Genomic DNA, 50,258 nt, shown 5'->3' on the forward strand with positions numbered 1-50,258 from the left:
CAGGACATCGTGTTCCAGCGTCTGCCGGTGAATCAGGCCTTTCATTCGCGTCATATCGATGTGCTCAAGCCGCCAGTCGAGGCGCTGTTGAGCCAGATTCGCCTGCAGCCGGCACAGATCCCGGTGATTTCCTGCCTGAACACCCAGACCTTGCAGGTGTTGGACCGCGACCACTACTGGCAGAGCATCCGCCAGCCGATCCGCTTTTCCCAGACACTGCAACGGATCGAGGCTGAGGCCGCCGAGCGTGGCCAATCGATGATCTACCTTGACCTCGGCCCCAGCGGCACACTGGCCAACCTGATCAAGCAGAATATTCGTGACCGCGCCTTGCCGACGATCCACGCGGTGCTGAGCCCGTTCGGGCGCGACCTGGAAAAATTCGACGAGGTGCTGACCCTGGGCCGGGCCTTGCAGCCGCTGCCGGCCAAGGCCGAGGCGATAGCCGTGCCAGTGCCGCCAGTGGTGGCCCCCCAGCCGAGTCCGGTTGCGGCGCCGCTACAGGCAGCCGCGCAGGCGGTCTTGGAGGTGCAGCAGCCGAGCCGCCTGGTACAGCGTCCCTCGGCGCCATTGGCGTCCGGGCCCAAGCGGGTCTATGTGTTTCCTGGGCAGGGCTCCCAGCGGCTGGGCATGGGCGCCGAGCTGTTCGAGCAGTTCCCCGAACAGGTGGCGCAAGCGGACCGCATTCTGGGCTATTCGCTGAAAACCCTGTGCCTGGAAGACCCCGAGCAACAACTGTCCAACACCCGCTTCACGCAACCGGCGCTCTACACCGTCAGTGCCCTGGCGTTCCTGGCCAAACAGCAGGCCGACCCGCGCAAAGCCGACTTTCTCGCCGGTCACAGCCTGGGGGAATACTGCGCGCTGTTTGCCGCGGGGGCTTTCTCTTTCGAAACCGGGTTGAAGCTGGTGAAAAAACGCGGCGAACTGATGGCACTTGCCAGCGGCGGCGGCATGGCGGCGGTGATTGGCTGCAGCCCTGAGGAGGTCAATTCGCTGCTGGTGCAGCACGGCCTCGGCGCTCTGGACGTCGCCAACTACAACTCGGCGTCCCAGGTGGTACTGGCCGGGCCCGTCGAGGCACTCAGCCAGGCGCGGGAAATCTTCCAGGCGCTGGATATTACCTTTGTGGTGCTGCCGGTCAGCGCGCCGTTCCACTCCCGCTACATGCACAGCGCAATGGGCGCCTTTGGCGATTACCTCGCGACGTTCGACTATTCGCCGCTGCACACCCCGGTGATCGCCAACATCAACGCCGCGCCGTATCGGGACCAGGACCTGGTGGCCAACCTGACCCGGCAAATCTGCGGCTCGGTGCGCTGGCTCGACACCGTGCAGTACCTGATGCGCCAAGGGACCTTCGAATGCGAGGAGCTCGGGCCGGGCGAGGTGTTGACCAAGCTGGTCAAGAGCGTGCAAAACACCGCCGCCTTTTCGTGACAGCACTCGCCAATGGACGCCTTGTCATGGAAAGGACTATGAACGCCAGTTTCACCGATCAGTTGTTTGTCATCGCCAGTGTGCTGAGCCTGGAAAGCCGGCAGTTGATCTCGCGCCAGGCCATCAACCAGCCGTTCGACTTTGCGCCTTTTGTCGCCGCGGCTGCGGTCAATCCCGGGCCGCTGCGGGTGACCTTTGATGGCCTGAAAGCGTTTGGCTGGTTGAGCCAGCCCAGTGCCGAGCAGTATTTCTTCAATGGCCGGGCCTCGGCTATCGGCGCGCTGCCCGCGCAGGTGATCGAACTGTTTTCCTGGTTGGCGCCGCAGCGATTGCCACATGGGGATGACCTGCCGTGCCTGCGGCGTTGGCTGGCGCTGTCGGCGCTGGACTGGAATCTGCACTGTCCCGGGTTTGTTCATGGGCTGAACCAGTTGCTGTCGCTGGTGCTGTTACGCCGCTTGCAACTGCACGGGGCGATTGACCTCGACAGCGGACGGGTTGATCTGCGGCGCATCGACCATGAGCCGGTCGACCCCGATGGTATTCGCCTGTTGAGTGACTTTCTGCGCCGCCAACAGTGGATTCGCCGCCAGGAGCGGCACCTGGTGCTGAACCCGCAGCATCAAGCCTGCCTGGCAGAGCGGCTGAGCGAGCCTTTCCTGGCTTACTACGCCAGCCTGCCGGCGATCCTCGAAGACTTGCTGTTCAGTCAGGGCCAGCCATGGGCAGAGGTATTGCAATGGCTCAAGGGGGCGGGGGAGCTGCAGCTCTGGCCGGGGGATCGGCCGGCGCTTGAGCGGCTGCTGGGCGAGATCTTCGATGCGCAGCCTTTGTCCTCGCAGCCAGACTGGATAATCGGCTTCGGCCGCCATCCCGGGGTTTGCTTGAGTGAGCTGTGGCAATGGTTGCGACAACACAGCGCCCGGGGCCAGGTGCTGGACAGCCAGCCGCTGCGCTGGCTGGTGCTGGAGGACGGGCTGGCGGGCGACCCGCAGTCCCTGCGCCAGCGTCTGCGCGACGCGGGTGTCGCGGCCACTGATCGGGTGATGTGGCTGGCTATCGGCCAGCAGAATCTGCAACCGCTGGAAGCGCTCTCGACGCCACAGCTGCCAGTGCCTGCGCAGCGCTTCTACCTGGGTTTCGACGGCTCGGCGGTGCCGGGCGCCACGGTGCTGGGCAGCCTGCAGCATTCGGCCAAAGCACTGGCCGCGTTGATCGGCGATCAACCGCTGGTGCTCAGCGAACGTCACTGGCGCCCGGACGGGCCTGTGGCGGATCACTTTGCCTGTTACTACCCGGTTGAGGCGGCGCAGTACCTGATGGCCCTGGCAGGGGCCGGGTTGTTTGCCGATCCGGGCATGCTGCACACGCAGCTCCAGGGCGGCGTCGATTGCGTGGCCAGCAGTGGCTGCTACAGGGCGCGTGATTATCAGGTGCGCCACGTGACGCTCGCGGACATGCCCGCGCTGCTGACCCTCGAACACGCCTGCTGGCCCGAAGGCGGCCGGGTCGATGAAGCCATCCTCCGGCGCCGCTTGAGCCAGGACCCCGCCGGGCAACTGGCATTGGAGTTCAGGGGCGAGTTGGTGGGGGTGATCTATTCCCAGCGCATCGCCCATAGCGACGGCTTGTTCACGGTGGATTTCGCCAGCGTCGACCAGCTGTTTCACGGCAAGGGCAGCACCGTCCAGATCCAGAGCCTGAACATTCTCCCGGCGCATCAGTACAGCGGCTACGGCGATCAATTGCTGGAGTTCATGCTGCAATATTGCACCCTGCGCCATGGCGTCGACACCGTGGTCGGCGTGACTCGCTGCAAGGACTATCCCAAGTACCGCCATCTGGCCCTGGCGGACTACATCCACAGCCGTGACGCGCGCGGCGAGCTGCTGGACCCGGTGCTGCGTTTCCACGAGTTGCACGGTGCCGGTATCGAGCGCCTGGTGGCCGGGTATCGTCCCGCCGATGCCGACAATGGCGGACATGGGGTTCTGGTGCGCTACGACCTGGCGCGCCGTCAGCCCCAGAAGGCTGCAGCGCTCACCGCCATGGTCGCTCAGCCAACCATCGCCATCGACGACGCCGTGCGCCAGAGCATCAATCATTGCCTGGGGCACGCCCGGGACAGCCGGGTGTCGCCGCGCCACAGCCTGATGGAACTGGGGCTGGACTCAGCCGACCTGCTAGGGCTCAGTGAACAGTTGGGCATGACCTTGGGACTGCCCCTGGAGCCCAGCTTCTTCTTTCGCCACAACAACGTGGAAACAATCATCGCCGCGCTGCAAGAACGCCGCGCCCCCCAGGGGCCGTCGCCCATCGACACTCAGGCAGCCCCAGGCGAAACCGCGCCGCCAACCCCCACCGGCCTGGACCCTGACTTTGCGGTGATCGGCATCAGCGGGGTATTCCCCGGTGGAGAGCTGCAGGAGTTCTGGGGGGCGATTCGCAATAGCCTCGGGCAGATCCGCCCGGTGCCCGGCGAGCGCGCCATGGCCGGACCGGTGGCGGGCTACATCGATGGGATCGAGTGTTTCGATCATGGTTTTTTCGCCGTCTCGGCGGCAGAAGCGGCGCTGATGGACCCGCAGCAGCGCTTGCTGTTGCAGCATGCCTGGCTGGCGCTGGAGGATGCCGCCATCGCGGCGCCTGACTTTGCCCGCCACCCCACGGGGGTATTTGTCGCAGCAGCGCCGAGCGAGTACCGCGAGGTCGTCGAGCTGCCCGGCACCAGCCCGTTTCTGCTGACGTCGTCTTCGCCGTGCATGTATGCCAACCGGATTTCCTGGTTTCTCGACCTGCGCGGGCCCAGCGAATATTGCAACACTGCCTGCTCGTCGGTGCTGGTGGCGCTGCATCGGGCCATGCAGGCGATCCGGGCCGGCGAGTGCCGACAGGCGCTGGTGGGCGCGGTCAACCTGCTGCTGTCGCCTGATGAAACGGCCGGCTACCGGCAGATGGGATTTCTCAGCGAACAGGCGCAAACCCGCTCATTCCAGGCCGGGGCCGATGGTTATGTGCGGTCCGAAGGCGTGGGCGTGTTGTTGCTCAAGCCACTGGCCGATGCCCTGCGTGACGGTGACCGGATTCATCTGCAGATCAAGGGCAGCGGAATCGGCCATGGTGGGCGCGGGCTTTCGCTGACCGCCCCCGATCACGACGGCCTGCAAGCGGCAATGGTTGCCGCTTACCGCAGCGCCGGGGTGACGCCCGATAGCGTCAGCTATGTGGAGGCCCATGGCACCGGCTCGGCGATGGGCGATGCCATCGAGGTCGACGCGATCCAGGCGGCACGCCGTCAACTAAGTGCTGGCGAGCAAGCCGGCACGCCCTGGAACATCAGTACCTTGAAACCGCTGATCGGGCATTGCGAGCTGGCCTCTGGCATGGCGGCCTTGTTCAAGGTGATCGATGCCGTGCAACAGCGCTATCTGCCGGGAATCCCGGGGTTGCAACAACTGGGCCCGGCCATCAGGCTCGACCCGCAGCAACTGTCCCTTGCTCCCGAGAACCGGCCATGGCCGGCCCTCAAGGACGGGCAGGGGCAGGCATTGCCACGCCGGGCCAGCATCAACAGCTATGGCTTTGGCGGCGTCAGCGCCCATCTGGTGGTGGAAGAGTTTATCGCCCAGCCCCGACAGACGCCTGCGGTGACCGGGCTGCAACTGATCCTGTTGTCGGCACAAGATGCACAACGGCTGCGGGAGCAGGCGGGGCGCTTGAGTCAGGCTATCGACCAGCTGGCGCCAGTGTGCCTGGCCGACATCGCCTACACCTTGCAAGTGGGGCGCACAGCAATGGCATGCCGCTGGACCTGCCTGGTGGACAGCGTCGCAGCTCTGCAACAGCAGCTTTCTGAGCTGGCCCAAGGTTTGCGCGACGACCTGGTGCAGGTTGACGAACCGGCGAGCGCTGTTGACGGCGCACTGGCCCAGGCACTGGCACAACCGGACTGGCCGGCATTGGCCGAATACTGGCGACAGGGGGGGACGCTGGATTGGCACAGTCTGGCGCGCCAGGGGCAGCCCCGGCGCATTGGCCTTCCGGGCTATCCCTTTGCCCGACAGCGCCATTGGTTGGCGCCGCGACGGATTGCCCCCCATCAGCCGGCTGACCCCGGCACCGCGCCGCCAGCGAACAGCTTGCGCCAGGTCCTGGCCCAAGTGCTGGGTTGTGATCCGCAGAGCCTGGCAGGTTGCGAGTCACGGAGCCTGGCCAGCCTGGGCCTCAACTCCCTGGGCGCGGTGGGCCTCAAGGCCAGGCTGGAACAGCAACTGCAGGTGTCGCTCTGCCTGGCACAACTGAGCCCGTACTTGAGTCTCGCCGAGGTCGAAGCCACTCTGGCGGCCCGCGAACCTCATGCGGATGCTCAAGCCGGACCGGTATTGCAGCCGGCCCCCGACGCTGCCCATCAACCTTTTGCACTCAACGACATCCAGCAATCGTTCCTCTCGGGACGCACGCTGCTGGCTGAGTCTGAACGGGTCGGTTGCCATATCTACCTGGAATTCGACTGGCCGGAACTGGATGTCTACCGGCTCAATCAGGCGTGGAATCGGCTGTTGCTGCAGCACGATGCGCTGCGGCTCCGGGTGCTGGATGACGGCCGGCAACAGGTCGGCGAAGCCAAGCCTTATGGCTTCAACATCCGTGACCTGCGCCGCTGCGATCCCCTGGACCGCGAACGTTCCCTGGCGGCGCTGCGCGGATCGATGTCGCACAAGGTGTATCTGGCCGGCGACGACAGGCTCTTTGAAGTCGCCGTGTCGCTGCTGGATCGACAACACAGCCGGGTGCACTTGAGCATCGACGAGTGGATTGTCGATGCCACGTCCCTGGAGGTGCTGCTGCAGCAGTGGCTGATGTGGTACCGGGAGCCTGATGCCACGCTGGCGGATCAGGGGGTGTCGTTGCGTGACTATCAACGGGCGCTGGAGTCTTGCAAAGACTCACCGCGCTACCGGCGCGACCTGCAGTACTGGCTCGACAAACTGGCGGCGGCGCCGCCGGGCCTGTACTTGCCCAAGGCACCGCGCCCGGCCGGCCGCCAGCGCCAACGGCTGACCTCGACCCTGGAGCCGAGCCGCTGGCAGCGCCTGAAAGAGCGGGGGGCGGCCCTGCAGGTTTCAGGCACGGCACTGCTGCTCAGCCTGTTTGGCCTGATCCTGCAACGGGCCCATGCCGGCCAGGCGTTCTCCTTGATCACCACCAGCTATGGCCGGTTGCCCCTGCACCCGGACATTGAGCGTCTGGTTGGCCCCCTGATCTCGACCCAGTTCTTTGCCTTTGCCGCAGCCCGGGAACAAAGCCTGGGGGAATGGGTTCAAGGGGTGCAGCGCCAGTTGCTGGAGGACCTTGACCATGCCAGCGTCGGCGGCGTCGCGGCGCTGCGGGAAATCCGTCGACGTGGCGAGCCATCGCAATCTTTCAAAGGCGGCGAGGTGGTCTTCACCTCGATGCTCAACAACCCGGTGCTCGACGCTGCCCCGAGCTTCGGCGATGCCCAGCACTACTGTGTGACCCAAACCCCACAAATCAACCTTGATCACCAACTGCGCGAGCGTGGCGGCGCACTGAGCCTGAGCTGGGACGTGGCCATCGACTGCTATCCCGACGGCCTGATCGAGCAGCTGTTTACCGACTATTGCCAGCTGCTGTGCCGGTTGGCGGACGCTGACGATCACTGGCAGGCATTGAACTCCGCCGATCTGCTCCCTGTGGCGCCTGTTCAGCTGGCCTCCAGCGCGGAGCCAACCCAGCCCTTTGCACTGACGGATCAACAGCAGGCATACGCCTTCAGCCGCTCGCTGCACCCAGGACAGGGTGGTTCACAGCTCTACCTGGCCTTGAGCATCCCAGCCCTGGATGTTGCTCGACTGGCCCGGGCCTGGCAGCAATTGCAGGCCCACCATCCGCTGCTGCGCACGCGGGTTCTGGCCAACGGCACCCAACAGATCATGCAAAGCCCGCCAGGAGGGCAACTGGAAACGCTGGGGCAGGGTGTCAGCCCCGCCCAAGTCGCCGAAGAGCTGCTCGGCCGGGTGACTGCACTGGGTGACTGGCCCTATGCCGTGCTCAAGGTCAGCAGCGCCGACGCAGGTCAGAGCCTGGTGCATCTGGCCGTTGACCTGCTGCTTGTCGACCTGCCCAGCCGAGACCTGTTGATCCGGCAACTGCTCAAGCTCTACCAGGGCGCAACACTGCCCCCGCTGACCATCCACTTTGCGGATTACATCGCAGCACTCGGACAGCACAAACGCACCCCGGCAGCGCAAGACGCCGCGCTTTACTGGCAGGAAAAATTCCGCCGCCTGCCTCAGGGACCGCAACTCGAGGCCAACCGCGACGTCAACGGCCTGTACCTGAAGTACGAGCACCGCCTCGACTGCTGGCCACTGCTGCGCAAACGCATCGAGCATGCGGGCATCAGCGCCGATGCCTTACTGATCAGCGTCTATGCCTTTTGCCTGGCAAAACACTGCGCACTGCCAGCCTTCACCCTGGTGGCCCCGGGCTGGAAGCGCCCCCCCGTCCACCCACAGATCGACGCACTGGTCGGCGACTTCACCACCTTGAGCTGGGTCGACTTCAACAGCCAAGCCCTGACGTTCATCGAACAAGCCCGCCGTTGCGATCGGATCTTCACCGAGGATCAACAACACAGCGCCATCAGCGGCTTGCAGGCACTGCGCAAGGTCGCAACGGACAAGCAGCACCCACGCACCCTGGATTTCCCGGTGGTGTTTACCCGACTCAACCCACAAGGACCACTGGAGCTGCCCGAAGGCGTGACCCTGGTTGACAGTGCAAGCCGCACCCACGGCGTGGCGCTGGACAATCTGAGCATCGAGACGCCAGGGGCCTTGTTGATCCATTGGGATCTGGCGACTGATCGCCTGGCGGCGGCGCAGGGGGAGGCGATCTTTGGGGAGTATTGTCGATTGTTGGAGCGGTTGGCGGTGGAAGAGGGAGAGTGGGGCATGGATGGACTGTGATGGATGATCATAAGTCCGTTGCTCGCGGATGCCGGTTAGATGAATAAGGAGGTAGAAACAAGATTCTTTATTTGGTCTTTTCAGAGCATTTTACAGGTTTGCGCAAGTGCTGAATGCAAGCGGCGCCGAGGCGCCAGAAACAGTTGTGCTTGTTGAAAGTGTTTAGGCTTAATAGTTTGAACATGGGAATAAGCACCTACTAGTATTTTCTGATTTACCGTTTGCACGAGCAACTCCAAGGTGTGCTTTACTGAAAAAAGATGGCTAACAGCCGTCTTTCAAGGATCTTCATCCCTAGGGACTTATTACCCATGAACGACAATTTGACCTCTCAAGTTCAGTCCACCTCGTTGCTAGGTGCAGCTCCCTTGGACTGGAATAACGCAATGCGCACTATCTCTTTAAACTTGGTGGCAAAGACGCCTGGCGTTGGGTTCTTCGTCAAAAGTCTGGTCGATATTTTCTGGCGCCCCTCAAGTACGGACATCTGGGACGAGATCAAGCAAAAAGTTATCGAGCTGGTTGATAGCGCGGTCTTGCGCAAGGAATTCGAGACCTATCAACACGAAGTCGATGCCCTAAGAATCTCGCTCAATCGCTATGCATCCGAAAGAGCTCTAGCCGAAAAAGCGGCACACTTGGCCGCCTGCCTGGAGTCGGCCACTCGATTGCACCAGTGCCTGACACGTTCATCCAACATGATCCATCTATTGCCGGTAACCATCACATTCTCATACGCCCACCTGACAATCCTGCGTGAGCGCGTGCTCTATGGCCGCGATCTGTATGGCGAAACGGACCCGCAACGGGCTGAGGAACTTGACGAGACAATAAATGAATATAAGGCATTCTTTGTTAGAGCCATGTCTGCCGTCAAAACTTGGCGCCGATCAAAAATTTCCGATCATCAGCATGGCTCTGGCGGCATCGTTCGCGATCAAACACGCACGATCAGGGACGAGGTCTCAGGCGATTCGATCGTATTTGTCAGTACACGAAGTACAGTGGACAACATCTACCCGCAAATGGCCGAAGCCGCCAAGCGCCGCCTGTTCAACCACTGGTATCAGGAGTTCTTGAAGATCTACTTGCCCACATTTCTCCTGGACAACTTTCGGCCCGGCCATGAACTGGACCTTCCTTGTGTGGACGCTTCGATGCGCACCTATGTCCACGGTCCCTATTGGGTGGATGAGAAGCTGAATTTTCTAAACCTGACGTCGTCGCCAATCGGCAGAATCGACCGTGTAGAAGCATGGACATCAGATCTTTTGAGCCAGATTACCGTTACAAACTCCACAAGTTCGGGAGTGAGCAATACGGTTATTGGCAAGAAGATCAGTGGTCAGGCGCCACAAGCGGCGAATATGGACGGCTGGGAACTAACAGGCATTACCAGCCATTGGGGAATCGGGGTGCTTAACGGATTAACACTTCTTGGTCAGAAGCCTACTTACGCCCCTCACAATCCTGAAGATAGTTGGCTTGACGAGCTTGTAACCTATCATCCCGCTGGCTCACATTCTGGCTCCAGCGAGCTCAAGGCCAGGACAATCCAACCCCAGGACCTTGACCCCAATGTGGATTGGGTACTGGTGGGTGACCGTTATGTTTCTCGCAGGTCCCTGAGTGTAGAAATCGACATGTATAAATTTAAGCCGGACCGCACTCCCAAACATTTCAAGCACGGTGGGGTTGAGAACTTTCGCTGCGTAGCAATTCGAGGTCAACTGGGGCAGTCGTCACACGGCCACTCAGCGCTGTCAGCCGTTGAATTCGAGTTCGCCTACTATGAAGAAGACTTCAAACGCTAGGTAAACGCCCCAGCTTTGCTGTTTCGAACCTCAGATAGGACATGCTAGTTAAGTTGCAGAACCCTGGGTTTGGTGCTTAGGTCATTTGATCTATCGGTCCCCGGTGCACTTGGCGACCTGTCAGGCGCGATCATCGACGGGCCCTGGTTTCCCTGCCACGAGATCCATTCCATGGACGCACAAGCAGCTGTCGACGGTATCCGCGCTCTCGGGGGGAGGTATGTGGTGACCTTTCTGGGCTTTTCAGACGCGGGTTACGAGGATGAGTCTCAAGCCCGGGAGGTGCTCTTGGCGGAACTCAAGACCCTCGATCCGAGGCACACTATCGTCTGCTCCGGCGCCACCACAGAAGGCATCGGCATGGTTTATCCGCTGGCGCTACGCGAGGGGTTCCGCACCGTGGGCATCGTATCGTCGCGGGCACGGGCCGAGGGAGTGCACTTTTCCAGGGATTGCGAGTGCGTGTTCGTGGTGGACGACGATACTTGGGGCGGAAAGCAGGCCAACGAGCATCTATCCTCCACCTCACAAGCCATAGTGAACGCCAGCGACGTGATGATCGCCATCGGCGGCGGTGCAATAGCCCGCGATGAACTAGAGGAAGGGCGCAGTAACGGCAAGCTTGTACGCTTCTACAAGGCCGATATGAATCATGCCCGCGCCAAGGCCAATGCCATCAAAGACGGCAGGCCAGTTCCTTGTTCGTTCTGCGGCGACGCCCAGACGCTTTTCCAGGACGCTAGCAGGGAGTAAGAGGCATGAGGAAATATGCTGTCGTCTTTGTGCACGGGCTGGCAAAGAAACCTTCACCAGAAAAACTCGCGCAGATCTGGCGTTGGGGGCTGGAGCGAGGGGACACGCCTGCACCTTTTGACGGGGGCAACCCAGGGATCGATCTCGATATCCTGGGAGTGCCGAGTCTCTTCAACTACTACGCCGACGTTTTCTACGGCACCGACTACGAAACGGATCTCGACGCGTTCTACGAATCGGAGAACGATGCCATCGCCGATCAGGAGAATGTGGAGCAGGTGGCCGGTGAGCTTGCCATCCCAACACCGGTCAACGAAAAAGAGGCGAGATTCCTCGCAGAGGTGGAGCGCAAAATGCGCGAAGTACCTTGCCCTGGCGAACCGCCTGACCTCATGACTCTGTCCGTTGCACAGCAAGCTGCACAACTCGAGATAGTGTCCTGGCTGCCGAAGCCTGTGAAAGAGGCGGTCATCAAAAAGGCGGCGATGGAGGCCTATTATTTCCTGTTCGACAAGGAGTATGTCCGGCCGGTCGATGGCGTGACCTTCAAGGTGCGGGCGGAGCTGCGCAAGCGCCTGATCGATGACCTGAAAGAAGCCGCGAAGCGGGCGCATAACCTGGTTCTGGTGACCCACAGCATGGGCACGATGATCGCGTATGACGTACTACGCAACTGTAAGGATTGCCCACCGGTGGAGGTACTGTTTACCTTGGGTTCGCCATTGGGCATCACCGAGGTACAGGAACAACTACGAGCCGAACGCATGCCGCCCATCGACTTTCCGCCAGCACTCGGTCGCTGGATCAACGTCTATGACCCTCTCGACCCTGTCTGTGGTATGGACCCGAAAATGAACGACTACCATCCCACGGCGGGGCGCAAGGTGGAGGACGTGTGTGAGAGCAATTGGGGCAGTTGGCGCCACACCATCACTCACTACTTCGCTGGCAGACAGTTCCGCACGTTGCTGGCGCAGGCCCTCGAGGTACCGCGTTGATGCCGCTCCTGTCAGTCAGCGAGCTCGCGAACGCACTGAAACGCGGCGAGTATCCAAACCCTCCGTTGCAGTTACTGACGCAAGCTGTGCATTTCCTCACGGACGAGGTGCTTGGCAGCCAGCGGACCTCTCCGAAGAGCATCCGTGACGCCATGGACCTGCTGCGCAGGCACCGCCATTTCGAACACGTACATGAGATCGGTGTCGCCTGGCACGACACACATGGCTGCGACGCTGTCATCCAGCGCCTACTTGCCCAGGCCAAAGTGGAACTCGGGGCTCTGGAGGGGGCCGACGAATTGCTCGACGAAGTCGACCAAATGGCAAGCAAGCACCCAAAGGATCTCGAATACAAAGCCCAGGACAAGGACTACAACGCTTTGCGCGGACGTATCCGCAAGCAACGGTTTGTGCTGACCGACAACGTGAATGTGCTCGACGAATCAATCGCCTACTACCAGAAGAAGCAGCATGCAGAGCCGAACTTCTTTCTCGATGTCAACGTGCTGGCGCTGCGCGTCTGCCTGCACGAACGGATAGCGCAGCAGGTCGAGGCGTTGATTGACCTGGCTCACGATGTCCTGAAACAGGCATCCGTGGCGATCCGAACCAAGCCTGCCGATCCCTGGGCGCTTGCGACTGCTTCCGAGGCATGTCTTGCGTTAAACCGCTTTCTACCGGACGAGAACTGGTGCGACTGGGCCGAGCTGTGGCTCTATCGGTTCCTGGCGCACCCTAAGTGTGGGCCGTTTGAGATGGAGAGCTATTTCCGCCAGGTGCGCGAAATCTGGAATGGAACACCACTGGATGACTCTACGTGCGCAGGCCGCCTAGCCAGAATCTTTGAAGGTCATGTGTTGCGCACCCAGCGACGCTGGTCTGTGGATGCCCGTCAAATGCAGTGGCTTCAGCAAAACCCCGAGGAGCTGGAGAAAAACTTCTGCGGAGAGAAGTCGTTCACTGTGGGGGATATCCGCAGGATGCTAGCTCTCGCGCCAAACATCGGCTGCGTGATGAATGACAAAGGTGTGCGTATGGGCACCGGTTTCCTGGTACAGGGGTCAACGTTTGGCCATGAGGGCCTGCTGTTCGTCACCAATGCACACGTCATCAGCGATAACTTGCCCAAAGCGATACACAGCGCAGACGCGCGCGTTACCTTCGAGACCGAGGCAGACAGCGGCATGCTGCCTTGCCTAGTGCAAGAGATTCTGTTCAGTTCGGAGCCGGGGCAACTCGGCAACGTAGCCGAGGCGCCAGGCAAGCTGGACGTGACCGTCTGCCGTTTGAACCGAACACCGGTCAGCGCAGATGGCCTTCCCGTGGCGGCAACCATTCCCTGGCCCTCGCCGCGGACCAAGGCATTTGTTGTCGGTCATCCGCGCGCCGGGGAATTGCAGTTTTCGCTCCAGGACAGCGTCCTCCTCGATGTCTGCGAAAACGAACGACTGATGCACTACCGAACGCCCACCGATCCTGGCAGCTCCGGCAGCCCGGTGTTCAACAGGGAGTGGGAGGTCGTCGCTCTGCACCACGCGGGCTCGCAGACGTGCCGGCGGTTGTCTGGTACTGGCTGCTATGAAGCAAATGAAGGCATCACCCTGCAATCAATTCGTCAGCACTGGAAGGGGATCTGAACGGAATGGACGGTAGAGAGGCTCAATCCTCGACCCAAGGAGGGCAGGGCCGGAACTTGCCCAGCCCGCACCAAGCGATTTGAGTGCATTCAGTTGCCGCCACGATATGCGTGTCGAGCGTAACGGGTTCGACGTGTTCATCTCGCTCGGTGAGATGACTCGGTAATGACCAGCGGTCCCAGAAAACGGGGCGCTGGCGATCCAGGAGCCGCGCGGTAAATGGCGCGTTCTTCCAGATGTTCTGCATGCTTCAGTAACAGAGCGAAGCCGGCGATTTCGCAAAGAAACTGCAACGCCTGGCCAATCGCGGTCCGAGGTGTGTTCAACAAATGACGTACATTGCTCTGTGCATCGCTGGCATTCAGTTATCGTGCGAGCTTGGTTGCGCTGAGTAGCGGGTACCACTTCTAGTTGTCGCTTGCATCGAATCTATACTGACCAGGCCTCTCCCTGGCTATCGGATGTATCCCTTATCTCACTCGCAGAACCTAATTACTTGGTAATGAAGGTATTTAGTGGACGATATCTAGCTCGAAGCTATGTAGTTTATTCGAAAAAATAAAGTTAACGCCTTCACGTTTCCTTGCTTTTCTGAACTAGAGTAAATGTGGCGCAGCAACATCTACAAAGAGTTAGTCCTGCAGCCGAATGGGCGACTGAGTACACGACTACGGCTAAAGTGCGAGTTTGTTCGGATGCCATGCACTGCATTTCCAGCAGTCGCTAGACAGGCGTATAACCATACACCGAGCAAGGGAGGCTCAGATGGCATCTATTTTCATCAGCTATCGACGGAAAGATTATGCGACTGGAGTTAGCGCACTTGAGCAGCATTTGCGAAGTTGCTTCGGGCAAAGGTCGATTGTGCTTGATCAAGACGGATTTCTCGGTGGCACGGACTGGCGAGCGGAGATGAGGTCTGCGGTCATTCAAAGCAGCGTTGTTATTTGCGCAGTTGGGAATAGCTGGTGCGAGCCATCATTATCCGAGAGCGGTCCGGATTACTTGCATGAAGAGCTCAACGTTGCCCGCAGTCTCGGCAAACCGGTCATTCCCGTCATCGTCGGCAATGGCGAAGGAAAGCCAGACCTGAGCAAGCTGCCCGCCGATATCGCCTGGCTTGGCAAGCTACATGCCGTGGACTGTACAGGGCCTGAGCTGGGGCGAATCAAAGCGCTCGAGCGCGCCATCAGCAGTAATATCTCATCCGATACTGCCCAAGGCGGGACGTTGATAGGCGCCATGTTTACCGATCTTTTCTACAGCCTTCTGTACCCGGTGAGTGCAGGTGGGATTGCGTTACGTGGTACGGCTTCAGGTATCACATCGGCATTGCTTGGTGTCTGTCTCTCCACGGCCGCGCTATTTATGCTGGGTATGGTGCTATTTAAGGACCTCGATGCACTGGAGTCTTTGGGTAAAATCCTCGGAGTGATCTTCATATTTGTCGGCCTTATCTACGGACTGGCTTCGTTGGTCATACGTCTGGGACCTGCTCGGACTCACGCGCGTGGGCGGTTTGCATACTCACTGAGGTTCTGTGCTGCGATCATCAGTTGCTGCGTGCTTTACTTCTCTTTGTGGGCAATTTTTGCCCCAGAAAACGTCTTAAAACAGCTGACGAATGTTTGGGAAGAGGGGGGCGTAGTCGTAGTACCACCAGGCAACATTGAGGGACTCACTGAGTTGCCAGCACATATAGATCTTGTATTGATCATTTTTAATCTTAGCCTGATATTCCATCTGCTCTACATTGCATGGGGCTTTGTTCGCAGTATGGCGGCGGTCGTGCGAACTGGCCGACTGTCAGCGTTCCTGTTTTTTTCGGCCTTGGTTGCAGGGATCGGAGCGATGGGATGGATTACCTTATCTATCAGTACCGAGACGCGAACTCCGGACAAGAACATAGTGCGGATGGCGGATCAACTACCACGTGAGTTCTCACTCTCCAACGGGGCTGACAAACTGACGGAAACGGGAACGGAGTTGATGCCCATCAAGATCTATGCTCGCGGAACCGCGCGGTTCGATCACAATATGGTGATCTTGGACTTCAAAGAGTTGAAAGTCGAAAACCGAACAGACGGTTCCATCGTTGCGGACCGCATTCACTTTACGCTGGCGCAACGCGTTAATGGAAAGTTCTCATGGACCGACCCTGTTCCATACAGTAATAAAGTAGCCATAGGCACGGTGGAGGGGCAGAGTGAACGTCGCCTGGAAAATTTCTCGTTGCGAGCCCGGCTGCATCCCAGTATGAAATCTGGTGAGACTGTGCTGACGGTATGGGTGACCATCAACTCCAAGAGCGAGTATCCGCTCGGCGACGGTGGCGACGCCATCTTGCGTTGGTGAGTGGGGGCCGCTCTAACAACCAGTTGTCATCAGTAAAGTTGAAAAAGCTACCCAACTCGCTGGGTAGCTGATTAAACACAACAAGGCGATAAGGATTGAATCTTGGATTCGCAGAAAAAAGTTTGTTTGCTCTACTGAGAGCGTTTGACCGATTTGCGCAAGTGCTGAATTCAATCGGCGCCAAGGTGCCAGAAACGATGCTGTTGTTTGTTGATGAGCTGTCGAATTTTGCTGAGGTGTATTTTCGCTGGCTCGTTGCCGCGGCGGCTGGGGACTGTCATTGAACTTCGCCAGGACGCCAGGAACCGCAGCATTCAATAGCGCCAGAAAACCGGGGTAATCAGTACCAGCACCGTCAGGATTTCCAGGCGCCCCAGAAGCATGCCGATGGTCAGCAGCCATTTCGCCGCATCAGGCAGCGATGAGAAGTTGCCGGCAGGCCCGATGATGCTGCCCACCCCGGGGCCGACGTTGCACACTGCGGTTGCAGCGCCGCTCAATGCCGTCATCCAGTCCAGGCCGATCAGGCCAAGCCCCAGGGCCAGTAGTGCAATGGTGATGGTGAAGAAGAACGAGAACGTCAGCAGCGAGCGCACAATATCCTCGTCGATGGGATGGCCGTTGTACTTTTTCTGAATCACCGCCCGTGGGTGAATCAACTGCTTCAGACTGCTGATCAGCAGACTTGCAGCGACCTGGAAACGGAAAATCTTCAAACCACCAGCCGTGGAGCCCGAGCAGCCGCCGACAAAGGTCAGGTAAAAGAACAGCAACACTGCAAAACTACCCCACGTGGTGTAGTCACCCACGGCGATGCCGGTGGTGGTGACCACTGACGTCACATTGATCGCCACAATCCGCAGTGCGTCCCACCATCCGTAATCGCTGTGCCAGGACAGCCAGGTTCCCACCGCCAGGGAGATGACGATGAGGAAACCCAGGAAGCCACGGACCTGATGATCCTTGAACAGTGCACGCCGATTGCCTCGCAACGTCGCCACATAGAGCGTGAAGGGCAGGCTGCCGAGGATCATGATGACCACCGCGATCCAGTGTATGGCCGGTTGAGTCCAATGTCCGAGCGAAGCATCGGAAGTCGAAAAACCTCCAGTTGAGATCAGTGACATGGCGTGATTGACCGCTTCGAAAGGCGTCATCCCGGCAATCCACAGCGCCAGGGTGGCCAAGCCGGTGAGCCCCAGATAGACCAGCAGGATCGACTTGGCTGCGACGTGGGAGCGAGGCGCAACCTTTTCCGACCAGTCCGAGGATTCGGTCTGGAACAAGCGCATGCCCCCGACCCGTAACAATGGCAGCACCGCCACTGCCATGCCGATGAAACCGATACCGCCCAGCCAGTGCAGCATGGAGCGCCAGATCAGCAGACCAGGCGAGGCCGAGTCCAGCCCGGTAAGGACGGTCGAGCCTGTGGTCGTGATACCAGACATCGTTTCGAAGAAGGCATCGGTGTAGCTGATGTGGTGAATGAACACCATGGGCAATGCGGCAAAGATACACACAACCAGCCAACTGCCTGTGGTCAGCAGGTACATGTCGCGGGGCCGCAGTTGAGTGCCTTCGCGGCTGCGCTGCATAACCAGCAACAGGCCCGTGACAAAGGTAATCATGCTGGACCAGAGGAACGCGGACAGCTCCTCGTTGCGGTCATGGATCAGTAACGTGATCATCGGAATAGCCATGCTGATGGCCAGGGTGATCAGAAAAATACCCAAGATAAAACCGATAAGTCGCATTGCCGCGATGGACATAAAAACCAGCCTGCTGAGTGATAACCGCGCAGCATCGGATATCTGTGCCTGGAGCGCTATAAAGTTTCAGTAAATTTTTGCCGCGAGGGCGCTTACGCCATTGAAGCCCTGCTTCATCCGTTGTGTTGTTCGATGTTAAAGTCGCCGCCATGAAATTGTCCCGCCCCGACCGTTCGCTCATTGCCTGGACTCTGTATTTTTGTGTCCTGTTCAATGTGTTCGCCTGCGGTTTGGGGCACGGCCAGATGATGGGCTTTGCCCTCAACGGCGTAGGCGGGCAGTTCTGCTCCTCCCTGGGCAGCAAGGCCCCGGTGCAGACATCCGACTTCAGCGACCAGAGCGCCAGTACCTGGGCCGGCAGTTTTTCCTGCCCGGTCTGTTCGGGAGCCGCGCTCAGTCTGGTCCTGCTGTTTTGCCTGAGCTGGCTGCTGCGTATCGGCCAGTTGCGACGCCGTACGCTTGAACCGCGCTGCAAGGCGCCCCCGCGCTATTCCTGGCCATCGGCCAACCCCAGGGCTTCTCCCCACGCTTGCGCATGACCTTTGTTAATCGCACGTCCCCCGGTCAATGGGCCGAGGACCTGTGCATGGTTATGGCTGAGATGGAAAGGAGCACGAGATGCCTCGAATCATTCAAGGTTGGCAACAGCGCCTGCTGCCTGTAGCCCGCAAAGCGGGCAAGCGACGCTGGAGGCTGACATGCGCGCACTAGCAATCCCTTCTGGCGCCTCCCGTCTGGTGAGTAAAAGCACACGGGTAAATAACCAGGGCGACTTTCTGCTGCCGTTTCCCGATTACCCGAGCAACGCTCGCAGCTTCGTGCACCTGGATGCGCGCCTGTTGCCGTACTGGCACACCCTGTTCGATGTCTGTCCGGGGCTGCTCAAGCTTGATCCTCCGGATGGCTTGAATATCTTCCGCGGGTTCATGACCTGGGCCTATCGCAATCATCCGCCGCTGAACTGGACCTATTACCTGAGCGTGTGCCGCTGGCTGCTGGGTTCACGCTACCAAGCGCGGATCAACGAGGAGCACATAGAGGCGTTCATGAGCGCAGCGGCTGCGCGCTGGATCAACACCGACGACAGTCAGGCACGCGGCCTGGTGCTGGCCTGGCGCGAGTCACCGGACTGGGTGTTTGACTGGAAGGTGGCATCGCGTTCGGTGCCGGCGGGCAATGGCGAGCCGGAAGAATATCCGCCGGTGCCTTGGGACTTTGCCTGGTGCCCGTTAAGCGCCAAGGGAGGCTCGGGTTTCCGGCGCTGGTTGCCGATTCCCTGAGCCCGGCATCGGTCCAACGCCTTGCGGTGCTTGCTGAGCGGCCTTGGCGCAAGCGCTGACTCCCGGCAGACGCAAGGTCTGCCGGGGTCCTTGCATTACTGCGGCAGCAGCACGCTGTCCACCACATGAATCACCCCATTGGACTGCATGACATCGGCGATGCTGATCGCGGCCTTGGCGCCTTTGACATCGATGACCCAGAGCTTGCCTTCATAGGGTTTGACGGTCAGCGCTTCGCCCTGGACGGTCTTGAGCGTGACCTGTCCGCCATTTTGCTTGGCCTCGGCCATCAGTTGCCCGGCGGTTTGGGTTCCGGGCACCACATGGTAGGTCAGGATCTTCGTCAGGTCGGCCTTGTGCTCAGGCTTGACCAGAGTCTCGACCGTGCCGGCCGGCAGCTTGGCGAACGCCTCGTTGGTGGGCGCAAACACGGTGAACGGGCCTTTGCTGTTGAGGGTGTCCACCAGCCCCGCGGCCTTGACCGCCGTGACCAGGGTGGTGTGGTCCTTGGAGTTGACCGCGTTCTCCACGATGGTTTTGCTGGGGTACATCGCAGCGCCACCGACCATCACCGTATCGGCGGCGAAAGCGCTGAGGGGGGCAGCGACGGAGAATACGGCGAAGCAGACAGCGGCCAGGCGTTTGCTAAAGGTTTGCATGATGCAGCTCCTCGATTATTCGGCCCTCCTGATGAGGGTGCTGAATGTACGGTGCGCATCGGCAAACGGATGCAGCGCTGGCCGATTTTTGCGGCCAGCGCTCGGTCAAGCGACTCGGAAGCGCCATCCCGGGCTGCGCTGCAAGCGCAGAACAGGGCAGGGCGCGCGGCGCCTTACTTCGACATCCAACTGATCACCGCTTGGTAATCCTCGGCGCTGCAATCCATGCACAAGCCACGGGGCGGCATGGCATTGAAGCCTTCGGTCACGTGCTTGACCAATACCTCAGTGCCTTGAGCCAGGCGCGGCTTCCAGGCTTGCTGATCGCCTTTTTTCGGCGCCATGGGCAACTGCCCGCTGTGGCAGGCGGTGCAGGCGCGGTTGAACACTGCCTGTGGGTCCTGGGCGGCGTGAGCACTGGTGAATGCGAGTAAACAGGCGGCGGCCAATAGGGTCTTCATGACGGTCCTCATCGTGTTCTTATCATCAGTTTGTCGTGCAGCTGCGCGATCAAGGCAGTGTAGGGAGGGGATTCTTACGCACCCACTGCGACAGCCAGCCGCAGTTGCCGGCGGCGAGTGCCCGGTTGGGCGATCCGTCTGGAGGTGACCGTCGCCCCATGGCAGGTTGTCGCACATCAGGCCGGCAAAGCCTGCGTGCTACATTGCCGGCCGACGGGATGCTTTCTCCAGGCAGGGTTACATCACGTCACTGAGTGCCGGTGTTTCGCGAGGAGCCCGGCACTCTCATGATCTACTACCGGCACCGCATGCGGCAGGTTTTCAACAGCTTGTGGGTGGCGCTTCAAGGCCGTGCCGTCGGCGTCGAACAGATGCAGGTTGTCGACTTCCAGCTGCAGTTCGACCCGATCACCCGCCTGCCATCCGGCACTCACCTCACAACGACAGACCAGGGGCTCGTCCTGACCTGTTTCGAGGTGCACATAGGTTTCGCTGCCCAGGTATTCGACCCCGGTCACGACGATGCCGGCGGCTCCCTCAGCCGCTTTGAGCGAAATGTGCTCCGGGCGAATCCCCAGGCTCAGCGGCGTGTCTGCCGCCAGGTTCGAACTGTCGAAGGGCAGGGCGCTCATGCCCCAAACGGGGGTGTCGACCAGGCTGGTTTGACCAGGTGTATGCAGGTGCGCCGCCAGAAAGTTCATTCTGGGCGAGCCGAGAAAGCCGGCGACGAAGCGACTGGCCGGACGTTCATAGAGTTCGCGCGGTGAACCGACCTGCTCTACGCGACCGCCGTTGAGCACGACAATTTTGTCGGCCAGGGTCATGGCTTCCACCTGATCGTGGGTGACGTAGATGATGGTCGAGCCCAGTCGAGCATGCAGGCGGGCGATCTCGTTGCGCATCTGTACCCGCAAGGACGCATCCAGGTTGGAAAGCGGCTCATCGAACAACAGGATGTCCGGTTCCCGCGCCATGGCTCTGCCCATGGCCACACGCTGACGTTGCCCTCCAGACAGTTCTTTGGGCTTGCGTTGCAGCAGTTTGTCCAATTGCAGGATGTGCGCCGTTTTCAGCACCCGCTCGCGCAAGCTGCTCTTTTCAGTCTTGGCCAGTTTGAGACCAAAACTGATGTTGTCGTAGACGCTCATGTGCGGGTATAGCGCATAGGACTGAAACACCATGCCGACGCCACGCTCGCGCGGCTCCAGGTCGTTGACCCGTCGCCCATCGATCAGCAGGTCGCCGGCGCAGATCGAATCCAGCCCTGCGACCAGTCGCAGCAGGGTCGACTTTCCACAGCCCGAAGGGCCGACGAAGACCACGAATTCACCCGCAGCGATCTCCAGGCTGACATCACGAAGAATCCGCACGCCGCCCAATTGTTTGTTCACGTTGTCTAGCTTCAGTTTGATCACGATGCTGTTCCTTGTAGTTGTTGGGCATCAACCCTTGAGCGCCCCGGCCGTGAGACCGGAAACGATTCGGCGCTGGAAGATCAGCACCAGAATCACCAGGGGGACGGTGACCAGCACGGATGCGGCCATCAACAGTCCCCAAGGCAGCTCATGGGGACTCCCGCCGGAAATCAGGGCGATGGCGACCGGCACCGTGCGCTGGGTGTCGGTGAGGGTGAAGGTCAGGGCAAACAGGAACTCGTTCCACGCGGCGATAAAGGCCAATAAGCCCGTGGTGACCAGTGCCGGCCAGAGCAGCGGCAGCAGCACACGAGTCAGCGCGACCCAGGGCGAAGCGCCATCCATGATTGCCGCTTCCTCCAGTTCGTGAGGGAGTTGCCCCATGAACGTGGTCAGCACCCAGACCGTGAAGGGCAGGGTGAAGATGGTGTAGCTCAGGATCAACGCCCAAGAGGTGTTGTACAGACCCAGAGCGCGGATCACTTCGAACAGCCCCGACAGTACAGCGACCTGGGGAAACATCGACACGCCGAGCACCATCATCAATACCGTGCCGCGGCCACGGAACTTCACCCTTCCCAAGGCATAGGCGGCCGTCACACTGAGGAACAGCGCCAGGGTCACCACGCACAGTGCGACCATCAGCGAGTTGCCGATCGCCCGCAGGAATGAGGCTTGGTGAAGTACCGCCGCGTAGTGGGAGAAGTCGGGGCTGTCGATCCAGTAGCTGACTGCGAACAAGGCACTGGATGGCTTGAGTGAGGTCAGGATGGCGTAATAGAAAGGGAACACCGCATACAGCAACAGCACCCCGATCAGGCACCAGAATCCGCAGCGCAACAGCGCTTTTTTGAGGAGGCGCGGGCTCATGCTCGAACCTCCATCTGACGGCGTCCGAGGTACAGGTAAAGCGTGGCGATGAGCGCAACGACCAGAAACAGCAGAGTCGAGGCCGCGCTGCCATAGCCAACATCCTGGAACTCCACCAGGTGTTGGCGGGCATAGACCGACATGCTCATGGTGCTGGACGAATTCGAGGTCAGTACATAGATGACATCGAATACCCGCAGGGAGTCGAGGAGGCGGAAAATCGCGGCCACCAACAGTGCCGGCATCAACAGTGGCAGCGTGACGCGCCAGAACACTTTCAGCGGATGAATCCCATCGACCCTGGCGGCTTCGTAGCAATCGCTCGGCAACATCTGCAAGGCCGCCAGCATCAGCAGCGTGACAAAAGGCAAGGTCTTCCAGACGTCGACGATGATCACTGCCCACATCGACAGATCCGCATCTGCGGTCCAGGCCAGAGGCGCGTCTATCAGTCCGAGGCTGAGCATCAGGTGATTGATGATGCCGAACTGGTCATTGAGCATCCATGACCAGATCTTGGCTGAGACAATGGTAGGAATCGCCCATGGAATCAGGATCAGCGCACGCACCTGGGAACGGCCTGTGAACTGGATGTTCAGCAGCAACGCCACCAGCAGCCCCAGGACGACTTCCAGTCCCACCGACACCAGGGTGAAATACAACGTGTTGCGCACAGCGTTCCACCACTGTGGATCGACCAGGATGCCCGACCAGTTGGAACCGTCGTGGAACAGATAATTGCTCAAGCCGACAAAGGTGCCGCCAGCGGTGTCTGCCAGGTTGGCGTCGGTCAGGCTGAACCAGAATGTGCGCAACAGCGGCCAGGCCGCCACCAGGGCCAGACACAGCAGCATTGGTGTCAGAAACAGCCATGCGGCGCGTACTCGGCGACGCTGTAGGGGCGTCTCCCGGGTGAGCAGGAGCGCGTCACTGGAGAGGTGGGTAGTAGAGACAGACATGGTGATTTCCTTCCCTGTGGCTTACCAGTTCCGACGTTTGATGCGTGTGAGTTCGCTTTCCAGTTCGGCCAGTGCCTGGTCGACAGGCAATTCGCCCGCCAGTACGCCATGCACGCGATCGAAGAACGCATTGGAGACCCGTGGATAGCGATCGGCGGTTATGGCGGCGGGGCGCATGACCCCATCGTTGAGGATGCTGTGCAGTTGAGCGTAGTAAGGCATGGCCGCGAGCAGTTCGGGATCCTGATACAGCGACTCGATCACCGGGTTATAGGCGCCTATCAGGGCACGGCGTTTTTGCTGTTGGGCGCTGGTCAGGTAGCTCACCAGCTCTGCGGCCAGTTTGGGCTGGGCGCTGTAGCGCGATACCGCCAGGCCCCACCCGCCGAGGGTGGATGCATGGTTGCCGGTCTCGCCGCCTCGGGGCAGGGGAGCGACCCCAACCTTGTCTTTTACGGCACTGTCCTGGCTTTGCACCAGGGCCCAGACATAAGGCCAGTTACGCATGAACAGCGCATTTCCCGACTGGAATACGCCACGTCCTTCTTCCTCGGTGTAATTGAGCACGCCACGCGGGGAGATGTCTCCTATCCAGCTTTTGGCCAGGGTCAAGGCAGCTTTTGAGGCCTGGGTGTTAACGATGATGTCTCCTCGTGGATTGACCAGTCCGCCTCCCGGCTGGCTGCTGATCCACTCCAGCGCATTGCACGTCAGCCCTTCGTAGGCGCGTCCCTGAAATATGTAGCCCCACACATTGGGGTTGCCGGCATCGCGCTCGGCCTGTTGCACCTCTCTGGCGGTAGCGGTCATTTCCTCCCACGTCTGGGGAACCTGCTTGTTGTACTTCTCGAGCAAGTCCTTGCGGTAATACAGCAGACCCGAGTCGGTGAACCACGGCATGGTCACCAGCCGTCCGTTGACTGTGGCGTTATCAATCTGGGCCTGGAAGTAGCCCTGGGTCGCGTCGGCTGGGAGCCCCTCGCGCAGATCCATCAGATGTTTGGCCAGCATCCCCGGCCACACCATATCGATTTGAATGATGTCGATGTCGGTGGACTGCGCACTGAGGATCTGTTGGTAGAACGACAACCTCTCGGTCGCCGAGTTGGGCGTGGAAACCACCTCGACGTGGTTGCCGGTCTGCTTCGACCACGCTTCGACTGCCTCCTTGCAGAGTTGCAACTCTGCACCTACCGCACCGCACGAGATCGTCAAATCAGCTGCGCTGGAGACAGACACAAGTCCGGCACTGAGGGTGAGCAGCACTGCTGGAAGGAGAGATTTCAGCTGTTTCATGAAGGCCTCTTTATTTTTGTTTTTAGAGAAGTTAACGTTAACACGGCAAATGTAACAGCACATTTTTGATAAGGCATCTTTTTTGTCGATTTGGACCCTCACCACTCGCGAAAAAGCGCTCTGTCGCTGGAACAAAACAATAAAAATAAAACAGGGAAATCCACATGCAGAAAGCATCAAGATGGCTACTTGCAGGCGTGCTCAGCAGCTCGGCGGCGACCTCTCAGGCCGCAACTCTGGAAGAGCGCATGGCCGCGTTCGAGGCCCGCGCCAGTGCAGCGGAAAAGCGCGCAGCCGCAGCCGAACAGCAAACCCAGGCACTCGCCAGAGAATTGCAACAGATCAAGCTCGCCACCTCCGCTTTGCAGCCCGCAGCATCCACTGCATCCCAGGCCACGAATCCCGTTGTGGACACCCGACTGGCAAAACTCGAAGCCCGCCAGGAAAGCATGGAAAAGCAGGCCAGCACTTCAAACCTGGCTGATGGATTCAGCTTCAACGGCTACGCCCGTTCCGGATTGCTGATCGACGAGGGGCTTGGTGGTGGCCGCGGCGGCCCTTATACAACTCCGGCCGGCTCAGTGGGCGGTGCGGTCGGGCGGCTCGGTAACGAAGACGACACCTACATGCGCATAGACCTGTCGAAAGAAATCTATGCGCAGAATGGCACCCGCTCCAAATTCACGGTCTCCATCGCCGACGGAGTGGAAAGCTCCAACGACTGGACCGCCGACGAAAGCAAACTGAACGTGCGCCAGGTGTTCACAACGCTCGACCATATTGCTGCGTTCAAGGGCAATCCCGTGTTCGAGAACGCCACCCTGTGGGCAGGCAAGCGATTTGACCGGGATAACTTCGATATCCACTGGATGGACTCGGACGTCGTCTACCTGGCCGGTACCGGCGGTGGAATCTACGACGTGCAGATGAACAAGGATTGGCGCTCGAATTACTCCTTGATCGGGCGTAGCTACGGGGATTTCAGTCAAGGGGGGCTCAATGCCGATGTGGCGAGTTACATCCTGACCTCCAACCAGTTCTTCGAGGAGGGCCAGTGGCAGTGGATGTTCAATGGCATCGGCGCAAAGAAAAACGATTTCGGTACCCGCACCAATAAAGCGGGTTTGACGCCCGCAGATTCCGGCTTGCACAGCATGCTGGCCAATCACCAGAAAAACTTTTTCGGCAGAGAAGGCTTCTTCAAAACGGCATTGCTCTATGGGCAAGGTCTGGGGGCAGAGGTCAAGAACCTTGGTTCGGATGGTGAACTGATTGACGAGGCCCGGGCTCTGCGTCTTGCTCTTTACGGCGAGACCCCGATTGCGCCTGACTGGCGCATCGGCCCCAGCTTGCTGGCCGAGCAGAGCAAGGATAGATACGTCAAGGGTGACGACTACCGCTGGCTGACCCTGAACATGCGCTTGGCCAACACCATCAACAGCAACTTCGAGATGGCCTACGAACTGAGCTGGCAAACCATGGACCTCGACCCCAAGGGCTATCTACAACGTAATGCGGTCGACGGTAACTTCTGGAAATTCACCGTCGCCCCAACATTCAAGCTTGACGTTGGAGACCTTCTCACACGTCCGGAAATGCGCGTGTTCGCAAGCTACATGAATTGGTCGTCAGATCTGGACAAGTACAGTACCTCAGACGCCTTCGGCAAGACGGACTTCAACGCCGGCGGCGTATGGCAATACGGCGTACAAATGGAAACCTGGTTTTAATAGTTGAACGCGCCGGCAAACATGCCTTCAGTGCATCTGCCGGCTGTTGTTGCACTGAGTAAGAAACTACCGGTCGGAACTGATCAGCCAGCAGTTATCCCGGTACCAAAACATTGAGGAAATGAGATGGTATTGCCTCGCGCGGTCATATTTGGCGAAGCCCTGATCGACCTTGTCCAAGGCACGCCTGGACAGTGGAAGGGCTACCCTGGTGGTGCCCCCTGGAACGTTGCACGAGCCTTAAGTCGCTTGGGTGTCAGCAGCGCTTTTGCTGGGTCGGTGAGCTTGGATTCGTTGGGTGACGAGATCGTTTTGCAGTCGGAAGCGGCAGGATTGGATAGGCGCTTTATCCAACGAGTCGATCGAGATCCTCTGGTTGCCATCGTTCCATCGAGCCGTCCTCCAAGGTACTTTTTTGCTGGAGAGGCCGATCTGTTTTTTGATCCGGATCTGATGCCCGAAGGATGGCTCGAGCAAGCAGAGCTGTGTCATTTCAGCTGCATCAGTTTAGCTCGGCAGCCACTTGCAGATACGCTGGTTAACATTGCTCAGCAGGCCAAAGCAGCCGGTAAACGGGTTAGCTATGATCCGAACTGGCGCAATTTAATGGGTAGTCATTATCGGGAGCAGACCTTCCCGACCATGACCAGCCTTGCTGACATGATCAAGCTGTCCGACGAAGACCTGCGGCACATTTATCCAGGGCTGAGCGAGCAGCAGGCAATGCATGAGCTTCGCGCGCTTAATCCTCAGGCGCAGATATTGTTGACTCGAGGGGAACACGGGATGACCCTCCACACCCCGGACAGCCAACTCGATCAGCCGGCTATTGCCGTGAACGTGCAAGACACGGTTGGAGCAGGGGACGCTTGTATGGCCGGTTGGCTGGCTGCAGAGTTGTTGGGGATCGCCGGCTTGAGAGAGCGCCTGCGATTTTCAGCGGCTTGCGCATCCATATCCTGCCGCCATGCCGGAGCCCATGCTCCTTCGCTAGCTGATGTGGAAGGTTTGCTCACTACCTAGCGTTCAGTTGGAAGCGTTGCTCAATCGCTGAAGCTCAAGTTGCCTGGCGGCACTGGCTTCGAGGTTGGCACGCTCTTCATCCAGATACTGATAAATGCTCTGGAGGTTGGCGATCTTCTGTGTGATTTCTGCCATCTTCTTTTCGATTAACTTAGCGCCTTCAGCACAATCGATCTGCTTGTTGCGTTGCGCATCCAGAATCTCGCCTATTTCCCCCAGGAAAAACCCCATGCTTTGCGCGCGCTGGATAAAGTCCAGATCTTGCAGGGTTTGCGCTGTGTAAACGCGATAGTTGTTCGTTCGCCGCTGCGATGAGATCAGGCCGATTTGCTCGTAGTAACGCAGCGTATGGCGACTGGCGCCACTGCGGGCCTCGATTTCACCGATCTTCATAAAACATCCCTTGACTGTAGAGTTGGGTCGATAGTTTACGCTTGATTTCTTACCTTAAACAAGGAACGGGGAAATGAGCGTGGAGTGCTTTGTCACGGGGGGTACCGGCTTTATCGGCCAACATCTGGTGGCTCATCTGAGTGCAAAAGGTCACACCGTTCGGGTGTTGATGCGGCGCCCAGAGCGACTGACCGAATTGCGCGAGCAAGTGGTCAAATTGGGAGGGAGTGCAGCCCGGGTATTTGCCGTAGCTGGCGATCTGGAGCGGGACAACCTCGGTCTGAGTCCTGCTGACCGAGAACAGCTAAGGCAGGCCAGGGTCGTATTTCACCTGGGCGCCCACTTCGCCTGGGGGCTGTCCTTGGAGCAGTCTCGTGCGGTGAACGTAGAAGGGGCAAAGCGGGTGGCGCTGTTGGCGGTGGAGCAAAAGTTTGTGGCCACAGCCGCACCGGGCACATCCTTGACGGCCAGCCGCTGGTGGAGCTGATACGCAACCTGATACAGGGAAAGCTCACTGCCGTGCCCGGTACCGCCAAGCACTGGCTGCCACTGGTCACCGTGGATTACCTGGTTGAGCTGATGGTGGTGAGTGCTTTTGATCCTGCCATGGTGGGCCAGGAACTGCTGGCGCTGGATGAGCAAACGCCCAACTTGCGAGAGCTGCTGGTACAGGTGGCACAACCTTTGGGCTTGAAGCCTCCCAGGCATCACATTCCGCTGCGATTGCTGAAGTTGCTGCTGAGCATTCCTCCCGTTGCCCGGTTTATGAATACAAAACCCGAAGCCTTGGACTTTATCCAGACCACTCGTTTTGATACGGCGGCGGTCGAGCAGTTTGCCAACAGCCATGGAATCGCCAAGCCGGATATACGTCAGTCCTTGCAGCACACCGCAACGTTCGTCAACTCATGCTGCATAGCCAAGGGCTAAGCCCGCCAAGTTCGCCCTTCGGGGCGACACCGCAGTCATCCGCACTATGCTGCGGCAGGTGCGGTGGTGCTGATGGCAGTGTCGAATCCAAGGCGTGCGGCTGAAGTACGCCTTTACACTTCAGAGGGCGATCAGCTTCCTGCTCGGGTCTTGCTGCATAAAGAGCAGGATGTCGAAAACCCGACCCGGTTCGACTTGAAGGGCAGGGTGATCGCTCTTCTGAACGGCCTTGATCAATAACTCCTTGTTTTGCCCCCAACAGTGGCCAAGCGAGAAGGGCAGTCTGCAGAGCTTCTGACCGGCAGCTTTGAGGGTGTCGCTGGGGAGCAGGTACTGAGTGCTACTGAATCCTCGAAAGCCCGCGTGCTTCAATCCATTCCTGACCTGGCTATCCAGTGCTGGCATGAATCCCGTTATGAGGAGTAATGCTTTCATGGGGTAGGTGACGTTGGTGTTATTAGCGAACAGCGCGTCTGCCAACATCCTCAAGACGCCGAGCAGCTCTACATCAAAGTGAACCGCTGACGGATACATCCCCTCGGTGGTGAAGATCCGTCGATCTTCGGATGACAGCGCGAATGCCCCCAGTGGGTGAGTGTCAAAACGGACAAGCTTGGCGTGCAGGTTCGGATTGCAAAGCCCGGCTGCGGCTTCAGCCGGCAGATGCAGTATTGGGGCTTTGCGCGAGCCAGCGCCCCAGTTCAACAAAGCATTTCGAAGCTCGTCGGCTAATAATTCGGCGTTATGCGGTGTAAGTGTCGCCAGGTAGGCCTTGGAGACCTCCCTAACCCGAAAGAAGTCCTCATGGTAGGAGGAATTGAAGCTGTTGATCGCTGAACGGATATCTTGCTCTTCACCAATCACTCTAAGCATGTCTGATCCATTGAATAAGGCGGGCAAGCACTTTTGATTTGCGCCCTGGGGGTGATGAAATAGCGCAGCGTCCGGCGCCTTGCTCAAACTGTGGAGCTGAATGCTCATGAATTGATGTTCATGAGCATTCAGCTCCCTATGGGGCGGCCTCTTTTTCGGGTCGCTTTTTTCGGGCCGCTGCAGCGCGTGCAGATTGAATGCGCTTGTCTCATTCGTGCTAGACCGACGCAGCTCACCCCTGGGTGATTGACCCTGCCTGCTCTTGATAGCCTTTGCGCAGTTTCTCCGCGATCAGCTTTTCTGCTTCACGCAAAGCGCGTTCGGGACTGTCGAGGGACTTGATCAGGGTCTGGCCCTTGGTGCCGATACGGCCGAAATTCACCGTCACCTCAGCCTCGGCGACGCCGATACGCCAGAACTTGTTGGAATTGCCCTCACCAAAGGTGAACTCGCGCATCAAGGGTGTCGCTTCAGCGGTGACTGGCGGCTGGGCTTGGATCTCGATGGTTTCCTCTGGCTGTTGCGGTTCTGGAAGTGCAACGGCTTCCTCGCCCCTGAGTAACGCTTCGATGCGATTGAGCACCTCTTCTTGGTCGCGCAGCCAGTCATTACTGAGCACGTCGATGATCTTCCAACCAAAGCTGCGCAGCACCGTCGGGCGGAAAATGTAGCGCTCACGTACGTCAGGGGCGGCCGCGGTATCACTGTCCAGCAGTACGCCGAGGCTGAAGTGTTCACCACTGGCGTCACTGATCGCGAGGTCGCAACGGAACTGCGAACGTCCGACATATTCCTGAACCGAATGCCCGCGCTTTCGCAACGCGGCAGCGAGGGCACCGCGCAGGTGATCCTTGGGCAGGCTGACGGCAAAGGACTGCTTGGCGCCTGGATTGAGGTTGGCGAGGATACCCTGGGAGCGCGGCGCATCCCCGCTGGCGCTGGCCTGGGCGAACTGCAGGAACGCGCGCAGTGCGGCGGCACCATCGTTGTGGGTGTTGGTGATGGCTTCGGACTCAATGCTGGAGACAATCGCCATGCGCTTGCGGGCGCGACTGAAGATCACATTGAGGCGTTTTTCCCCACCACGCTGGTTGATCGGGCCGAAGTTCATCAGCATCTTGCCGTTCGGTCCTGGCGCGTAACAGATGCTCAGGATGATCACATCACGCTCATCCCCCTGGACGTTTTCCAGGTTCTTGACGAACAGGCCATTGAATTGCCCGGCATCTTCACGCACGTACTCGCGCTCAAGCCGTGTGGCAAAGGCCGAGTCGCCGCTGGCCAAGTCTTCCAGGGCCTGCTCGATGGCGCCTTGCTGGGCCTCGGAAAAGGCCACGATACCCAGGCTCAGACCCGTTTCCCGTTGCAGCAGCTCCCGTACCAGATTGGCGATGTACCGCGCTTCGGCCAGGTTGCTGCGGCTGAGGTAGACACCATCGGTCATCTTCAAGAAGCTGATCGGGCTGTCGAGCAGCGCGTCGGCGCCGCGGATGACGGCCTGGGCGTCCGTGGAGTCCAGTGCGGTTTGGGCCGGGGCAGGGCGCTCGATACGACGGTCGGGAATGGTGATCAGCCGGCCTTCGTAGAATGCCGCGTTAGAAAAGCTGATCAAGGCTTCGTGGCGGCTGCGGTAGTGCCAGGCCAGGAGGGTTGCCGGCAAGTTTCGCGCGGCTTGGCTCAGCAGGCTGTCGGCATCAAGGTTGATTGCGATCTGCTCACCATCCTCCATGGCAATCAGTTCGTTGTCGTCCTGGTCGCCGGCACTGGAGAAGAAGTTGGTCGGTGGCAATTGCATCTCGTCACCGACCACAATCACCTGCTGCGCACGGCTCAGTGCCGGCACGGCTTCTTCGCTGGGGATCTGACTGGCTTCGTCGAAAATCACCACGTCAAACAGGTCCGGGGTCAAAGGCAGGGTGTCGGACACCGACAGCGGGCTCATCAACCAGATGGGTTTGAGGTCGTTGATCACGCGGCCACTGTCGCCACTCGCCATTTCGCGAATGGAGCGATAGCGCATGGTCTTGCCCAGTTCATGTTCCAGTTCACGTCGGCCTTTGGCGTAGGCTTTCTTGAACTCCCGGGCCTGGGCGTCGAGTTGAGTCACCGACATCGCCGATTGCTTCACATGCTCCAGAAAACGCTGGTGCAACGTGGCGCTAAGCACCTGCGCGTTGCTTTTGAGCAGGTTGCATTCAGCCTGGCTGACCTCGCGCGCAGCCAGACTCAAGGCCGGGCCGTCGAAGCGCGCCAGCTGCGGATTGGCGCGGTACAGGCGGGTCAGGTTTTCCTGGGCAATCAAACCGTCCAGTGCGCGTTGCGCCAAGGCGTACTGTTGCACGACCGCCAGGCAGACAGGATCGGCTTGGTGCAGCTCATTGAGCAGGGGCAGGGTGTCGGGCAGCTCGTCGAGTTCTTCACGCAGATCGCGCAGGTACTCGGCCAACTCGACCAGGCTCAGCGCCGGGTCGAACACACAATGTTGCGCGACCAGCTCGGCCAAGCGCGCCACCGGCTGGCGCAGGCTGGCTTCATGGCGTACACCGGACAGAGCGTCGGGATCACCCCGCAGGCCCTCAACCCATTGGCGCAACAGCGGTGATGCGCTCAGTTGCTGGAGCAAGGCTTGCAGGTTGTGCAGGAACAGGTCGACATCCGGGATGCCGTAACGCGCTTGCAAGCGTTGCTGCTCGGCGTGCAGCTCGGCAGTGACGCGATGCTCGCGGGCCAGGTTGTCTAGCACGCTCCCGAAACTGGGTCGAATCGCGTGCTGACTGAAGTCGTAGCGTCGTTGCAATTCACCGCGCAGCCGCCACCAGGCCGGTTGCAGCCAACGCAGCAGCGAGCCTTCCAGCCGCTGTAGCAGATCGATGGCAGCCTGGGTGTCCTGGGGCGCGAGTTTTTCACGCCAGTGGTGGGTGGATTCACGGGCGTTGTGTTGCTGTACGGCCAGTGCGTGCAGCGCGGCCTGCTCGGCGTGCAGCGCTTGGGCGCCGGATGAGCCCGGTTCCAGCAGGTCGAGGTGCGCTGCCAGGTTGGCGCTGGTCAATTGTTCGGCGGCCTGGGTCAGCACGCACGCATCCGCCAGGCGGGTGTCCCCGGACAACAGGCTCGACGATGACTCCAAAAACTGCTCGACGCTGTCCATCAGCCCACTGGCTTCATCCAGGAACGCCTTGAGTTGGCCGTAGGCATGTTCGTGGGTAATCAGGCTTGAGGCCAAATGGCTGAAAGGATGACGTGCGAAGCTGTCGAGGCCGAAACGTTCTTTGATCGCCTGATACACGCGCCCCGTCAGCTCGCTTTGTGCCTGCCACTGACGCCATTCGGGTAAACGTTCCAAGGCTTCGGGGGGCAGCTTGGCAGCAACGGGCGGCAGTTCGATCAGATGCCGTACCAGCTCGCGTACCGAACATGCCAAGGACTCCGGCACCCCACGCATTGCCTGTTCAAAGCGCTCGATCAACCCCAGCTGTTGACTCAGGCCAGCCAGCAAGGCGTCGCGCCGGGCTTGCAACTGCGACGACTGCGCATCACCGGCGATCCAGCGCTCATAGCACTCGCGCAGGTTGCTCACGAAGGCCTTCTTGTCGGTCTGGGAATCGTGGATCAGGCAGCACAACTCACCCAGTTGACTTTGTTGCAGGCGATGGAACACAACGTCCAGCGCTGCACGCTTTTCACAGACAAACAGCACGCGCAGGCCACGAGCGGCGTAGTCCGCGATCAGGTTGGTGATGGTCTGGGATTTGCCGGTGCCTGGCGGTCCCTGGATGATGAAGTTACGCCCGGTACGGGCCAGGCTGACGGCAGCATTCTGCGTGGCGTCGCCCGCCACCACGTTCCACTGTTCGGACAACGGGGTCGGCTCGGGGGCCTGGACCTCGACGTCCCGAGGCTCGATGGAGAACATCCGGTCAAAGGCTTCGTTCTGCGCCGGTTCGTCGATCAACTGCGCATAGTCACGCACCAGCGACATCTTTCGATAATTGAAGTTGGCCAGGGTCACCTGGGTCAGGTCTATGTCCCAGGCGTAGCGATGCCCCTGGTTCTCGGGCATGGCGAAGGTGCTGTTTTCGGCGCTGCTGGCAACCATCTGAGGGTGTTGGTTGCGCAGAACGGGCTTGGCGCCTATGGCCAGACGCAGCGGCAACTCGCTGGGCAGCACCTTTTGCTGGAACAACTGCAGGCCCAGCGGACGGAAATCTTCGCGGTCGTAGCTGAAATCCGGCTTCACCAAAGGCGTCGACATGCGCTGGCGGGCACGACGGCGCTGGAAGTGGTGCAGATGCTGCACGGCTTTTTGGTGGATCAGTTCGATTTGCGGTTTGCTTTGCAGGTGTAACTCGACGCCGGGTTCGGTCAGTTTGATCTGGCGCGCAATATCGGCGTGGATGTCTTCCACCGAAGTCTTTTGCAGGTCGACGGTTTCCGGCAACTGGATGTCGTAGAGCTGACGCAATTGATGACGCAGTACCGGGTTGAATTCGGCCTCGGTTTCGTCGCACTGCAACACGAACTGGTCACGCACCCCTTTTTTGCGACTCAACTCTACCGGCAACCACAGCAGCGGGGTGACGATGCGTTCTTCCGGCGTGTCCTTGAGGTTGTGCCAGCGCATGAACGCCACCACCAGGCGAAGGTTGCTGAAGCCGAATTCGGCGCGGTCGCGACGGGTTTCCTGGATGATGCGCTCCAGCGACGCCTGCAGCCAGGTCTGGTCTTCGAACCGTAGCCATTGCTGCAGGCCGACAGGTTTGCCGCCCAGCACTTGTTCGGAGAATCCGCCGAAGGTGGGTTGCCAGGTACACAGCGCTTCGGGCCGGATACTTTCAATGCGCATCACCAACGGAACGCTGGCCACGGTCAAGTTGACGCTGGTCTGGGTCGGCCGGAAATACAGCAGGCGATTGCGACGCGAAAGGTCAAACAAGCGGTTGCGCAGATGTTCCAGCACCACAGTGCGTCGCGAAGCCGGGCCTTCGGCCTGGGCCAACACACGCTCGACATCCAGGCTGGCCGGCTGTTCGCGCCAGGACTCCAAGCGGCGTGCCAGCGAGCCCACATTAGTGGCGCGTTCATGGCGGTTGAGCTCGGTCATCTCGACGATCAAGTTGGCCAGCACCGGGTTGAGCCGGCCATTGAGCTGGAACAGGTTGCGCCGGTGCGCGGCAAACGACTTGAGGTCGTTGATGTCGGCAAAATCCAAGCCGCAGGCCAGGCACGCGAGCAACTGACCGAGCTGGAAAATATCAGTGATTTCGTCGTGATGCCCGAGCCGATGTTCCCAACTGTGCAAGTCCGTGAGGAACACCGGATGGTTGATGGGCTGTTGCGGGTCTTCCTGGACTTGCAGGTCGGTAATGGCCACGCCGGTTTCCGAATCCCGGGTCAGGCGGACCTTGCCGACGATATTCAGCGCCGACTCTGGATTGGGCTGCACCTGCCTGATCGCCTCCAGCGCCAGGCGCGGCGACTGGCCGTCGGGGTGGCGCAGTTGCAGGGTGCGTTCCGGGCCTAGCACCACATCCAGGTAACTGAGCTGGGCGACATGCCCCCGCTCATGCAATTGCGCCACCTGACGCAGCAGCGGCAGCGCCAGGAACAGCACATCGTCGATGGGCACGGCGGCGCCATCGTGACTCTGCAGCAATTGAGCGAAGTTCAGCGGTTGAGTTATTGGGTCCATGTGTCGACCTCCGCCTTGAGCGCACGAACAATCGGGTCGAGCTCACGTTTGGGGAATTTGATATCGCGCTTGAGCACGTTGATGAAGTCGTCGGCGCTGCCGAGTTTTTTCGCCGTGCGCGCGGCATGCAGCAAGGCTTCATCCCGCAGGTCACGGTCGACCAGGCACAGGTCGAGCATGATGTAGTGCAGGTATTCGTGAATGCTCGCGTCGATGCGCTCGGCATTCAGCGTGCCGAGGTCCAGCGGTGTTTCAGGCGCCTTCCAGTCGGGAAAGAAGCCGCGCACCTGATTGAGCACCGCCTCGGACTGCAACACCGTGTTGCCGATGAAGCGGGCGATGAAGCCGCGGGTGAGGGCGGTCAACTCGACCTGGTCGGTCACGTCCAGACGGTTGAGCGACAAGGGCCCGCGCAATCGGCGGTGCAGCCAGGCGTCGGTATCCGGGAGCTGTCGCCACCAGCTTTCCACCGCTTGGGAGCGCAGAAAAGTCTCCGGATGGGAAACGCCCTGGGACAACGGCGCATCCTTGCCATCCAGTTCGCGGGCCTGCTGTAGATAGCTGGCGGCATCGACGCTGAGAATCCCGGTGTGGACCTTGACCAGCGAGGTGATGGAGGCTTGCGCACAGCCAGCCGCCAGCGCCGCCCCGCGGTCGGCGTAGATTTCGGTGTGCAGGCTATATAAACGTGCGGTCTGTTCCAGGCTCGCAGGCGTATACACATCGGCCATCGCGTGATTGAGAATCCGCTCGGCGGTGAGGTAGTCGCCCTCGTGCTCCGACCACAAGCGGTAATGCGCCAGTTCATGCCCCAGCAACGCCAGCAGCTCCTGAGCATCGAGCCGTTCAAGGATCGGCCCGTAGAACACCACATGCACCTCACCGGCCAGGTAATACAGGCTGGCATTCATGGTGCCATCGCCGGCCTGGTAGAGGGTCGCGGGGGCCTCGATCTGCAGGCGTTGCAACGCCGTCTCACAGGCCTGATAGGCCTGCGAGTGAGTTTCCGGGCTCAGGCGATAGGTGTCTCGCAGCAATTGGGCGCGCACATCCTGGGCGTGTTCCTGCTGAACGCCCAGCGACGAGGCCCAAGCCCACACCGCAGGTTCACTGGTTTTCAGGTAGTCGACCACCTGCTGGTGGTAAGGCAGTGGCGTCAGGCTGGCGATATCCAGCGCGGGGGTACTCATCGTTCAAACATCCTTGAGGATACGGCTCCATGAGCTGCGCCTGCGCAGCAGAGGCTTGGGCTGGCATCCCGGTATCAGTGATCAGCAATAAAAAGCGGAGCATACCTAGGGGTTGCTGAAATTACTTGTGAAAGTGCATAACCCTTTCGATCGACGCAAAAGCTGCTCCAGCTCATGGCGCCCAGTGGCCCGATTCGCTTGAATACGCGCCCGCATCGCCTGGCCAAACAAGAGGGCCGCCGGAGCGCAACCAAACACAAGAACGCAATACTTCGAAAGGACTCGGCATGTCGTTATCGCGCTGTCTATCTGGCCTGTCCAACTTGTTGCACTACCGCCGCGAATGGTTTCGCGCCGACCTGCGGGCCGGGTTGTCCGTGGCGGCTATCCAGATCCCGATCGCCATCGCCTATGCGCAGATTGTCGGCCTGCCGCCACAGTACGGGCTCTACGCCTGTGTGCTGCCGATGATTGTCTATGCCTTGATCGGCAGCTCGCGGCAACTGATGGTCGGCCCCGATGCCGCCACTTGCGCCATGCTCGGCGGGGCCGTGGCGCCTTTGGCCATGGGCGACCTGCAGCGTACCGTCGAATTGTCGATGATCGTCACCGTGCTGGTGGGCCTGATGCTGATCGCCGCCGGGATCGCCCGAGCGGGTTTTATCGCCAGCTTCTTCTCGCGGCCGATCCTCATCGGCTACCTCAACGGCATCGGTCTGAGCCTGATCGCCGGGCAAATGGGCAAGGTGGGGGGGTTCAAGATCGAAGGCGACGGCTTCATTCTGGGGTTGGCGGACTTTCTCCAGCGGCTGGGGGAGATCCATGGCCTGACCCTGGCCGTTGGCCTGGCCAGCCTGGGCCTTTTGATCTGGCTGCCGCGACGCTACCCGCGGCTGCCGGCAGCGCTGCTGACGGTGGCGCTGTTCACCTTGCTGGCCGGGCTCTTGGGCTTCGACCGCTTCGGGGTGGCGATCCTCGGCCCTGTGCCGGCCGGGATTCCCGAGTTGTCCTGGCCCAAGACCAGCCTGGAGGAAAGCAAGAGCCTGCTGCGCGACGCGCTGGGCATCGCCACCGTGAGTTTTTGCAGCGCCATGCTCACTGCCCGCAGCTTCGCGGCGCGCCATGGCTACGCGATCAACGCCAACCATGAATTCATCGCCCTGGGCCTGAGCAACCTGGCGGCCGGAGCCTCCCAGGGCTTTGCCATCAGCGGCGCGGATTCGCGTACCGCGGTCAATGACATGGCCGGAGGCAAGAGCCAGTTGGTGGGCATCATCGCCGCCCTGGCGATTGCGCTGATTCTGCTGTTTTTCACCGCGCCCATGGCGTGGATTCCGCAGCCGGCCCTGGGCGCGGTGCTGTTGATGGCGGGCTGGGGCCTGCTCGACGTCAAGTCCCTGAAGCAAATCTACCGCCTGAGCCGCTTCGAGTTCTGGCTGTGCCTGCTGACCACTGTCAGCGTGCTGGGCCTGGGCGTGCTGCCGGGCATCATCTTCGCCGTGACCCTGGCCATCCTGCGCCTGCTGTACAGCATCTACCAACCCACCGACGCGGTGCTGGGCTGGATGCCGGGCATCGAAGGCCAGGTGGACATCCGCCAGTACCCGCAAGCCCACACCGTGCCCGGCCTGGTGGTGTATCGCTTCGACGACGCGATCCTGTTCTTCAACGCCGACTACTTCAAGATGCGCCTGCTCGACACCGTGCAGCGCGAGAGCCAGCCCGAGGTGGTGCTGTTCAATGCCGAGGCGGTGACCGATATCGATGTCAGCGGCATCGCGGTGCTGCGGGAAATCCGCGAAACCCTGGCCGCCCAGGGCATCTACTTCGCGATCGCCCGTGCTCGCGGTACTTTCCTGACGATGCTGGAACGCTCGGGGATGACCCGGGAAATGGACCGCCAATTGCTGTTCAGTTCGGTGCGTTCGGGGATCAGGGCCTACCGCATATGGCGCAACAGCATGCGCGGCAAGCAGTGATGCAGAGGAGGGTGGCCGGCAGGGAGCGACCCCGCCGGCGCTTGACCGAAGATCAGCCGAGCCGGCACGGCCTTACTGGGTGATGGTCATGCTGCTGGTGGCCTGGACCGAGCCGTAGCGGATGCGCGGATAAGTCGGATCGGCGTAGCTGAAATCCATCACCGTGCCGACGGAGCCGAAGTACAGGGCCTGGCAACTGAAGTTCACCGCCACCTGGCCGCCGTAAGGGGTGACCCCGATGGCGACCTGGGTCGGCCCGGTCCATTCGATCTTGCACCCCAGCGTGCCGCCTGCTGCGCCGGCGTTGTATCCGCGACAGTTCAAGGTGGCGTTGCCGTTGCTGGTATTGGGAAAGCCTGCCCATTTGGCGATGGCCAGGTTGGCCGAGCAGGACGTGTTGACGCTGCTGGCGCCCGGGGCGAGCTTGTAGACCCCGGACGGTGGCGCAAGCGTTGCCGTGACGGGCGTCAATGGCAGGGCGGCAAGGCTCGATGCCGCCTGGTTTTCCACCACGGTGGTGGGCGACGGCGGGAGCTTGCACACCACCACTGCGCCGACGTCGTCGGACTTCTTCAACTCACCCAGCGCCGTGATATCGGCGCCGCCCTTCGACTCGCAGAAGAGTTTGCGTAACTGGGCTTTTTCTTCGCTGTCCGATGTGGACGAGGCCTGGGCCAAAGGTGCAAGGGCCAGGCCAATGACGCCAGCCATCAGCACGCTTGAAAGTTTCATGATCGATTCCTTATCGAGGTTATGACTGGCTGCACCCTATGAGCACCAGGCGGTTTTTTTCATGACAAAAGCTCGGGTGTTGCGCGCAAACAGGGCCGCGGGGGTTTTGCTCTTTCGGGACTTGACCTGATGCCGCTATCTGCTGTTGAATGCGCGCCCTAAAGCCTCTGCAACCTTTTCTCCAAGTGGTGAAGCCAGTGCCCTACGCCAGCCAACACGCCTGATACCGACGACGGTCCATCCTGCCTGATGGCTGCCCGTGCCTATGCGCGGCGGCGCTTGATTGCCATGCCTGCCTGATCCTGTCGTTGGTTTTTCTCTGTTTTCGAGGACAAACCCATGCACATGGATATTCGTGCCACCGCGCACAACCTGGAACTGCTCAAATACCCCCGCACGCCCCATCTGCAAGGCTCGCGCCTGCAAGATGGCGACACTGACACTGGCCAGGTGCGCTATGCCGCCCTGGCCGGGCAGTGGTTGGTGGTGGAAGAAAAACTCGATGGCGCCAACGCCGGCATCAGCTTTAGCGCAAGCGGTGAGTTGCGCCTGCAATCTCGCGGCCACTACCTCACCGGCGGTGGGCGCGAGCGCCAGTTCAATCTGTTCAAGCAGTGGGCCGTGGCTCACGAACACTGGTTGCTGGAGCGCCTGGAAGATCGCTTCGTGCTGTATGGCGAATGGCTGCACAAGAAGCACTCGGTGTTCTACGACCGCTTGCCACATTATTTCTGCGAGTTCGATGTGTGGGACCGCGCCACAGGGCTGTTTCTCTCCACCGCGGCGCGCCGGTGCCTGCTCGAGGGAGGGCCGGTGCTGTCGGTGCCGGTGCTGTACGAAGGCCCGGCGCCGCGCCGGCATGCCGAGCTGATGGCGCTGGTGGGCGATTCGCTGGCCAAGACCGAGCGCTGGCGCGAGGTGTTCGAGCAGGTGGTGCGCCGCGAAGGCCTCGACCTGGCCCGTGCCTGGCGCCAGTGCGACCGTTCCAGCCGCATGGAAGGCCTGTATCTGAAGCTCGAGGACGAGCAGCAGACCCTCGGCCGGCTCAAGTGGGTACGCCAGGACTTCGTCCAGGCCATCATCGATGCCGACCAGCACCATGCCAACCAACCCTTCATCCCCAATCAACTGGCCGACGGCGTCGACCTCTATGCCCCGCGCCTGTCCATGGACTGGCAGGGCCCACGCCACGGCTATTGAAGGAGCATCCCGATATGGATATTCGACAACTGCAACAACTGGTGCCCGAGCCGGGGCGCGATATGGATGCCGCCGCCTGCCTGGCGGCCATCCCGGCCCTGGCGCGTCTGGCCGATACACCGCAAGACCCGACCTACCACGCCGAGGGCGATGTGTGGATTCATACCCGTCTGGTGGTCGAAGCATTGCTGGCGCAACCCGCCTACCAGCAGGCCAGCGCCGAGCAGCGCTTTGTGCTGTTTTTCGCTGCCCTGTTGCACGACATCGCCAAGCCCGACACCACGGTGATCGACCCGGATACCGGGCGTATCGGCCAGCCCGGTCATTCACGCCGGGGCGCGGTGGATGCGCGGCTGCTGTTGTGGCGCGCCGGTGTGCCGTTCGAGTTGCGCGAGCAGATCTGCCGCATCATCGCCGTGCACCAGGTGCCGTTCTTCGCCCTGCAGGGTGATCGCAGCGGCCGCAGCGCTGAGTTCCTGTTGCACAAACTGTCCTGGGAACTGCCGCTGTGGATGCTCTGTGCCGTGGCCGAGACCGATATGCAGGGTCGCAACTACGCCGGCAAGGCCGATGTACTGGACGCCATCGAACTGTGGCGCGAACTGGCGCGGGAGGAGGGCTGCCTGCACGGGCCGCGAGCCTTTGTCGACGACTACACACGCATTCAGTACCTGCGTGGCGCCCGGGTACACCCCGACTACCCGCTGCACCCGCCGCAGGGCTCCTCGGTGGTGATGCTCTCGGGCCTGCCGGCCAGCGGCAAGGACACCTGGACCGCGCAACATTACCCGGAGCTGCCGGTGGTGTCGTTCGACGACGCGCGCCAGGCCCTGGGCCTGCGCCACGGACAGAACGAAGGCGCCGCTGCGCATTACGCCATCGACCGGGCCAAGGCCTTGTTGCGCGAGCACAAACCCTTTGTGTGGAACTCCACGCACCTGTCGGCGCAGATGCGCAACCGCACCCTGGACTTGCTCTATGGCTACGGCGCCGAGGTGGAAATTCTTTACCTGGAACGGCCCGAGGACGAGATCATGCGGCGCAACCAGAAGCGCGACACCTCACTGCGCAACGAAGATATCCGCCGCATGTTGTTCAAGTGGGAAGTACCGCTGCCGACCGAGGCGCATCGGGTGGTTTATCAGGCGGTGGAGGGGTGAGTGGCACTTACGTTAAAAGCTTTAAAAGTTCTATAGCAGGGCAAAAGAAAATAAATTAATGACTTAACAAGTACGGATGGAGCCCCTCCTGAAAATGAAGCTTACAGATATCTACAGTAAAATAATCAGCGAAGAACCGTACAACGACATGGATGTATTCTTCGAGAGCTATGAAAGCTTTGAAGAAATTCCACTTGTGTCAAGATACAGTCGCTTAAAGCTCTTGAAGGATGAGCTGGGCGACAGCGGCGCTTCTAACTTTCTGACAGGGCTCGCTGTGTTTCTTTTGAATACTTTAAGATTGTTAGAAGTATCTAGAAGTGAAAGTGTGTTTTTTGCCGTGACCTTTACAGACTTTGCGGGATTGGAGGAACAAGGCATTCTCATACCTAATATATTTATTTATCCAAAGCCGGCCTCAGTCGGTTTTTTGGAAAAAATACGAGAAAATAATGGAGATCTTGAGTCATGGGAGTTGCAGGAAGTAAAAAGGTATTTTTCCAACTACGGGGTAGAAACTGCTTTTGATTTTTATGAAAGTAGATTTCATGACGCCGTCTGCTCAGAGGAATCTGTAAGGGTCTTCGCTGTTCCCAGGACTTATTGAGTGCAAAGAACTCGTCACGATGATCGACACGCTGAACTGCGTCGTCTGCGAGCAGAACTCAAGCGCGTCCGCAAAATCCATGACGATCTGCGCGAGGTCGGTGAAGATTGTGGTCATCATCGTGTGGCGTTGGCGGTTTGGAGGCGTAAACCTAAGCAAGAGGTGATGATTCATTCCGACCTAGGCAGCTAGTACAGCAGCTCCGAGTGGCGAAAATTTGATTGCCAGCAAGATCAGCTGTCGCTGGGGGAGTTTGAAAGCGTTACGCAATGAGTTTGCAAGGTATCTAGAGAATCCGGGGCGATTCAGTGGCATATGATTTAACATAATATACATTATGCGCATCATAGTATTAAATCGACTGACCTACGTTGCTCTGGTAGAAACCAGGAATACAGGCCCCGACCAAGGATTGATCATGGAAGCCAGAACCCTGTTCATCAAAGCCAGCCGTATCACTGAGTCGACGCTCGATCCCGTTCACATTGCCCGTAACAAGTCGGCGAATGTCGAGACGACTATCTCGCTGGACACCAACATGCTCATCAGCATGGAAAAAGTCGTCAAGCATGGCAACAAATGGGCGTCTGTCAAAAAACAAGGCCTGCAGAATCTAGTGAAGCTATTGCATCGTTGCCCGCCTCAAAGTGTTTGCTTGTCACCTGGACTGGCCCTTAGCGAAATGCCCCCAGAGCTGGCACGTCAAGCAAGTGACGCCTATGAGCTTTTCTGCGCCCAACACCTGCCTCAGTTCATTGATACGCCGAATGCAGTTCACACCTTGTTCCAAGGCAAAAAAAAAGATTACGGTTATGACGACTTGTCGTCTGACGCCAAGGTTACGCTTGCAGTACCGTATGCCAGTCTGATTTATCTGAACGTTGCCGATCGAATGAAGTTGAAGCCCTTCGACAAGTTCAAATGGTTCATCGATAACCTTGAGGCGCATGTCGATATTCTGAGCGCCACTGAAATAGAAATCGCCAAATACTGCTTCGCAGAGCCCGACGCACATTCCCGGGAAACCATTGAGTTACGGCGCAAGGTCAGAAATAACTTCCTCAAAACTAGTGAAGAGAAACTGCCGACAACCGTGGCGGATGTAAAGGCGATTGCCTTCAACGGAGCCTCTGATATACGCCTCCTGCATGCCGCCAATATAACGGATCAGAACGGACTTGATGGAGTTCAACAAGACTGTTGGATAGCCACCAAAGACAAAAAACTGGTAGATTTCTGCAGTGTTTTCCATCATTTGAAAGCTGATGGTGAAGCCGGCAAATATGCCGCAAAGATGGTACATGCCGAGCATGTTGATGACCATTACTGGTTGGATGTCGATCGTTATGCGATTGAACGCGTAATGCAACGTAGTCATCACCATGACAAACGTGAATTCGATCACCGGCAACTACTCAATACTGTCGATAGCGCGTTAAATGCAGCCACTTTGGCATTTGGCTAATACTGCCCTCCTACTCTGAACACGGTTATGGGTTAACTCAACTAAATGGTTGTTTAGTTGAGTTAACAATATCTCCTATTCCCTACATGTCCCCTCATCCCGAAACTCTCTGCTTAGTTGATGTTTCACCCTGCCCGGGCGGGACGCCAACGCAGAACTCGGGAGTGTCCAACTATTTTGTATTAACAGTGATAACAAAACGCTATTAGAGGCCTTGTTCCTCGAACTCGCATTCAGGCCAAGAGCCTTTAAGTTATGCGGTCTACAGCGCTAAACGCGGTGTGTCCGGAGCATCGCCAGAGGGTCAAAAACGCCTTTCGAACGCTGGGTCAGCGACCTCGACAGACCAGGAAGCACACCTAGACTCTCACCCGGTTCAGCCAGCTGAATCATGCCCAACACACGAAAAGGATATTCAACATGAACGCCTTCACCTCGGTAAACACCGTCACCACCCCCCTGACCATCAACAGCCAGTCCACCGCGACCTACAACGGCGACCCCAACCAGACCACCAAAGTGACCTTCAGCTATCAGAACAACCTGCTGTGGGCCACCCAGGTCAACAACACCGCAACTGTCCAGACTCTCAGCGCCGACTCCTCCGCCGGTCCGGTCATCCTGCGCAAGGGTGCCCAGGTCAAGCTGCAGAACGTGGGTTCGGCGTTCAGCATCCTGTTCACCGGGGAGATCGTCGACAGCGGCTCGGAAACGCCGTTCAACAACACCAACATCGGGACCTTCACCCTGTCGTGATCGACTCGGGCTCCCTGACCGGAGCCCATTTGCGAGGCCGGCAGCGCCGGCTTCGCTTCATGCAATACGGGACATGGACGGTACCCTCGCGTGACCAGGCAACGGATGCTCTACACCCGGATTCTCTGGGCAACCCTCGGCGCGATCCTGGCGACTGCAGCGTGGTTGATGACCACCGGCAGCCGTGCGCCAGTGGTGTTTAGCGACGGCCACGAGCAAGTCCTTTCCAGCACCGATGCCACCTCGCCCGCCGCAGATTGCGTCGACCTCTCGCCCTCCTCCTCTGCCGCCGCCAATGATCCTTGCGTACCGGGCCCCGTGCTGCTACCCGGGATGAAGGTCAATCGCCAGGTCGGTCCGGTGATGTTCGTGCTGGTGGTGGACAGCCACGAAGCCCGGGTCAATGCCCAGGTTTCCCTGGGCAACGCCGCCCTGACCGGCTTGAACATGACCGCCGCCGCTCCCACCGCCGACTTCGATCTGGCCAACGGCGATGGCCAGCGGGTCTGGGGCAGCCTGGGCGCCTTTTTCTGCGCACCACCCAACACTTCGCACCTGCTGGCCGACTTCACCATCGAGAACCTGCGCGACAGCGGCAAATCCGTGACCCAGGCCTATCGTGGCGACCTGATCCGCTGGCAGAGCCCGACCACCAGTGTCCTGGCCCGCTACCGCCAGCCCTTGCTGCCGGACCTGCAGGTGACCGTGGAACTGCTGGACCCTTACAAGGCCGACAGCAGCAACGCGCTGACCGCCCAGGTGAGCTTCTATTACGCCAGCGATCTGATCGACCGCTACACCCTCATGGCCACCGCCACCCCGGTAAGCCTGCGACAGTCCAGCGTCGGACCGGTGCGCATCGAGGGCGGACTCCTGGACTTTCGTCCCGCCACCCAGGAGCAGCAAGGGCAGCTCAGCCTGGATGGCACTTTCCAGTCCGGTCACAACCCACCGAACCACTACGTCGGCAGTGTCGCCGACTGGTCGTGGATCCGTGGCCGCGCCGACAATTGCAGGGGATAGACATGACCAGCACGTCCGACTACCAGCAGATCGCCCACAGCGCCGCCTACGCCCTGCCGGATGCCAGCGGCTATGGCTGGCGCGGTTATGTCATGCCCAAAGGCACCGCGCCCGGCAGCCTGCCGGCCAGCCTGAGCCCGGCCGATGCCTTCGACAAATATGCCGGCCATTACCTGTTCGCCCCCAGCGAACCGGCCGCCCTGCGCAGCGACCCCACGGCCTTCATCAACGCCCTGTACGACTTTCTGTTCGCCGTCGACCAGCGCAACTTCGTCGGCCGCGCGTTGCTGTGGTTGCCCGGGTCCAGCCTGCCGGCGCCCCAGGCCTTCAACAGCTACGGCCTGCGCATCAGTGTGGCGGCCCCCAGCCAGGTGCAGAACAACCTCAACCTGCGGCTTGGCGATCGCCTGACGTTCTTCGTCAACTTCGGCACCTACGTCAAATACGACCCGGACTTCAACGCCCTGCGCCTGAAATCCACTACCGGCATCACCATGGGCTTGAGCGACAAGCTGCAGGCCGACAGCGGCCTGCAACTGACACCGCCGCAACAGCCCCAGGCCTACGTGCCCCTGGACGGCAATCAGGCCGGCAGCCTGACCTACGCCTTGACCTACAGCAGCCAGCCCGCCCTCAAGTATTTCCCGACCGGCTTTACCTATGTGGCCAACACCGCGGGCGGCAAGAGCGTGCTCAATTACCCGGTGTTCAACCCCAGCGGCATGCCCGCCAAACTGACCATGGGTGGCGTGCTCGACCCATTGGACCCGCTCAATCAGAACATCGCCGCGGCGCAACTGGCCGCCGGACTGATCCGCACTGCCATCAGCTTCGCCAACACCGGCACGACCGCGTTGCCCAGCCAGTGGCGCAGCACCGCCGGCAACCCGATCAGCCTGATCCCGCTCAATGGCCTGGACGCCAACGGTTGGCCGCGGCCCTATGCCGCCAGCCTGGTGTTCTGTGCCCAAGGCGGCAGTTACAGCCTGACCCTGGCCGGCGACTTTGGCTTGAGCCTGCCGGCCGCCAGTGCCGGGCAGACCCTGCTGTGCGGGATCTTCGGCACCGAGTGGCTGAGCTTTACCGCCTACAACGCTTCCCTGAGCCCGCAAGACAACGACCGTTTGCGCCTGTTGGCGGCGCAACCGGCCTATGCCCCGGTGTTTCCGTTCCAGACCAGCAGCCTGGTCACGCCCACCAGTGGCGCGGTCAGCGCCCTGCTCAACGGCGAGCACCGGACCTCCTGGTGCAGCCTGGTGGCCGGCGCCTCCACCCCGGCCTACAGTGCCCAGCCCGACGGCAGTCCGCTCTATGGCCAGGGCCGCGGCAACGGCGCCACACCGCTGCTGGCTCCGGCCGCGCCGAGCACCCCGCTGCCCCAGGACGCCGGGTTTGCCTTCCCGCTGGTGCCGTATGCGGGGGTGAGTAGCAATGCCAGCCTCAACCTGACCCAATTCGAAAGCGAGATCCTCGCCGCCTCGCGCAAAAGCCTGATCAGCGCCGCGACCCTGCCGGGCAAACAAGCCGCGCGGGCCCGGCGCCTGCAGCGGCTGCTGACCACCGACGCGGCACCACCCAATCGGGCGACCACCCCGCAAGGCCTGCTGGTGGACCTGGACGCCGACGGCATCGGCTACGCCAAGGTGCTGCTGGCCCGCTCGCCATCCACCCAAGGACCGCTGGACTTTGCCTTCGTGCAGCCCAGCGAGGCCCTGCACGAGGCCTTGCAGACCAACCAGCTGTTTCTGGTGGGGGTCAATCCGCAGCCGTTCTTCACCCAGGGCGCCAGCTTCAGCAACCGCATGGACATCGCCGACTGGCGCTTTATCGCCAACATCGGCGTCGGCGTGCAAACCACCAGCTACCGCAATGTGCTGATCATGAAGTACTGCGCCGGCAGCCTGAAGGAGCGCATCGACAACCCCAATCGCTGGACCATGCCCGAGACGTTCTCCAAGACCGCGGACCTGGCGCCGGGCCTGGAAACCCTGGCCTACACCGGTTTGTCCCAGTGGCTGCAGGACTTCATCGCTGTCGCCGAGGCCAAGGCCGCGGCCAGCCCCGACAGCCTCTACGCCGACTTCGTGGCCCAGGTCAGCGACCCGGCCTGGAACGGCTTCATGGTGCTCAACGCCGACCTGCCCCTGGACAGCCTGCCCGAGCAACTGGCGGGCATCGCCGCCGGCATCGACTACAGCCGCTTCCTGGCCCACCATTTTGGCGCCAGTGTCAGCCGCATCAGCCAACAGGGCGACACCCTGGATATCCAGGGCATCTCCACCCTGTTCGGCCTGATCGACTACCAGAACCCCGCCTATGAGCAGGCCCAGGCCAATGGTGCGGCCCCGGACATGCCGGTGGCCCTGAGCACCAGCAACGGTTACGCCTTCAGTGTCCTGCAGCTGCAGGCGCTGTTCCGCCAATCCCGGCTGGTGACCTTCAACAGTCGTATCCAGCTGAGCCTGGACCTGCTGTTCGGCTCGCCGATCCGCGCCACCCTGCGCGCCGGCCAGCCCAGCGCGGTGAATGCCATGGTCCTGGACGGCAGCGCCCTGCAACAGAACGACACCACCACCTACGTGTTCGAGCAGAGCCAGAGCTACCTGTTCAACCTCGACAGCAACGTGCTGCCGGCCGCTTCGGTCAACCGCATTCAGTTCAACACCCTGGGCAGCCCGGACGGCGGTGTCACCACCGCCAGCCGCTTCCTGCTGTGGGGCAAGCTGGATTTCACCCTGCTCAAGACCGCGGACGGGCCATTCGACCTGCTGTCCTTCGGCAGCGCCGACGGCAGCCCGAGCAACCAGGGCCTGGCCTACACCAACCTGGAAATCGCCATGGCCTTTCCCAGCGCCACGCCCAATGCCGTGGGCTTTGCCTTCAACCCCGACAACCTCGGGTTCGACCCGGCCACCAGCCAGGTGCGCGGACAGAGTCTGTACAAGGGCTTCACCCTGCAGCTCAAGCAGTTCATCCAGGCACCGGCGCAGAAAAAGCCCGCGGACTATGGCTTCCTCCCGGTGCTGCCGCAGAACCTGGCGCTCAAGGCGCTGTCGGGCGCCTGGTCGGGCATCGTCTACAAGGTCACCATGGGCTCCCCCGGGTCCCTGGTGTCGGGCACCGGTTTCGAGTCCGACCTGCTGATCGCCTGGTCGCCCGGCAGCAAGAGCAGCGACGCCAGCCCAATGCTGTTTGTCGGTCTCAGCCTGCCCGGCGCCGCGCCGTCGGCCAGCGTGTTTTCCCTGCAGGGCATCATCAAGGTCTCCACCGGGCCGATCAAACTGCTGTACCAGACCATCCCCGGTCAGACCGACACCCAGGCCAGGTTCTTCAACCTGCAACTGACCGATATCGGCATCAAGATCCTCGGCATCGCCAAGTTGCCGCCGGGCGCCACCCTGCAGTTCTTCCTGTTCGGCGACCCGCAGTCCTCCGGCAGCCTGGGCTGGTACGCCGCCTACGTCAAAGACCCGCAGAGCAAGGCCGCCAACCTGCTAGCGATGGAGTCGGGCCAGTCCACGCAACCGGCATTGACCGGACCATCGGAGGTGACGCCATGACTCGGGTCCTGTACTGGAACATCGAGAGCTTCGGCTACAACAAGATCCGCCCGCTGAGCACCAAGCGCGATCGCAACGGTGCCTTCATTCCCGACCTCGACGCCGCCGACCGACTGGCCCTGATCCTGGCCCACATCACCGCGTTCAACCCGGACATCTTCGTCGTGGTGGAGACGGCCAGCGGTCCGAGCCACGGCCCCGGATCGCTGATCTCCCCCACCGGCGGCTGGCAGGGCTGCGCCGAACTGCTGCTGCGCATCCGCAACCAGACCGGCGTGCCCTGGAACCTGGTGCCGCCCCTGGTGGTCGGCCAGGCCGGGCGCGCCGAGGGCGTCGCGGTGTTCTACAAACCGGTGATCCCGGCGGGCGGCGGCGTGGCGGCGGGCAAGCGCCTGTTCACCGGCCCCAACGCCTGGTCGCCGGCGGGCAATGGCATCAGCTTCAACCCCCAGGTGCCGGCCCCGCCGGCCGCCGGCAACTACCCGGCGTTGCAGACCCAGACCTGCTTCAGCGTGCCCAATCGGCCCATTCCGGCCACGGCGCTGAACCCGGGCAACCTCAACGAGAGCCGCTGCGCGGCGCGGGTCGCGTTCGTCGACAATTTCGGCGCGGCGATCAACTACGGCGGCTTGCGCGAACCCTACATGGTGACCTTCTGCGAAACCGTCGACGGCCCGCCAGTGGTGGTGCAGCGCAACCTCACGCTGTTTGCCATCCACTCGCCACCGCAATATGTCGCGGCCAACGCCTACCTCAACGCCCTGGCCAATGTGCGCGACATCAGCGCCGCCCTGGGGGCGCTGGAAACCCGGATCATCACCGGCGACTTCAACGTCAACCTGTTGAGCCAGAACGGCAACGATCCGGGGCGCTATGGCGCCCTCACCGCCCTGGGCTACGGCTTGCAACTGCAACCTCCGGCCCTGGCTCCACCGCCGGCGCTGGAGGCCTACACCGGCTACTTCGCCACCCACCTGCGCAGTCGCAACGCGAGCATCTTCTGGTCGACCAACGCCGGGGCCGTGCCCTATCCGGGCTACCGCTATATCGGCTCGTCCAACAGCAGCAGCCTGTATTCCATCGACAACATCCTGGTGCGCGGCGGCGCGGCGGGCAACTTCACCATCGCCAACAGCGTGGTCGGGGTGCCGCTGAACGTGGTCAACCCCGCGCCCGGCGGTGCGCCCATGGGCCTGGTGGCCATGGCCAGCGATTTCCAGGCGCCGCCGGGCGCGGGGTTGACCACGTTC

General features: G+C 60.5%; 33 protein-coding genes and 1 pseudogene (1 of these 34 running past the window's edge). 22 read left to right on the forward strand and 12 right to left on the reverse strand.

Going from position 1 to position 50,258, the window contains the following annotated elements:
* From fabD to J5M73_RS06585, 8 genes are all read left to right on the forward strand, one after another.
* Positions 1-1,440, forward strand: partial view of an ACP S-malonyltransferase gene (gene fabD, locus J5M73_RS06550; RefSeq protein ID WP_207815172.1) — the 3' portion only. 588 nt of this gene lie to the left of the window's left edge; 1,440 of the gene's 2,028 nt are visible here — the last part of the coding sequence; the start codon falls outside the window, past its left edge; it ends in the stop codon at positions 1,438-1,440.
* Positions 1,441-1,478: 38 nt separating this feature from the next.
* Positions 1,479-8,432: a GNAT family N-acetyltransferase gene (locus J5M73_RS06555; protein ID WP_243433683.1), complete on the forward strand. Its 6,954-nt coding sequence runs from the start codon at positions 1,479-1,481 to the stop codon at positions 8,430-8,432.
* Between the two features lie 311 nt (positions 8,433-8,743).
* Positions 8,744-10,246, forward strand: a complete 1,503-nt coding sequence (locus J5M73_RS06560; RefSeq protein ID WP_207815177.1) for a hypothetical protein — start codon at positions 8,744-8,746, stop codon at positions 10,244-10,246.
* 171 nt (positions 10,247-10,417) lie between these two features.
* Positions 10,418-10,999, forward strand: coding sequence for a hypothetical protein (locus J5M73_RS06565; RefSeq protein WP_102865040.1), 582 nt, complete (start codon positions 10,418-10,420; stop codon positions 10,997-10,999).
* Positions 11,000-11,004: 5 nt separating this feature from the next.
* Positions 11,005-11,997 carry a hypothetical protein gene (locus J5M73_RS06570; protein ID WP_102865039.1) on the forward strand — a complete coding sequence of 331 codons (993 nt, stop codon included), beginning with the start codon at positions 11,005-11,007 and terminating at the stop codon, positions 11,995-11,997.
* The gene (locus J5M73_RS06575; RefSeq protein ID WP_207815178.1) at positions 11,997-13,634 is read left to right on the forward strand and encodes a serine protease; all 1,638 of its coding nucleotides are present in this window, start codon (positions 11,997-11,999) and stop codon (positions 13,632-13,634) included. Before J5M73_RS06570 ends, J5M73_RS06575 begins: the two co-directional genes overlap by 1 nt.
* Before the next feature lie 765 nt (positions 13,635-14,399).
* On the forward strand, positions 14,400-15,989 hold the full coding sequence (locus J5M73_RS06580) for a toll/interleukin-1 receptor domain-containing protein (protein WP_207815179.1): 1,590 nt from the start codon (positions 14,400-14,402) through the stop codon (positions 15,987-15,989).
* 95 nt (positions 15,990-16,084) lie between these two features.
* Positions 16,085-16,273, forward strand: a complete 189-nt coding sequence (locus tag J5M73_RS06585) for a hypothetical protein (protein ID WP_207815180.1) — start codon at positions 16,085-16,087, stop codon at positions 16,271-16,273.
* 30 nt (positions 16,274-16,303) lie between these two features.
* On the opposite strand, the gene J5M73_RS06590 is transcribed toward J5M73_RS06585, so the two are convergent.
* Complete coding sequence (locus J5M73_RS06590; RefSeq protein WP_207167935.1) at positions 16,304-17,758, reverse strand: TrkH family potassium uptake protein; 1,455 nt, start codon at positions 17,756-17,758, stop codon at positions 16,304-16,306.
* Between the two features lie 149 nt (positions 17,759-17,907).
* Between J5M73_RS06590 and J5M73_RS06595 the strand changes: the two genes are divergently transcribed.
* Both J5M73_RS06595 and J5M73_RS06600 read left to right on the forward strand, forming a co-directional pair.
* On the forward strand, positions 17,908-18,297 hold the full coding sequence (locus tag J5M73_RS06595; RefSeq protein WP_115582395.1) for a DUF2946 domain-containing protein: 390 nt from the start codon (positions 17,908-17,910) through the stop codon (positions 18,295-18,297).
* A gap of 159 nt (positions 18,298-18,456) precedes the next feature.
* Positions 18,457-19,038 carry a putative natural product biosynthesis protein gene (locus J5M73_RS06600; protein WP_102865035.1) on the forward strand — a complete coding sequence of 194 codons (582 nt, stop codon included), beginning with the start codon at positions 18,457-18,459 and terminating at the stop codon, positions 19,036-19,038.
* A gap of 95 nt (positions 19,039-19,133) precedes the next feature.
* On the opposite strand, the gene J5M73_RS06605 is transcribed toward J5M73_RS06600, so the two are convergent.
* The 6 genes from J5M73_RS06605 to J5M73_RS06630 all read right to left on the reverse strand — a co-directional run bounded on the left by J5M73_RS06605 (position 19,134) and on the right by J5M73_RS06630 (position 24,698).
* Positions 19,134-19,697 (reverse strand): fasciclin domain-containing protein, encoded by a 564-nt coding sequence (locus J5M73_RS06605; RefSeq protein ID WP_102865034.1) that lies wholly within the window; start codon positions 19,695-19,697, stop codon positions 19,134-19,136.
* Positions 19,698-19,870: 173 nt separating this feature from the next.
* Positions 19,871-20,158 carry a c-type cytochrome gene (locus J5M73_RS06610; RefSeq protein ID WP_115580028.1) on the reverse strand — a complete coding sequence of 96 codons (288 nt, stop codon included), beginning with the start codon at positions 20,156-20,158 and terminating at the stop codon, positions 19,871-19,873.
* Positions 20,159-20,400: 242 nt separating this feature from the next.
* Positions 20,401-21,573 carry a sn-glycerol-3-phosphate ABC transporter ATP-binding protein UgpC gene (gene ugpC, locus J5M73_RS06615; RefSeq protein ID WP_207815181.1) on the reverse strand — a complete coding sequence of 391 codons (1,173 nt, stop codon included), beginning with the start codon at positions 21,571-21,573 and terminating at the stop codon, positions 20,401-20,403.
* Between the two features lie 27 nt (positions 21,574-21,600).
* A complete protein-coding gene (locus tag J5M73_RS06620; protein WP_102865031.1) occupies positions 21,601-22,443 on the reverse strand; it encodes a carbohydrate ABC transporter permease in 843 nt (280 codons plus the stop codon).
* The gene (locus J5M73_RS06625; protein WP_207815182.1) at positions 22,440-23,402 is read right to left on the reverse strand and encodes a sugar ABC transporter permease; all 963 of its coding nucleotides are present in this window, start codon (positions 23,400-23,402) and stop codon (positions 22,440-22,442) included. Before J5M73_RS06625 ends, J5M73_RS06620 begins: the two co-directional genes overlap by 4 nt.
* Before the next feature lie 21 nt (positions 23,403-23,423).
* Complete coding sequence (locus J5M73_RS06630) at positions 23,424-24,698, reverse strand: ABC transporter substrate-binding protein (protein ID WP_207815184.1); 1,275 nt, start codon at positions 24,696-24,698, stop codon at positions 23,424-23,426.
* A gap of 164 nt (positions 24,699-24,862) precedes the next feature.
* Here J5M73_RS06630 and J5M73_RS06635 point away from each other — a divergent pair, with 164 nt between their 5' ends.
* Positions 24,863-26,428, forward strand: a complete 1,566-nt coding sequence (locus J5M73_RS06635; protein WP_115580039.1) for a carbohydrate porin — start codon at positions 24,863-24,865, stop codon at positions 26,426-26,428.
* 126 nt (positions 26,429-26,554) lie between these two features.
* Positions 26,555-27,451: a carbohydrate kinase gene (locus J5M73_RS06640; protein WP_207815185.1), complete on the forward strand. Its 897-nt coding sequence runs from the start codon at positions 26,555-26,557 to the stop codon at positions 27,449-27,451.
* Positions 27,452-27,454: 3 nt separating this feature from the next.
* Here the strand turns inward: J5M73_RS06640 and J5M73_RS06645 are convergent, their stop codons facing one another.
* Complete coding sequence (locus J5M73_RS06645) at positions 27,455-27,844, reverse strand: MerR family transcriptional regulator (RefSeq protein WP_102865026.1); 390 nt, start codon at positions 27,842-27,844, stop codon at positions 27,455-27,457.
* A gap of 73 nt (positions 27,845-27,917) precedes the next feature.
* On the opposite strand from J5M73_RS06645, the pseudogene J5M73_RS06650 reads away from it, so the two are divergent.
* Positions 27,918-28,774: pseudogene (locus tag J5M73_RS06650) on the forward strand (SDR family oxidoreductase).
* Positions 28,775-28,894: 120 nt separating this feature from the next.
* Here J5M73_RS06650 and J5M73_RS06655 read toward each other — a convergent pair.
* From J5M73_RS06655 to J5M73_RS06665, 3 genes are all read right to left on the reverse strand, one after another.
* The gene (locus J5M73_RS06655; RefSeq protein WP_102865025.1) at positions 28,895-29,755 is read right to left on the reverse strand and encodes a hypothetical protein; all 861 of its coding nucleotides are present in this window, start codon (positions 29,753-29,755) and stop codon (positions 28,895-28,897) included.
* Positions 29,756-29,879: 124 nt separating this feature from the next.
* Positions 29,880-35,336: a WGR domain-containing protein gene (locus J5M73_RS06660; RefSeq protein WP_207815187.1), complete on the reverse strand. Its 5,457-nt coding sequence runs from the start codon at positions 35,334-35,336 to the stop codon at positions 29,880-29,882.
* Positions 35,324-36,526, reverse strand: a complete 1,203-nt coding sequence (locus tag J5M73_RS06665; protein WP_102865023.1) for a M48 family metalloprotease — start codon at positions 36,524-36,526, stop codon at positions 35,324-35,326. Before J5M73_RS06665 ends, J5M73_RS06660 begins: the two co-directional genes overlap by 13 nt.
* A gap of 287 nt (positions 36,527-36,813) precedes the next feature.
* Here J5M73_RS06665 and J5M73_RS06670 point away from each other — a divergent pair, with 287 nt between their 5' ends.
* The gene (locus tag J5M73_RS06670) at positions 36,814-38,505 is read left to right on the forward strand and encodes a SulP family inorganic anion transporter (protein ID WP_207815189.1); all 1,692 of its coding nucleotides are present in this window, start codon (positions 36,814-36,816) and stop codon (positions 38,503-38,505) included.
* Positions 38,506-38,577: 72 nt separating this feature from the next.
* Here the strand turns inward: J5M73_RS06670 and J5M73_RS06675 are convergent, their stop codons facing one another.
* Positions 38,578-39,237, reverse strand: a complete 660-nt coding sequence (locus tag J5M73_RS06675) for a hypothetical protein (RefSeq protein WP_102865021.1) — start codon at positions 39,235-39,237, stop codon at positions 38,578-38,580.
* A gap of 339 nt (positions 39,238-39,576) precedes the next feature.
* On the opposite strand from J5M73_RS06675, the gene J5M73_RS06680 reads away from it, so the two are divergent.
* The 8 genes from J5M73_RS06680 to J5M73_RS06720 all read left to right on the forward strand — a co-directional run.
* Positions 39,577-40,437 carry an RNA ligase family protein gene (locus J5M73_RS06680; RefSeq protein WP_060839258.1) on the forward strand — a complete coding sequence of 287 codons (861 nt, stop codon included), beginning with the start codon at positions 39,577-39,579 and terminating at the stop codon, positions 40,435-40,437.
* Positions 40,438-40,451: 14 nt separating this feature from the next.
* On the forward strand, positions 40,452-41,597 hold the full coding sequence (locus tag J5M73_RS06685; protein ID WP_207815192.1) for an AAA family ATPase: 1,146 nt from the start codon (positions 40,452-40,454) through the stop codon (positions 41,595-41,597).
* Positions 41,598-41,691: 94 nt separating this feature from the next.
* Complete coding sequence (locus J5M73_RS06690) at positions 41,692-42,204, forward strand: Imm15 family immunity protein (protein ID WP_243433684.1); 513 nt, start codon at positions 41,692-41,694, stop codon at positions 42,202-42,204.
* Positions 42,205-42,622: 418 nt separating this feature from the next.
* Complete coding sequence (locus J5M73_RS06700; RefSeq protein WP_180988626.1) at positions 42,623-43,669, forward strand: hypothetical protein; 1,047 nt, start codon at positions 42,623-42,625, stop codon at positions 43,667-43,669.
* Between the two features lie 420 nt (positions 43,670-44,089).
* On the forward strand, positions 44,090-44,425 hold the full coding sequence (locus J5M73_RS06705) for a hypothetical protein (RefSeq protein ID WP_102865014.1): 336 nt from the start codon (positions 44,090-44,092) through the stop codon (positions 44,423-44,425).
* A gap of 90 nt (positions 44,426-44,515) precedes the next feature.
* Positions 44,516-45,448 carry a hypothetical protein gene (locus tag J5M73_RS06710; RefSeq protein WP_207815194.1) on the forward strand — a complete coding sequence of 311 codons (933 nt, stop codon included), beginning with the start codon at positions 44,516-44,518 and terminating at the stop codon, positions 45,446-45,448.
* 2 nt (positions 45,449-45,450) lie between these two features.
* A complete protein-coding gene (locus tag J5M73_RS06715) occupies positions 45,451-49,008 on the forward strand; it encodes a hypothetical protein (protein WP_207815197.1) in 3,558 nt (1,185 codons plus the stop codon).
* Positions 49,005-50,258 (forward strand): hypothetical protein (locus tag J5M73_RS06720; RefSeq protein WP_207815199.1); only part of this gene is annotated, 1,254 nt, incomplete at its 3' end. The genes J5M73_RS06715 and J5M73_RS06720, both read left to right, overlap by 4 nt.

Origin of the sequence: Pseudomonas sp. 50_B, assembly GCF_017491625.1 — a bacterium.
Lineage (GTDB): Bacteria > Pseudomonadota > Gammaproteobacteria > Pseudomonadales > Pseudomonadaceae > Aquipseudomonas > Aquipseudomonas danubii.

Bases quoted from the DNA above. Each gene is read 5' to 3' on its own strand.
- J5M73_RS06555 (WP_243433683.1), top strand. From the start codon at position 1,479: ATGAACGCCAGTTTCACCGATCAGTTGTTTGTCATCGCCAGTGTGCTG.
- J5M73_RS06560 (WP_207815177.1), top strand. From the start codon at position 8,744: ATGAACGACAATTTGACCTCTCAAGTTCAGTCCACCTCGTTGCTAGGT.
- J5M73_RS06565 (WP_102865040.1), top strand. From the start codon at position 10,418: ATGGACGCACAAGCAGCTGTCGACGGTATCCGCGCTCTCGGGGGGAGG.
- J5M73_RS06570 (WP_102865039.1), top strand. From the start codon at position 11,005: ATGAGGAAATATGCTGTCGTCTTTGTGCACGGGCTGGCAAAGAAACCT.
- J5M73_RS06575 (WP_207815178.1), top strand. From the start codon at position 11,997: ATGCCGCTCCTGTCAGTCAGCGAGCTCGCGAACGCACTGAAACGCGGC.
- J5M73_RS06580 (WP_207815179.1), top strand. From the start codon at position 14,400: ATGGCATCTATTTTCATCAGCTATCGACGGAAAGATTATGCGACTGGA.
- J5M73_RS06590 (WP_207167935.1), bottom strand. From the start codon at position 17,758: ATGTCCATCGCGGCAATGCGACTTATCGGTTTTATCTTGGGTATTTTT.
- J5M73_RS06595 (WP_115582395.1), top strand. From the start codon at position 17,908: ATGAAATTGTCCCGCCCCGACCGTTCGCTCATTGCCTGGACTCTGTAT.
- J5M73_RS06600 (WP_102865035.1), top strand. From the start codon at position 18,457: ATGCGCGCACTAGCAATCCCTTCTGGCGCCTCCCGTCTGGTGAGTAAA.
- J5M73_RS06605 (WP_102865034.1), bottom strand. From the start codon at position 19,697: ATGCAAACCTTTAGCAAACGCCTGGCCGCTGTCTGCTTCGCCGTATTC.
- J5M73_RS06610 (WP_115580028.1), bottom strand. From the start codon at position 20,158: ATGAAGACCCTATTGGCCGCCGCCTGTTTACTCGCATTCACCAGTGCT.
- J5M73_RS06620 (WP_102865031.1), bottom strand. From the start codon at position 22,443: ATGAGCCCGCGCCTCCTCAAAAAAGCGCTGTTGCGCTGCGGATTCTGG.
- J5M73_RS06625 (WP_207815182.1), bottom strand. From the start codon at position 23,402: ATGTCTGTCTCTACTACCCACCTCTCCAGTGACGCGCTCCTGCTCACC.
- J5M73_RS06630 (WP_207815184.1), bottom strand. From the start codon at position 24,698: ATGAAACAGCTGAAATCTCTCCTTCCAGCAGTGCTGCTCACCCTCAGT.
- J5M73_RS06635 (WP_115580039.1), top strand. From the start codon at position 24,863: ATGCAGAAAGCATCAAGATGGCTACTTGCAGGCGTGCTCAGCAGCTCG.
- J5M73_RS06640 (WP_207815185.1), top strand. From the start codon at position 26,555: ATGGTATTGCCTCGCGCGGTCATATTTGGCGAAGCCCTGATCGACCTT.
- J5M73_RS06645 (WP_102865026.1), bottom strand. From the start codon at position 27,844: ATGAAGATCGGTGAAATCGAGGCCCGCAGTGGCGCCAGTCGCCATACG.
- J5M73_RS06655 (WP_102865025.1), bottom strand. From the start codon at position 29,755: ATGAGCATTCAGCTCCACAGTTTGAGCAAGGCGCCGGACGCTGCGCTA.
- J5M73_RS06660 (WP_207815187.1), bottom strand. From the start codon at position 35,336: ATGGACCCAATAACTCAACCGCTGAACTTCGCTCAATTGCTGCAGAGT.
- J5M73_RS06665 (WP_102865023.1), bottom strand. From the start codon at position 36,526: ATGAGTACCCCCGCGCTGGATATCGCCAGCCTGACGCCACTGCCTTAC.
- J5M73_RS06670 (WP_207815189.1), top strand. From the start codon at position 36,814: ATGTCGTTATCGCGCTGTCTATCTGGCCTGTCCAACTTGTTGCACTAC.
- J5M73_RS06675 (WP_102865021.1), bottom strand. From the start codon at position 39,237: ATGAAACTTTCAAGCGTGCTGATGGCTGGCGTCATTGGCCTGGCCCTT.
- J5M73_RS06680 (WP_060839258.1), top strand. From the start codon at position 39,577: ATGCACATGGATATTCGTGCCACCGCGCACAACCTGGAACTGCTCAAA.
- J5M73_RS06685 (WP_207815192.1), top strand. From the start codon at position 40,452: ATGGATATTCGACAACTGCAACAACTGGTGCCCGAGCCGGGGCGCGAT.
- J5M73_RS06690 (WP_243433684.1), top strand. From the start codon at position 41,692: ATGAAGCTTACAGATATCTACAGTAAAATAATCAGCGAAGAACCGTAC.
- J5M73_RS06700 (WP_180988626.1), top strand. From the start codon at position 42,623: ATGGAAGCCAGAACCCTGTTCATCAAAGCCAGCCGTATCACTGAGTCG.
- J5M73_RS06705 (WP_102865014.1), top strand. From the start codon at position 44,090: ATGAACGCCTTCACCTCGGTAAACACCGTCACCACCCCCCTGACCATC.
- J5M73_RS06715 (WP_207815197.1), top strand. From the start codon at position 45,451: ATGACCAGCACGTCCGACTACCAGCAGATCGCCCACAGCGCCGCCTAC.